Annotated in this window: 34 protein-coding genes and 2 pseudogenes (1 of these 36 only partly in view); 14 read left to right on the top strand and 22 right to left on the bottom strand. The window is 70.5% G+C overall.

The genetic code is table 11. From position 1 onward, the window contains the following. Positions 1-3,294: the 3' portion of a DUF1116 domain-containing protein gene (locus tag ACILSK_RS18975; protein ID WP_395728741.1), read on the top strand. Its footprint begins 216 nt before the window's first position; only the last 3,294 of its 3,510 coding nucleotides appear in the window; its start codon lies beyond the left edge, outside the window; the stop codon is at positions 3,292-3,294. Positions 3,295-3,306: 12 nt separating this feature from the next. Here ACILSK_RS18975 and ACILSK_RS18980 read toward each other — a convergent pair whose 3' ends face one another. After that, on the bottom strand, positions 3,307-3,948 hold the full coding sequence (locus tag ACILSK_RS18980) for an SIMPL domain-containing protein (RefSeq protein WP_395728742.1): 642 nt from the start codon (positions 3,946-3,948) through the stop codon (positions 3,307-3,309). Between the two features lie 110 nt (positions 3,949-4,058). On the opposite strand from ACILSK_RS18980, the pseudogene ACILSK_RS18985 reads away from it, so the two are divergent. Further along, positions 4,059-4,534 (top strand): annotated as a pseudogene (locus ACILSK_RS18985) (dihydrofolate reductase family protein). A 122-nt stretch (positions 4,535-4,656) separates the two neighbouring features. Continuing rightward, positions 4,657-5,094 (top strand): hypothetical protein, encoded by a 438-nt coding sequence (locus ACILSK_RS18990; RefSeq protein ID WP_395728743.1) that lies wholly within the window; start codon positions 4,657-4,659, stop codon positions 5,092-5,094. Between the two features lie 28 nt (positions 5,095-5,122). On the opposite strand, the gene ACILSK_RS18995 is transcribed toward ACILSK_RS18990, so the two are convergent. Together ACILSK_RS18995 and dnaB are read right to left on the bottom strand one after the other, a co-directional pair. Next, positions 5,123-5,545 (bottom strand): VOC family protein, encoded by a 423-nt coding sequence (locus ACILSK_RS18995; RefSeq protein ID WP_395728744.1) that lies wholly within the window; start codon positions 5,543-5,545, stop codon positions 5,123-5,125. A 4-nt stretch (positions 5,546-5,549) separates the two neighbouring features. Further along, positions 5,550-7,994, bottom strand: a complete 2,445-nt coding sequence (gene dnaB, locus ACILSK_RS19000; protein WP_395728745.1) for a replicative DNA helicase — start codon at positions 7,992-7,994, stop codon at positions 5,550-5,552. 886 nt (positions 7,995-8,880) lie between these two features. Between dnaB and ACILSK_RS19005 the strand changes: the two genes are divergently transcribed. The 4 genes from ACILSK_RS19005 (at position 8,881) to ACILSK_RS19020 (ending at position 14,769) form a co-directional block, all read left to right on the top strand. Continuing rightward, positions 8,881-10,287: an amino acid permease gene (locus ACILSK_RS19005; RefSeq protein WP_395728777.1), complete on the top strand. Its 1,407-nt coding sequence runs from the start codon at positions 8,881-8,883 to the stop codon at positions 10,285-10,287. Then, on the top strand, positions 10,284-11,234 hold the full coding sequence (locus ACILSK_RS19010) for a universal stress protein (protein ID WP_395728746.1): 951 nt from the start codon (positions 10,284-10,286) through the stop codon (positions 11,232-11,234). Before ACILSK_RS19005 ends, ACILSK_RS19010 begins: the two co-directional genes overlap by 4 nt. 157 nt (positions 11,235-11,391) lie before the next feature. Next, complete coding sequence (locus ACILSK_RS19015; RefSeq protein WP_395728747.1) at positions 11,392-11,790, top strand: hypothetical protein; 399 nt, start codon at positions 11,392-11,394, stop codon at positions 11,788-11,790. 27 nt (positions 11,791-11,817) lie between these two features. Then, positions 11,818-14,769: a tetratricopeptide repeat protein gene (locus ACILSK_RS19020; protein WP_395728748.1), complete on the top strand. Its 2,952-nt coding sequence runs from the start codon at positions 11,818-11,820 to the stop codon at positions 14,767-14,769. Here the strand turns inward: ACILSK_RS19020 and rplI are convergent. From rplI to ACILSK_RS19050, 6 genes are all read right to left on the bottom strand, one after another. Then, positions 14,756-15,211: a 50S ribosomal protein L9 gene (rplI, locus tag ACILSK_RS19025; protein ID WP_395728749.1), complete on the bottom strand. Its 456-nt coding sequence runs from the start codon at positions 15,209-15,211 to the stop codon at positions 14,756-14,758. The genes ACILSK_RS19020 and rplI overlap by 14 nt on opposite strands. A 19-nt stretch (positions 15,212-15,230) precedes the next feature. Next, positions 15,231-15,467: a 30S ribosomal protein S18 gene (gene rpsR, locus ACILSK_RS19030; protein ID WP_395728750.1), complete on the bottom strand. Its 237-nt coding sequence runs from the start codon at positions 15,465-15,467 to the stop codon at positions 15,231-15,233. Between the two features lie 57 nt (positions 15,468-15,524). Continuing rightward, the gene (locus ACILSK_RS19035; RefSeq protein ID WP_395728751.1) at positions 15,525-16,055 is read right to left on the bottom strand and encodes a single-stranded DNA-binding protein; all 531 of its coding nucleotides are present in this window, start codon (positions 16,053-16,055) and stop codon (positions 15,525-15,527) included. Between the two features lie 8 nt (positions 16,056-16,063). After that, complete coding sequence (rpsF, locus tag ACILSK_RS19040) at positions 16,064-16,372, bottom strand: 30S ribosomal protein S6 (RefSeq protein ID WP_395728752.1); 309 nt, start codon at positions 16,370-16,372, stop codon at positions 16,064-16,066. A 325-nt stretch (positions 16,373-16,697) separates the two neighbouring features. Further along, positions 16,698-17,639 (bottom strand): endonuclease domain-containing protein, encoded by a 942-nt coding sequence (locus ACILSK_RS19045; protein WP_395728753.1) that lies wholly within the window; start codon positions 17,637-17,639, stop codon positions 16,698-16,700. A gap of 529 nt (positions 17,640-18,168) precedes the next feature. After that, complete coding sequence (locus ACILSK_RS19050; protein WP_395728754.1) at positions 18,169-18,558, bottom strand: DUF3052 domain-containing protein; 390 nt, start codon at positions 18,556-18,558, stop codon at positions 18,169-18,171. Between the two features lie 119 nt (positions 18,559-18,677). Between ACILSK_RS19050 and ACILSK_RS19055 the strand changes: the two genes are divergently transcribed. Further along, the gene (locus tag ACILSK_RS19055) at positions 18,678-19,853 is read left to right on the top strand and encodes a thiolase family protein (RefSeq protein WP_395728755.1); all 1,176 of its coding nucleotides are present in this window, start codon (positions 18,678-18,680) and stop codon (positions 19,851-19,853) included. Positions 19,854-19,863: 10 nt separating this feature from the next. On the opposite strand, the gene ACILSK_RS19060 is transcribed toward ACILSK_RS19055, so the two are convergent. Together ACILSK_RS19060 and ACILSK_RS19065 are read right to left on the bottom strand one after the other, a co-directional pair. Continuing rightward, entirely contained in the window at positions 19,864-22,092 is a 2,229-nt protein-coding gene (locus tag ACILSK_RS19060) for a protein kinase domain-containing protein (protein WP_395728756.1), read from the bottom strand. A 259-nt stretch (positions 22,093-22,351) separates the two neighbouring features. Continuing rightward, a complete protein-coding gene (locus ACILSK_RS19065; protein WP_395728757.1) occupies positions 22,352-22,993 on the bottom strand; it encodes a hypothetical protein in 642 nt (213 codons plus the stop codon). A gap of 173 nt (positions 22,994-23,166) precedes the next feature. Here ACILSK_RS19065 and ACILSK_RS19070 point away from each other — a divergent pair, with 173 nt between their 5' ends. Beyond that, on the top strand, positions 23,167-24,936 hold the full coding sequence (locus tag ACILSK_RS19070; RefSeq protein ID WP_395728758.1) for an MFS transporter: 1,770 nt from the start codon (positions 23,167-23,169) through the stop codon (positions 24,934-24,936). A 34-nt stretch (positions 24,937-24,970) separates the two neighbouring features. Here ACILSK_RS19070 and ACILSK_RS19075 read toward each other — a convergent pair whose 3' ends face one another. From ACILSK_RS19075 to ACILSK_RS19095, 5 genes are read right to left on the bottom strand one after another with little or no spacing between them, the layout of a single operon-like run. Further along, entirely contained in the window at positions 24,971-25,480 is a 510-nt protein-coding gene (locus ACILSK_RS19075; RefSeq protein WP_395728759.1) for a GNAT family N-acetyltransferase, read from the bottom strand. Continuing rightward, complete coding sequence (locus ACILSK_RS19080) at positions 25,480-26,166, bottom strand: TIGR00266 family protein (protein WP_395728760.1); 687 nt, start codon at positions 26,164-26,166, stop codon at positions 25,480-25,482. The genes ACILSK_RS19075 and ACILSK_RS19080 overlap by 1 nt, the downstream gene beginning before the upstream one ends. Before the next feature lie 56 nt (positions 26,167-26,222). Next, positions 26,223-27,644: a TetR/AcrR family transcriptional regulator gene (locus ACILSK_RS19085; RefSeq protein WP_395728761.1), complete on the bottom strand. Its 1,422-nt coding sequence runs from the start codon at positions 27,642-27,644 to the stop codon at positions 26,223-26,225. Beyond that, a complete protein-coding gene (locus ACILSK_RS19090; protein ID WP_395728762.1) occupies positions 27,629-28,744 on the bottom strand; it encodes a 2-oxoacid:ferredoxin oxidoreductase subunit beta in 1,116 nt (371 codons plus the stop codon). Before ACILSK_RS19090 ends, ACILSK_RS19085 begins: the two co-directional genes overlap by 16 nt. Then, the gene (locus tag ACILSK_RS19095; RefSeq protein WP_395728763.1) at positions 28,741-30,801 is read right to left on the bottom strand and encodes a 2-oxoacid:acceptor oxidoreductase subunit alpha; all 2,061 of its coding nucleotides are present in this window, start codon (positions 30,799-30,801) and stop codon (positions 28,741-28,743) included. Before ACILSK_RS19095 ends, ACILSK_RS19090 begins: the two co-directional genes overlap by 4 nt. A 397-nt stretch (positions 30,802-31,198) precedes the next feature. On the opposite strand from ACILSK_RS19095, the gene ACILSK_RS19100 reads away from it, so the two are divergent. Then, positions 31,199-32,494 (top strand): hypothetical protein, encoded by a 1,296-nt coding sequence (locus ACILSK_RS19100; RefSeq protein WP_395728764.1) that lies wholly within the window; start codon positions 31,199-31,201, stop codon positions 32,492-32,494. Positions 32,495-33,021: 527 nt separating this feature from the next. Here ACILSK_RS19100 and ACILSK_RS19105 read toward each other — a convergent pair. The 5 genes from ACILSK_RS19105 to ACILSK_RS19125 form a co-directional block, all read right to left on the bottom strand. Further along, a complete protein-coding gene (locus tag ACILSK_RS19105) occupies positions 33,022-34,212 on the bottom strand; it encodes a CapA family protein (RefSeq protein WP_395728765.1) in 1,191 nt (396 codons plus the stop codon). 210 nt (positions 34,213-34,422) lie between these two features. After that, on the bottom strand, positions 34,423-36,096 hold the full coding sequence (locus ACILSK_RS19110; protein ID WP_395728766.1) for a glycosyltransferase family 87 protein: 1,674 nt from the start codon (positions 36,094-36,096) through the stop codon (positions 34,423-34,425). Positions 36,097-36,147: 51 nt separating this feature from the next. After that, complete coding sequence (locus ACILSK_RS19115) at positions 36,148-36,546, bottom strand: DUF5318 domain-containing protein (protein ID WP_395728767.1); 399 nt, start codon at positions 36,544-36,546, stop codon at positions 36,148-36,150. 68 nt (positions 36,547-36,614) lie between these two features. After that, on the bottom strand, positions 36,615-36,818 hold the full coding sequence (locus ACILSK_RS19120) for a hypothetical protein (protein WP_395728768.1): 204 nt from the start codon (positions 36,816-36,818) through the stop codon (positions 36,615-36,617). Next, the gene (locus ACILSK_RS19125) at positions 36,815-37,294 is read right to left on the bottom strand and encodes a MarR family winged helix-turn-helix transcriptional regulator (RefSeq protein WP_395728769.1); all 480 of its coding nucleotides are present in this window, start codon (positions 37,292-37,294) and stop codon (positions 36,815-36,817) included. The genes ACILSK_RS19120 and ACILSK_RS19125 overlap by 4 nt, the downstream gene beginning before the upstream one ends. Positions 37,295-37,530: 236 nt before the next feature. Here ACILSK_RS19125 and ACILSK_RS19130 point away from each other — a divergent pair, with 236 nt between their 5' ends. The 4 genes from ACILSK_RS19130 to ACILSK_RS19145 all read left to right on the top strand — a co-directional run bounded on the left by ACILSK_RS19130 (position 37,531) and on the right by ACILSK_RS19145 (position 40,921). Then, positions 37,531-38,214 (top strand): PadR family transcriptional regulator, encoded by a 684-nt coding sequence (locus ACILSK_RS19130; RefSeq protein ID WP_395728778.1) that lies wholly within the window; start codon positions 37,531-37,533, stop codon positions 38,212-38,214. Beyond that, positions 38,211-39,290 carry an inositol-3-phosphate synthase gene (locus ACILSK_RS19135; protein WP_395728770.1) on the top strand — a complete coding sequence of 360 codons (1,080 nt, stop codon included), beginning with the start codon at positions 38,211-38,213 and terminating at the stop codon, positions 39,288-39,290. The genes ACILSK_RS19130 and ACILSK_RS19135 overlap by 4 nt, the downstream gene beginning before the upstream one ends. Positions 39,291-39,821: 531 nt before the next feature. Continuing rightward, positions 39,822-40,319 (top strand): hypothetical protein, encoded by a 498-nt coding sequence (locus ACILSK_RS19140; protein ID WP_395728771.1) that lies wholly within the window; start codon positions 39,822-39,824, stop codon positions 40,317-40,319. Continuing rightward, a complete protein-coding gene (locus ACILSK_RS19145) occupies positions 40,316-40,921 on the top strand; it encodes a hypothetical protein (protein ID WP_395728772.1) in 606 nt (201 codons plus the stop codon). The genes ACILSK_RS19140 and ACILSK_RS19145 overlap by 4 nt, the downstream gene beginning before the upstream one ends. 91 nt (positions 40,922-41,012) lie before the next feature. On the opposite strand, the pseudogene ACILSK_RS19150 reads toward ACILSK_RS19145, so the two are convergent. Then, positions 41,013-41,453, bottom strand: a pseudogene (locus tag ACILSK_RS19150) (amino acid permease); the annotation flags it as partial.

The raw sequence follows: 41,453 nt of genomic DNA on the forward strand, positions 1-41,453 counted from the left end.
ACCCTCCGGGGCGCCGACGATGACGCCGTGCAGGCCGGGCTGGCCGCGATCGAGCAGGCCGTCACGGCCCGGATCACACCCTCCGGCCGGGCGGCCGGGGTCGCGCCGGCGCGCACCGTCCGGACCGCGGCCCGTGATCAGCCGGAAGCCGGGGTCGTCCTGCTGTCCGTGCCGGGGCCGGCGGCCCTGGGCGAGGCGCTCGACGCGATCGAGGCCGGCCGGCACGTGATGATCTTCTCCGACAACGTGCCGGTGGCCGACGAGCTCACCATCAAGCGCGCCGCCGCGGACGCCGGCGTCCTGGCGATGGGCCCGGACTGCGGGACGGCGATCGTCGGCGGCATCGGGTTGGGCTTCGCCAACGTGCTGCGGGCGTCCGGCGGACCCCGGGTCGGGATCGTCGCGGCGTCCGGCACCGGTGCGCAGCAGCTGACCTGCCTGCTGGACGAGGCCGGGATCGCGGTCTCCCATGTCCTGGGCGTCGGCGGACGAGACCTGTCCGCCGCGGTGGCCGCCCGCGGCACCCGGGCCGCGCTGGCCGCGCTGGACGCGGACCCCGGCACCGACCACATCGCGGTCATCTCCAAACCGGCCGATCCGCAGGTGGCCGCCGAGCTGCGCGCCCTCGCCGCCACCCTGGCAACCCAGGTGACGCTGCTGGTCATCGGGCCGGGCGAGCCCGACATCACCCGCGGGGCCGAGCAGCTCATCGACGCGGTGGGTGGCCGGGTCCCGGCCTGGCCGACGTGGGGGCCGGCCGGCACCGCCGCTGCCGCGGGCGCGGGGGCGGGCGGGGGCGGGGCCGTGGGCGCTGACGCGGGGGCGGGCGCGGGCGGGGCCGTGGGCGCTGCCGCGGGGGCGGGCGCTGCCGCGGGCGCGGCGGGCCCCGGCGCGGACGGGTCCCCTCGGGCGCTGCGCGGGCTGTACTCCGGCGGCACCCTCGCCGACGAGGCGATGCTCGTCCTGGCGGATTCCATCGGCGACATCCGCTCCAACATCCCGCTCCGCCCCGGCCTCGCCCTGCCCGCGCGGATCAACGACGCCAGCGCGGATCAACTCACCGCGGATGGGACGCCCGGGACAGGAGTCGACGATTTCAACCGCGCGGGGTCGTCGACGCCCGGCGGGCCCGACCTGACCGGGCTCGGGCATGTGATCGTCGACCTCGGCGACGACGCGTTCACCGTCGGCCGCCCACACCCGATGATCGACCCGACGCTGCGGCTGGCGCTGCTCGCCGAGCAGGCGTCGGACCCGGACGTGTCGGTGCTGCTGATGGACGTCGTCCTCGGGCACGGCGCCGATCCCGACCCGGCGGCGGCGCTGGCCCCGGCGATTCGCGACGCGATCCGCACCGCCGCCCGGGACGGCCGGGATGTGGCGGTGCTGGTGGCGCTCTGTGGCACCGCCGGTGACCCGCAGGACCGCGAGCGGCAGGCCGCCCTGCTCACCGAGGCCGGCGCGCGGGTATTCCTGTCGAACGCGGCGGCGGCGCGGGCGGCGGGTGCCCTGGCCGGCGGGGACGGCCGCCGGCGCGACCCGGCGGAGTCCGGCCGAACCGAGCCGGGCCGCGGAACATCCGCCGGCCCCACGCCGGCCGAACATCCGCGGACCGAACCCGCGACGACCGGAAGGACCGGGCCCGACGTTCGCCGCGGAACATCCACCGGCTCCACGCCGGCCGAGCATCCGCAGCCCGGGCGCCCTGCACCCACCCCGCCCGCCCCCGACGCAGGCCGCGGAACATCCACCGGCCCCACGCCGGCCGAACATCCGCAGCCCGGCGGACCCGCCGCGCCCGACTCGCCCGCAGAGCCCGCCGCGCACGCGGAGCCCGCACCGCCCGGCTCGCACGCGGAGCCCGACTCGCCCGCCGGGCCGGGCAACCGGGACCTGTTGGACACTCCGGGGTCGATGATCTGCGCCGGAATCGGCCTGCTCGCCGACGCGCTGCGCGACCAGTCGGTCCGGGTGACGGAGGTGGACTACCGGCCGCCGGCCGCCGGCCCGACGGTCGAGCGCGCGCTGCACACCGTGCTGGCCGATCCCCGCAGGATCTCGGCGAACGCGGAGGCCGTCCGGCGGATGCTCGGCGTCCGCGCCCGGCTGGTCGACGTCCGGCCAGCGTCCGCCGCGCTCGGGCTGCGGCCCGGACAGTTCTGCCACGCCGGCCCGCCGATCACCTTCGACCGGGCGTCCGGCCCGCTGCGCGGCGCCCTCATCGGCGCGCTGATCTATGAAGGCCTGGCCGCCGACCCGGCGCAGGCCGAGGCGATGCTGCAGGTCGGCGACGGCATCGAATTCACTCCCTGTCACGATCGGCAGGCGGTCGGCCCGATGGCCGGCGTCATCTCCCCGTCGATGTGGCTTGTCGAGCTCGCCGACGAGCACACCGGGGCCCGCGCGTTCTGTTCGCTGAACGAGGGACTGGGCAAGGTGCTGCGGTACGGCGCCTACGGACCCGAGGTGATCGACCGGCTGCGCTGGATGAGCGACGTGCTCGGCCCCGCCCTGGCGACGGCGGTCCGCGCCACGGGGCCGGTGGACATCACCGCGATCGTCGGTCAGATGGTGCAGATGGGCGACGAGGGGCACAACCGCAACCGGGCCGGGACGCTCATGCTGCTGCGCGAGTTGCTGCCCGCGCTCATCGCGTCCGGCCGGCCGGCCGGCGACGTCGCCGAGGTCGCCCGGTTTATCTCGACCAACGACCACTTCTTCCTCAACCTGGTGATGCCGACCGGCAAGTTGATGGGCGATGCGGCGGCCGACGTACCGGGCAGCACGATCGTGACGGCGATGTGCCGCAACGGCACCGACTTCGGGATCCGGGTGTCGGGCACGGGCAACGAGTGGTTCACCGGACCCGCCCTCTACCCGGACGGACTGTTCCTGCCTGGGTTCGGGGCCGACGACGCGAACCCGGACATCGGCGACTCGGCGATCACCGAGACGATGGGCATCGGGGGCATGGCGATGGCGACCGCGCCGGCCATCGTCCGGTTCGTGGGCGGCACGGTGCCGGACGCACTCGCCGTGACCCGCCGGATGTACGAGATCACCCAGACCGAGAATTCGGCCTTCGCCATCCCGATCCTGGAGTTCCGCGGCTCGCCGACCGGCATCGACGTCACCCGGGTGCTGCGAACCGGCATCCTGCCGCAGATCAACACCGGGATGGCCGGGCGGGTCGCCGGGACCGGTCAGGTCGGCGCGGGCCTGGTCACCCCACCGATGGACTGCTTCACCGCGGCCATCGCGGGTCTGGCGGCACGGGCCCCGTCCGGCGGCTGATCGGCGGGCCGGTCAGTCCGCGAACTCCCGGCAGACGGTGATCTCGACGCTCACCTCGGCGTCACCGGTCGCCACCGGCATGCTCTCGGCGGCGGCGGCGCGCATCGCCATCATCATCGGTCGCGGCCCGCCACCGGACGGCCGCTCGTCGATCCAGCGCACCCGGCCCAGTGTCCGCCCGGCGAGCGCGGCCAGCTGCCGCGCCTTCGCGTCGGCGTCGGCGAACGCGGCGTCCCGCGCCTGGGTCAGAGCGTCCAACGGGTGCCCGGGCGTCAGCGACACCCCGTCGATGCGCACCCCCTCGCCGCCGAGCGCGGCGACGTCGGTGAGCAGCCGCTCGATCCCGTGCAGGCCGTCCCGCATCACGGTCAGCCGCTGACCCGCTTGATAGCCGATGAGTTGCTGCCGGTTGCCCTGAAACTCGACCCGAGGGCCGAGCGTGAGATCGGACGTGCGGACCGAACGGGCGTCCACCCCGTCGTCGGCGAGCGCGGCCAGCAACCGGGTCGCCGTGCCCGAAGCGACCGCCCAGGCGTCGCCCGGTTCGGCCCGCACCACCTCCACGGCCAGCGAGACGGTCACCCGGTCGACGGCCGCGGCGGCAGTCCCCCGGCCCACCACGGTGATGCCCGCCGGCTCTTCGTGTGCGCTCATCGGCCCAGTCTGCCCGGGTCCGGCGTTTCCGGGCGGTGAGCTGGGTACCGATGGTCCGACCGGCCGCCCCGGGGAGGGTGAGGGCCGGACGAGACACCAACGGAGGACCGATGCGCACCCTGGCCGTGACCCAGAACATCACCCTCGACGGAGCGGTGGAGATGCTGGACGACTGGTTCGACCCGCAGGGCGGCGCGGACGCGAGCGATCAGCAGGAGGCGAGCCGGGAGCTGTCCGCCGAATGTGACGCGATCCTGCTCGGCCGGCGGACGTTCGAGGACTTCCGCGGCTACTGGCCCCGGCAGACCGACGACCGGACCGGGGTGACCGACGAGCTCAACCGGATCCACAAGTACGTGGTCAGCTCGACCATGACGGACCCGCAGTGGCAGAACACCACCGTCATCGACGGCACCCCCTGTTCCGCGCCGGCCTGGTCGACGAGGTCAACCTCTGGACCTACCCGGTGGTGCAGGCACGCGGACGACGGCTGTTCCCCGACGGGTACCGGCCGGGTCGGCTGCGGTTGACCGGCTGCCGGTCGTTCCGCTCCGGGGTGGTGCTGACCAGGTACGCCGTCCGCTGACCGCGGTGGCCCGGTCGCGGCCGGACGCCTCACGGGTGGGCCGGTCGATTCACGCGGCGAGGAAGCGGGTACGAAGGAACCACCACGGTCCGCGTTGTCCCGATCATCTGGAGGTTCGACCCATGGCCCTGGCCGCCAAACTTCGCCGCGCTCCGGTCCGACTGGCGACCGGCGCCTACATCCTGAACTCGGGCGTCAACAAGCTGTCCGCCGACGAGGGCACCGCCGCCTGGCTGCACTCGACGGCGGCCAATGCGCTGCCCGTCCTGAAGCGGATGCCCCCCACTGTGTTCGCCAAGGTGCTCGCCGCCGGCGAGATCGCCGTCGGCGCTGCGCTGCTGGCGCCGGTGGTGCCGGCCGGCCTGGCGGGGATCGCCCTGATCGGCTTCGGCGGTGCGTTGACCGCGATGTACGTCCGCACCCCGGCCTGGCACGACCGGTACCTGCGCCCCACCGCCGAGGGCGTCGCCCCGGCCAAGGACGTGTGGTTGCTCGGTGCCGGAGTGGGCCTGCTCGTGGACGCGGCCCTGACCGAGTCCCCGATCACTGCGACCGAATAGATCGCCGCGGCGCAATGGTCGGCGGCGATCAGGGCAGCTGCAGCGACCCGTCGTCGGCCAGCGGGAAGTACGGGTTCCAGGCCACCTCCCACAGGTGACCGTCGGGGTCGGCGAAGTAGCCGTTGTGGCCGCCCCAGAACACGTCGTGGGCCGGTGTGACGATGCGTCCGCCGGCCGCCTCGGCCGCGGCCAGGACGGTCGCGACTTCGGCCTTGTCCCGTACGTTGTGGGCGATTGTGACCGCCCTGAACCCGTCACCGGCCGCCGGCACCCCGGCGTCCTGCGCCAACGCGTCCCAGCCGAACAGGCCCAGCACCGCCCCGCCGGCCGCGAAGAAGGTCACGCTCTCATTGCTCGACGGCGACGCGACGAAGCCGAGCGTCTCGTAGAAGGCGCGGGCCCGGGCGACGTCGCGCACGCCGAGGGTGATCAGGCTGATCCGCGGTTCCACCCGGTCAGCCGGCCAGATCCGCGAACCGCGAGTAGTGCAACTGGTGCGCCACCGCGATCGTGGTGGTCGGCCCGTTGCGGTGCTTGGCGATGATCAGGTCCGCCTCCCCGGCGCGGGGGTCGTCGGCCTCCCACGCGTCGGGCCGGTGAACCATGATCACCATGTCTGCGTCCTGCTCCAGCGATCCGGATTCGCGCAGGTCGGAGAGCATCGGCCGCTTGTCGGTGCGTTGCTCGGGACCACGGTTGAGCTGGCTGATCGCGATGACGGGCACCTCCAGCTCCTTGGCCAGCAGCTTCATCTGCCGGGAGAACTCGCTGACCTCCTGTTGCCGGGACTCGACCCGCTTGCCCGACGTCATCAGCTGGAGGTAGTCCAGCACGACCAGCTTGAGATCGTGCCGCTGCTTGAGCCGCCGCGCCTTGGCCCGGATCTCCATCATCGTCATGTTCGGCGAATCGTCGATGTACAGGGGCGCATCGGAGATCTCCGACATCCGGCGGACGATCTTCTGCCAGTCCTGCTCGCTCATCGTGCCCGCCCGCATGTGCGACAGGCGGATGCCGGCCTCGGCCGACAGCAGCCGCATGGTGATCTCGTTCTTGCTCATCTCCAGCGAGAAGATGGCTGAGGTCAGGTGATGCTTGACCGAGGCGTGCCGGGCAATGTCCAGCGCCAGCGTCGAGTTGTGGGTGGGCACCATGGCCCGGCCGGCTAGGTAGAGGTGGTCGGCGTTGTCCACCTGCACGCAGCGGACCGGCACGCTCGGCACGGGCCGCACGTCGACGACGAAATGGCTCTCGTGGTCACGGTGCCACTCGGTGTCGACCGAGCAGACCTTGCGGGGCAGCCGGGTGAGCCCGGACCGTGACCGGACGACGATCTCCCACACGGGCGGGCGTGGACGACCTTCATGGCTCAGGTACCTCCGATGCATCGTCGTGGCGCACCCTTGCGCCGACAACAACTCGCGTACCCCGCAGGCGAGTTCGATGTTCGTGGTGCTCCAGCGGTAGCGGCCGTGCAGATCGACATCGCCCGCGCGGTCCATCAACCCCTGGACCAACGCGGCCCGCTGCTCGGCGGCGGCCCGCAGGTAGGCCGTTGGCACCTGGGCCCGCCGGTGCAGGTCGAGCTCCAGCCAGGTGTCCTCCAGCCCGACCACCTCGAAGCGGTCGGCCCGACGGCCCGGCCGCACGTGGTGACCCAGCCGGTCGAACTCCTTCATCACCCACTCGCGATCGACCGGCTCACAGCCGACCGTGCCGGGTGCGTCGGCACCGTCGGCACCGTCGGCACCGAGCAGGTACCCGAGCACCCAGGGGTCGAGCGGCAGTGTCCGCTCGGGCGTCGCCAGCGGGCCGCAGGTCGGCACGCAATGGTTGAGCCGGGGGCCGTCGTAGATCCCGCACGCCAGGTCCGCGGTGGTCCGCGTCCGCGATCCGTCCGGGCCCACCGCGCGGGCGCCGAGCGGCCAGCCGAATCGAGCGCCCCGCTGCCGGTCGAGCCGGCGGCGGTCGGCGGCGTCCCAGGTCGGCCACTGATGTTCGGCGTCGGCGACGATCACCTCCCCGTCCGAGAACTCGACCTCGAAACATGGGCGGCCGACCATCACCTCGGTGGCCGCGACGACGGTGGTCGGGCACCCGTCGGCGCCCATCAGCCGGTCACCCACGGAAACCCGGCCCATGGTGGTCCACCCGTCCGGGGTGACCAGCGGGGTGTCCAGGGCAAGTGCCTTGCCGATGCCGGGACGCGCCGCCACGATGATCATCTGGCCCGGGTGGAACCCGTTGGTCAGGTTGTCCAGATCGGCGAAGCCGGTCGGGACCCCGGCGGACCGGCCGCCCTGCGCGGCGATCGCGTCGATCTCGTCCATGGTCGGCTGCAACAACTCTTCCAGGACGACGTAGTCCTCGGAGGTGCGCCGTTCGGTGACGTCGTAGATCTCGGCCTGCGCCCGGTCGACGATCTCGTCGACCTCGCCGCCGCCCATGTCGCCGTCGTTGCCGCCGTAACCCAGCTGGACGATCCGGGTGCCGGCCTCGACCAGCCGGCGCAGGATGGCCTTCTCGGCGACGATCCGGGCGTAGAAGCCGGCGTTGGCCGCGGTCGGTACGGAGGCCATCAGCGTGTGCAGGTAGACCGCGCCGCCGACCCGGCCCAGCGTCCCGGCCCGTTCCAGCTCGGCCGACACCGTGACGGTGTCGGCCGGTTCCCCGCGCGAGTACAGGTCCAGGATGGCGTCAAAGATCAGCGCATGCGCAGGCTTGTAGAAGTCGGCCGAGGTCAGCGCCTCGAGGACATCGGCCACCGCGTCCTTGGACATGAGCATGCCACCGAGGACGGACTGTTCGGCCGCCTGGTCCTGGGGCGGCTGCCGGTCGAAGGCGGCGGGTGGCGCGGTCCGCGCCGGACCGTCCGACCACCGCTGATCCACGACCGCCATTCGCGCATCTCCTCCAGCCCGGGCCGCCTGCCGCCCGGCTCGTTCCGCAGCCGACCGTTGCGCGGCCGAACCAACCCGATCCGTGGACATGTGTTCTGTCTAGTCTCGAGGTACGACAGTGGACCTCCGTGCACCGACGACCGCGGCGCCCGGGTCGACGGTGACCACGTAGCGTGAGGTCTAGCGCTTCACCGGCCCGGCGATCACGTCCTGGCCCCGTCCGGCAGACAGCACGCTAGGGCCCGGCTCGCCCGTCCACCAAACCGGGTTGTGCACAACCTGGGGACACCCTGGGGACAACTGGGCGCGGCGCGCCCATGGGTGCATCCACTCCGTGTGGACATCCTGGGGAAAGTTCCCGCGCCGACAGCCATCGATGCAGCTCAAGGGTCTAAGGCAGGATGTTGACGCTGTGGATAGCCGATCAATCGGCCGTACCGGCGTGGCGCCCCCGGCGTGTTGCGTCGGCGGACGCGTCGATCGGCCGTGCCCCGATGGACACGCTCCCGTCACCGGACTGTGACCTACGATGCGCCGGCCCGCGGTCGAACATCGGGCCGCCCGCCGGTGGAACGCGCGGGTGAGGCCGCCTCTGACACTCCGGCCGGTCCTGGCCAAATCGATCACTTTCGGTAACCGTTCCTCTGTTCCATCGTGCGAACTCGGCGGGTGTCCGTCACGATCATGGTTCACGTCTGTTTCGAAACGGACGGGACGCTTGACCGATTCAGCAAGCTCGTGCTTGGTTTCCCGGTAACCCCGTGTCACCGCGCCGCCGGCGCGGAATAGGCGGGCCATCGGTGAGGGGGTCACCCACGTGAGCGCATCCGCATCCGGTTCGACCGGGTTGGGCACCCAACTGTTCCGTCGGAAACCGGTCAACCACATGCGCGCCGGTGTCGAGCACGGCGCCGAGCTCAAGCGGACGATCGGCACCTTCCAGCTGACCATGTTCGGGGTCGGCGCGACCGTCGGCACCGGCATCTTCTTCGTGCTGTCCGAGGCGGTCCCGAAGTCGGGCCCTTCGGTCGTCGTCTCGTTCCTGATCGCGGGGGTCGCCGCCGGGCTCGCCGCCATCTGCTACGCCGAACTGGCGTCGGCGATCCCCGTCTCCGGGTCCACCTACTCCTATGCCTACGCCGCGCTGGGCGAGGTGGTGGCGATGGGTGTCGCCGCCTGCCTGCTGCTCGAGTACGGCGTCTCCACCGCGGCCGTCGCGGTCGGCTGGAGCCAGTACCTGAACAAGCTGTTCGACAACCTGTTCGGCTTCCAGCTGCCGTCCGCGCTGTCCCACGCTCCGTGGGACGACGACCCGGGCGTGCTCAACCTGCCCGCCGTCATCCTGATCGTGCTCTGCGCGCTGCTGCTCATCCGGGGCGCCAGCGAGTCGGCCGCGGTGAACACCGTCATGGTCGTCATCAAGTTGTCCGTCCTGGGCATGTTCATCGTCATCGGCTTCACCGCCTTCGACTCGGGCAACCTGAGCGACTTCGCCCCGTTCGGCGTGTCCGGCATCGGCGCGGCGGCCGGGACCATCTTCTTCTCGTTCATCGGCCTGGACGCGGTATCGACCGCCGGGGAGGAGGTCAAGGACCCGCAACGGACGATGCCCCGAGCGATCATCTTCGCGCTGCTGACCGTCGTCATCATCTACGTCCTGGTCGCGTTGACGGCGGTGGCTGCGCAACCCTGGCAGGAATTCGAGGGGCAGGAAGCGGGTCTCGCGCAGATCCTGGAGAACATCGTGGGGAGCAGTTGGCCGGGCACCGTCGTCGCGGCCGGCGCGGTGATTTCGATCTTCTCCGTCACCTTGGTCACGATGTACGGGCAGACCCGCATCCTGTTCGCGATGGGTCGCGACGGCATGCTGCCCCGGCGATTCGCCCAGGTCAATCCGCGTAGCCAGACCCCGGTGTTCAACACCATCGTGGTCGCGATCGTCGTGTCGATCCTGGCCGCGTTCATCCCCCTGGACAAGCTGGCCGACCTGGTCTCGATCGGCACTCTGGTGGCGTTCATCGTGGTGTCGATCGGCGTGATCATCCTGCGCCGGACCATGCCCGACATCCCGCGCGGGTTCAAGGTGCCGGGCTACCCGGTGACCCCGATCCTGTCGGTCATCGCGTGCCTCTACGTGCTGTCGGGCCTGTCCTGGATCACTTACGCCTGGTTCCTGGTATGGCTGCTGGTCGTCCTGACCTTCTACTTCCTCTGGGGCCGCCGGCACTCGGAGCTGAATTCCGGCGCCCGGGTGGTCGACCCGGACAACCCGGCGCCGGGCGGCGACCAGTGACCATCGTCGTCGGATTCAGCCCGGAGAAGGGTGGGCGAGCGACCCTGGAGTTGGCTGTCCTGCTGGCCCGCTCCGGGCGCGCGGAGCCCCTGGTCGTCACCGCCGTCACCCCCCAGCACTGGACGACCCCGTCGATGGCCAAGGTGGACGCCGAGTTCCAGGCCTGGGCGACCGGGCAGGGCGACGCGGCGCTGCAGCAGGCCCGCGAATTCCTCGCCGGTAAGGCTCCCGATCTCGAGGTGTCCTTTCGTCAGGTGGCCGGCCGGTCCGTGCCCGCTGCCCTTGCCCGGGCCTGCGCGGAGGCCGACGGCAGCATGCTGGTTCTCGGCTCGTCCCGGGATGGCCGGCCCGGCCAGGTGGTCCTCGGATCCACTTCCGAGCCGTTGCTGCATTCCTCGGAGGTGCCGGTGGCGATCGCGCCTCGCGGCTACCGTGCGCACTGCACCGCAATCAGCAGGCTGACCTGCTCCTACTCGGGTGCGGAGGAGTCGGGAGACCTGCTGGTGGCGGTCGCCGAGATGAGCCGGCGGGTCGGCGGGACGTTGCGGGTGGTCACCTTCGGCGTGCGGGGCCGCACGATGTACCCGCCGGAGGTGGGCCTGCACGCGGAGGACATGGTGCTCAACGAGTGGAAGACCCAGGTCGGCGAACGTCAGCAGACGGCGCTCAAGCGGCTGTCCGAACTCGGCCTGCTGCCCGACTCGGCCACCGCCACCATCGTCACGGGGTCCGACTGGGCTGACTCGATGGACGAACTGGAATGGCAACACGGCGAGATCCTGGTCGTCGGATCGTCCCCGCTGGGCAGCCTGGCCCGGGTGTTCGTCGGATCCCGGGCCACCAAGATCATCCGGTACTCGCCGGTCCCGGTGGTCGTGGTGCCGGCCGCGGTCGCCAGCAAGGTCGCCGAGGGCCTGGAAGCGGAGACGACCGGGGAACCACCCTGAACCCGGACCGACGCCGCCGGTAACAGCCGTCCTCGCCCCCGGTTTCGGGAACCGGGCGGAAACCATTCGTGCGAATCGCGCACCGGTCGTAGCATGTTTGGAGTCTTCGTCCCATTCCGCAGCTTGCAACTGTGGTCGTCGATTGCAGGGAGTGGTCATGGACCCGATTTCTTTGGCGATCGTTGCGGCCGTGGCTGCCGGCTTGGCCAAAGGAGCAGGAGATGTGGGGCAATCCGTCATCGTGGACGGCTACCGGCAACTGAAGAGCTTGTTGGCCAGGCGCTTCGGAGGCCACAGCCAGGTCGTCCAAGCCGTCGACGCAGTTGAATCCCGACCGGAATCCGCCGCTCGACGTGGTGTCCTGACCGAGGAGATCGCGAACAGCGGAGCCGACAGGGACCCCGAGATCGTCGACTTGGCCAAAGATTTGCTCGATCGGATCCAACGCGACGCGGCCCCCGGTTCGTCGGTGCAGATGGCTTTCGGTTCGTACATAGCGCAGGCTGATCGACACGGTCACGCGGAGGTGAACGTCAACACGCCAAAGGCCACGTGATCGCCACCAAGGCGGGGGATCAGACAGGTGAGCGGTCAGATTGCCATCGGCAACTACATCGCTCAGGCAGACAACGGCGCAACCGCGAACCTCTCCGTCTTTCAGGTCGCCATGCCGGCCCCACCGGACGCAGACACGGTGGACCAGGCCATCCGGCTGCTGGAACACTTGCCGGTGGACCCTCCGGCAGAGCCTGGCGCCCTGCCGAATCATTCCCGGATGCCGCTGGCCCCGAACCCCTTGTTCACCGGCCGGTATGATGAACTTCATTGGCTGTCGGCGCATCTCGGCACATCGGCCGTACAGGCCCCGACTGTGGTGCTCAACGGGCTGGCTGGTGTCGGGAAGAGCCAGATCGCCAGTGAGTACGCCCACCTCTATGGCCGCTTTTACGCCGGCGGCGTGTATTGGGTGAGTCTCGCCAATTCGGCCAAGGTCGACAGCGAGATCGCCGCGTGCGGCGGGCCGGCCGGAATGTCACTCCGACCGGACTTCTCCACGTTGGCAATGGAGGATCAAGTCAGCCTGGTCAGGGCAGCCTGGCAGAGCCCTTTGCCCCGCCTGGTGATCTTCGACAACTGCGAGGACGAATCTCTTCTGGCGCGGTGGCGCCCGCCGTCCGGCGGGTGCCGGATCATTGTGACGAGCCGGCGATCGGCATGGAGCCCCGCCCTGAGGGTTACCGTTCGGCCCGTCGACGTGCTGGACCGCGCCGACGGCTGTCGACTGCTGGCCGCCTACCGGGAACCTGTCTCCGCCGAGGACGAAGAAGCTCTGTCCGCCATCGCCGATGAACTCGGCAATCTCCCACTAGCCCTGCACCTCGCCGGCAGCTACCTCAGCCGTTACCACAGGGTGCTGACTCCTGCGGTCTATCTCCGACAGCTGTCCGACTCGCCCTTGATCGACCACCGGTCGCTGACTGCAGCCGGGATCTCTCCTACGGATCACATCCAGAGCATCGCGACTACCTTCGCGATCAGCGTTGACGGGCTTGCCAGTGAGCCGGCTGACGACCTGGCAACCACGTGCCTGGTCCTCGGGTCCTACCTCGCCCCGGGCGAACCCATCCCTCGGAGCCTATTGAAGGCATTGCTGGACATCTCATCCGACGCCGATGACGACCTGGATCTCGAGGACGCGCTCAGCCGATTGGCCGATCTCGGCCTGGCACAGCTGATCGTTGACGGCACACCCCGCCTACACCGACTCGTTGCCGCGTTCGTCGAATTCCGGTTGGGTAGCGATGAGGCACGGGACCATGTCGAGTCGACGCTGTGGGACTTCCTGTCCACCAGGACATTCACGCTGAGCTCGCTGAGCCGCGCGGAGTACGAACCGCACCTACGGGTCGTCGCTGAGCGGGCCATTCCCCGTGGTGATCTCCCCGCGGCCGGCTTGGCGAACACGTTGGGTCTCTACGCCAGCCGGCGTGGCGACCGCGAGACCGCTATCCGCTACGTCGAGCAGGCTCTGAGCATGAGGGAGAACGTCTTCGGAGTCGATTCGCCTGAAACGGCCAAGGATCTCAACGATCTCGGCTTCGCGTACCTCGGCGGTCCGACCCGAACGCTGGGTGAGCCGTATCTGGAACGCGCACGCCGCCTCTGGGATCCGCTGAAGGACGGGCCAAACTTGGCCGCGACCCTTGACAACCTGGGTCAGCTGTACCTGGCCAGCGGGAGGATTGAACCGGCCGAGGATTGTTTCGAACAAGCGTTGGCGATCCGGGAACAAGAACTCGGCGAGGACAGCTATCCCACCAGCGTCACGGTCCAGAACCTGGGTGCAGTGGCGCGTGCTCGCGGAGACAATCGTAAGGCGGCGGAACTGTTCGAACGATCGGCTCGGATCCGCGATGCCCTCGGCGATCGCGGCGACCCCAACTCCACCGCACGGGCTCACCAGCTGTCGGCGATGGTCCGCGATGAACTGGGCGACGTCCCGGCGGCCGCTGCGCACTGGCGTCGCGCGGCCGAGCTGAGCCGCCAGGCCCTGGGGCCGATGCACCCCAATGCCCTCTTCGCATCGGTCCAGGCCGCCCTGTATGCGACCGAGAACGGCGATCCTTCGGGGGCGTCCGAACTCTTGAAGGCGTCCCAGGCGCTCCGTGACGGCCTGGACCAGGCTCAGGCGCTGGCGCATATGTCCGGTATCGACCTGAACAATCTCGGCTTCGCCTGCTGGCTGTCGGGGGACTATACCCAGGCCCGCACGCTGTACGAGCTTGCGCTCGGCAAGGACGGCTCCGAACCGACCACCCTCAACAACCTCGGGATGATCGAGGAACGCCTTGGGCGGTACGAGAGAGCGATCTCCTACTATCGCCGGGCCATGGAGGGACTGGCGAATACCGTTGTGGCCAATTCTCGATCCACTGCGTTGGGCGCCCGGATACTGAACAACCTCGGCGTCAGCCAGACCTTGAACGGCGACTCTCGGTCAGGACGGGAATCGCTGAACCTCGCGTTGGAGATCAGGGGACGCCTTCAGGGCACTAATGGAGCCGACTACGCGGTCACTCTGCGAAACCTGGCACTTGCCGCCCAGGCCGAGAGTCGGCTGGAGGACGCGATGCGACTCGCCGAGCAGAGCCGCAATATCCTCGCCACCTACAGCACCGTCGGATCCGAGTACTCGCGGACCCTGCTCCTGCTCGGTGATCTGCTCGCCGAGCAGGGCAGGGCGACCGAGGCGTTGGCAACTTTGGAGCTGGCGGCCGCAGCCCGTAGCACGACCTCTCAGCCTGACCATCCCGATCTGGCCGTGATCCGGTGGCGGATGGCCTCCGTGCTGCAGTCCTTGGGACACGACGAGGAAGCCTGCCGGACCCGGCGAGAGGCCCTTCGGGTGATCGGCAAATGCATGGGCCCCGATCACCCGTGGACCACCAGGCTTCGCGACGAGGTAGCGGCCTGTGCATCTGCCGCCGCTGGCGGCGACCCCGAGGTCGCCGCCAGCTCGGTCAGCCCGCGGTGATCGTGACGGTGAGCTGGGCGGTGACGCCCGGGTGCAGCTTGACCGCCACCTTGTGCGCGCCGACCGTCTTGATGTGACCGCCGGTGTCGATGCTGCGGCGGTCCAGCGCCGGCCCACCCACGGCGCGCACCTTCTCGGCGATCTCGACGCTGGTGATCGAACCGAACAGCTTGGCGCCGTCACCGGTGGTGCGGGCCACGATGGTCAACTTGTCGCCGAGCGCCTCGAGGGCCTGCTTGACCTCGTTGGCGTGCTCGACGCCGCGGATCTCCCGGGCCACCTGGGCCCGTTTGATGGTGGCGACCTGCTTCTGCGCGCCCTTGGTGGCCACGATGGCCTTGCCCTGGGGCAGCAGGTAGTTGCGGCCGTAACCGTCACGGACCTCGACGGAGTCGCCGGGCGCGCCCAGACCGGGCACGTCGGCGGTCAGGATGAGCTTCATGATGTCGCGTCCTTCCTGATCAGCGAGCGGTCGAGGTGTACGGCAGCAGCGCGACCTCGCGGGCATTCTTGACCGCGGTCGCGATGTCGCGCTGGTGCTGGGTGCAGTTGCCGGTGACCCGGCGGGCCCGGATCTTGCCGCGGTCGGAGATGAACCGACGCAGCAGGGTGGTGTCCTTGTAGTCGATCGGCTGCGCGTTCTCCTTGCAGAACGCGCACACCTTCTTCTTGGGCTTGCGAACAGGGGGCTTGGCCATGATCTATGTCTCCGAATGAGTACGTGAGCGTCAGGAAAGTCTGGTGACGAGCCGGGTCTAGAAGGGGGGCTCGTCGGAGTAGCCGCCGGACGAACCGGCCGGCGGGGCGCTGCCCCAGGGATCGTCGCTGGGCGGGGCGGCCGGCCGGGAACCGCCGGAATTGCCATAGCCACCGCCGCCACCGCCACCGCTGCCGTAGCCGCCGCCACCGCCGCCGTCGGACCGCTGGGCCCGGTTGATCTTGGCGGTCGCGTACCGCAGCGACGGGCCGATCTCGTCGACCTCCAGCTCGATGACGGTGCGCTTCTCGCCTTCCTTCGTCTCGAAGGACCGCTGCTTGAGCCGTCCGGAGACGATCACGCGGGCGCCGCGGGTGAGGGATTCGGCAACGTTCTCGGCGGGCTGGCGCCAGATGTTGCAGCGCAGGAACAGTGCCTCGCCGTCCTTCCACTCACCGGTGGCCCGGTCGAAGGTCCGCGGCGTGGAGGCGACGGTGAAGTTCGCGACGGCCGCACCGGACGCGGTGAAGCGCAGCTCCGGATCGGCGGTCAGGTTGCCGATCACGGTCATGATGGTCTCGCCGGCCATGGCTGCTCCTACTTCGCGTCCGGGCGGGTGATCTTGGTCCGCAGCACCGACTCGTTCAGGTTCAGCTGCCGGTCCAGCTCGGAGACCACCGCGGACTGGCAGGTCACCTTGATGACCGCGTAGATGCCTTCCGGGTTCTTCTTGATCTCGAACGCCAGGCGGCGCTTGCCCCAGATGTCGACGTTCTCCACGGAGCCGCCACCCTGGCGGATCACGTTGAGGAACGTGTCGATGGACGGCGCGACCGTCCGCTCGTCGAGGTTGGGGTCGAGGATGAGCAGGAGCTCGTAGTGACGTTGAGCAGTCGAAACGCTCACGTGCACCTCCTATGGGCTAGGTCGGCCGCGGACGATCCGCGACAGGAGGGTGAAACATGGCTGAACCCGCCTGGCGACCTCGTGACAACGGATGCGCCCGGCGGGTTCGGATGTAACCACTGGATGTTACCAGCGGCGTCGGATGCTCAGGACCGGCCCGATGGGGGTCGACCGGGTGGTCCGCCGGGGCGGTCGCCGCCCTTCCGAGGATCGACTTGCCATTCTCGGCCCTGTTCACCCCGCCGCGATGGGCCGAGAGTGGCAACTCGATCCCCAGGCCCCACCCCGCGCCCCCGCACGCGCACCCAGCACGCGCACGCGACGGTCAGCCCGTCCAGCCCGCGCGAACCAAAGCGGCCCGGACGCGCCGGACGACGTCCTCCCGGTCGTGGAAGAACGAGTTCTTGGCGACCCGGATCACCCGCCACCCCGCCGCCGCCAGGTCGTCCAAGCGTTCCAGGTCCCGGCTGAACTGACCGGGGTCGGTGCGGTGATGGTCGCCGTCGTACTCGACGACAAGGCGCCATTCGTCGTAGACCAGATCGCCTCGGCCGAGGAACCGGCCGTCGTCGTCGTGAATGTCCACGTTCAGGCTCGGTTCGGGCAACCCGGCGGCGACGAGTGCGAGTCTGACCAACGACTCCGGTCGGGACTCCGCCCCGGGACGCACCAGCCCGAGCGCCTCCACGGCCCGGGCCTTCCCTCGACCGCGGTACCACTGGACCCGCTCGACGAGAGCGTCGAGGGTCGTATACGGGCGGTCGCCGGGAGCGAAGCGCGGCTTGAGGATCAAGCCGTCACCGACGGCCACCAGATCGGGAATCGAGAGCATCGTGCCCAGGTGGCAGAACAGGCTGGCCGGATCGGTGACCGCGATCCCGGACCGGTACTCGGTGCCGACCTCCTGGTCCCGGATCTGGTGCCCGACGACGCCCTCGCGGCGGGGTGCGTGATCCGGCGCGAATGCACTGATGTGCAACGGCTCGTCCGGCGCGGCCAGGGGCATGGGAAGCGGCCAGATCCGGGCCGCGGTGACCGAAGAGACCACGGCGCCCTGGCAGACGGTCAGCAGGGCCGCCCGACACCGGATCCGCAGCGCTTCCTCCGGAACCGCCGCCGGATCGGCGGGCCCGCGCGCGACCGCGCGCACCCCGCGGAATGGCACGACGAGGTCGGCCCCCCGCATTCGTTTCGAGGAGTAGCCCAGCCAATGGGGGGTGAAGATCCCGTCGCGGAGTTCGGCCGGGATGGGATAGCGAGACGTCACGCCCCTCACGATGACCGAATCGACGCGACCGGCCCCCGACTTATCCACATTCCCAGCCACCCGCGACGGTCGAGTTGCCACTTTAGGCCGTCGTCGAGCGCCAGGTTGGGCCGAAGGTGGCAACTCGACTCCGTCGCCGCCCGAGACAGGCACCGTCCCGGCCGTGGTGGTCCACATGGCCCCGGCTCGTCCGGCCGTCGAGCGGGTGACGGCCGACTTGCCACCTTGGGCCCTGGATCCGGGCGCGGCGTGGGCGAAAGTGGCAACTCGGCGCCCCCGGCCGGCCGGAGCGCCGTCTCGGCGCATCCGCGGGGCCGGACCGGGGTCACGCGGGCCGGCGACGCGGGCCCGCGCGGGGTCACGCGGGCCGGAGCGGGGTCACGCGGGCCGGAGCGGAGTCACGCGGCCCGCACGGGTCACGCGGGCCGGAGCGGAGTCACGCGGGCCGGAGCGGAGTCACGCGGGCCGGACCGGGGTCACGCGGGCCGGCGACGTGGGCAGCAGCACCCGGCGTTTCCAGCCGGGCGAGTCACCGATCGGCGAGCCGGATGACGAACTTCAGCCCGGACCAGGTCTGGTCGATCGCGCACACCTTGACGTCGACCCGGCCGTGGGTCAGGCCGAACTCCCGGACGACGGCGTCACCAAGGTCGGTCACGATCCCCGACGACCGCTTGGGCCAGCACACCCAGATCGCCCCGGCCGTGGTGTGCCGAGCGGCGGCGGCGGCGAACCGGCGGGCCAACGTCGCCCGATCGGGACAGAACAGCAGCACGACGTCGTACGGCTCACGACCGGGCCGCCGGTGGAACGGCGCACCGGGATCGAATCCGTCGGGCGCGCCCAGAACCAGGACACGCGAGTCCGGCCGGATCCCCAGTTTGCGCGGCAGTGGGGTGCCCGAATAGCCGGCCGTCACACCGGAATCCTGGCAGGTCGTGCGGCCGGGCGCGCACGTCCCCGCCCGGCGGCCCCGACCGCGTTCACCGCCGTTCACCCTCTCGTAGAGTGGGGAGAAACGGCAGGTGAGGAGCTCCCATGCGTGACGCGGTGATCGTCGAGGCAGTCCGCACCCCGGTCGGCAAGCGCAACGGTGGCCTGTCCGGCGTGCATCCCGTCGACCTCTCTGCGCACCTTCTGCGCTCGATCGTCGACCGCACGGGCGTCGACCCGGTGCTGGTCGACGACGTCATCTGGGGGTGCGTGAGTCAGGTCGGCGAGCAGACCGCGGACGTCGCCCGGACGGCGGTGCTGGCCGCGGGCTGGCCCGACACGGTGCCCGGGGTGAGCATCGATCGGCAGTGCGGCAGCTCCCAGCAGTCGGTGCACTTCGCTGCGGCCGGGCTGATCGCCGGCCAGTACGACGTGGTGGTCGCGGGCGGGGTCGAGTCGATGTCCCGGGTCCCGATGGGCGCGACGGTGCAGGTGGCCGGCTCGCCGTTCTCCGCCAGCGGGTGGACCGGCCGGTACGGCGAGATCTCCCCGCACCAGGGGGTCGGCGCGGAGATGGTCGCCGAGCGGTGGGGCCTGTCCCGCAGCCGGCTCGACGAGTACAGCCTCGCCTCGCACGAGAAGGCGGCCGCGGCCCAGGATGCCGGATGGTTCGACGACCAGATCGTGCAGGTGCCGGCGGAGCTGACCGGAGGCGAACCGGTGGGGGTCGACGAAGGCGTCCGGCGGGGCGGCAGCCTGGCCGCCATGGGTTCGCTGCGCCCCGCGTTCGCCGCGGACGGGGTGGTCACCGCCGGCAACTCCAGCCAGATCTCCGATGGGGCCGCGGCGCTGCTGATGACCACCTCCGAGAAGGCCCGCGAACTCGGCCTGACGCCGATCGCCCGGGTGCACACCGCCGTGCTTGCCGCGGCCGACCCGGTCATCATGCTCACCGCGCCGATCCCGGCGACCCGAAAGGTACTGCAGCGCAGCGGTGTCCGGCTCGACGAGATCGGGGTGTTCGAGGTCAACGAGGCGTTCGCCGTCGTGCCGCTGGCCTGGCTGGCCGAGCTGGCAGACGGCGACGACGCGGTCGGCAAGGTCGTGAACCCCGGTGGCGGCGCCATCGCCATCGGCCACCCGTTGGGGGCGTCGGGGGCCCGCCTGATGACGGCGATGGTCCATCACCAGCGCGCCTTCGGCATCCGCTACGGCTTGCAGACGATGTGCGAGGGCGGCGGCCAGGCCAACGCCACCATTGTGGAGCTGCTGACCCCGTAACCCCCCGTCGTCATCGGTGACCCCAGGCCGGCGCCCCGTCCGCGTGGCCCGGGCTGCCCACCCCGAGTTCGCGCAGTCCGCCGCCGTCGGCGCCGACCACCCAGATCTCGTTGTCCGTGGTCCCGGCCGCATTCTGGCGATTGCTCTTGAACGCGATCTGCTTTCCGTCCGGGGACCAGATCGGGTCCTGATCCGTGGAGGGCCCGTCGGTGACCATCGTCGGATTGGACCCGTCGGTGCCGACCACCATGATGTGGGCGACCGGTTGGCCACCTGACGTCAGCGCGCGGCGGAAGGCGACCCGCTCACCGTCGGGGGAGAAGACCGGATCGGCATCCGAGGACCCGTCGGCCGGCGGGACCAGGGGAATCGGGTCGGCTCCGGAGCCAACCCCTTGGATGTAGATGGCCCCGGGGTCCTGCGCGGAGGCCGCACCCCAATAGACCACCTGCCGGCCGTCCGCCGAGAACGCCAGGTCGTCGACGACGGGAAAGGCGGTGTCGATCGACCCCGCAACGGTTCCGGTGTCCACCGAGACGAGGTGCACCTGCACAGTTCCATCGCCCGAGAGGCACGGCAAAGCGATCTGGGTGGGCTCGGCCGGGTTCCACGCCGGTCGGAAGAAGGTCGTGCAGTCGTTCGGCAGCGCCGTCAACAGCTCGCGCTGCCCGCTCCCGTCGACCGCCGCGGTCAGCAGTTTCGGACCATCCGCGCCGCCCGCCTGGACGAAGATCATCGACCCCCGGTCCGGAGACAGGATCGGATAGGCCGGACCCACCCCGCTGTTGGTGAGCTGAGCGCCGACGGCGCCGCTCCCGGCGTCGACCAGATAGAGGTTGGTCGCCCCGTCGACCACCCGGGACGAGACCAACACCTGTTCGGGCAGCGGGGTCGAGTGCGGCAGTCCCGGCACCGGGCCCGGTGTGCTTTCCGCCGCCGACGGCGACCCGTTCGTGGACGAGACCGCCGGACTTGTCACCGCCGCCGGCCCCGCCGTTCCGGGTACTCCACGCCCGGACAGGGCGGCCCAGAGGACCACGGAGATCAGCCCGAGCAGTGCGACGCCCAGCGCGGCGATGATGAGGCGGTTGGCTCGCCGCCGCCCCACCGGCCGGCCCGAATCCGGATCTTTGGTCGCCGCCGGTTGCGGCGATGCCGTCCCCGCCGTCGGCGGTGGGCCGCCGGACCCGACCGGCGTGGGGCCGTGCGCGTCCTCACCCGGTGTCGACAGCGGGCGAACCGTCGACGACCAGGCCGGTGGCGCAAGCTCACCCGGTCGCGTTGATCCGGTTGGGGATGCCGGAACCGGACGCTCGGTGACCGTGGTCGCCAGGTCCGGCCCGGCGAGCGGCCCCGCGGGCGTGGCCGGGGCGGCCGGATCGGTCAGCGCGGCCTGCGCGGCCCGCGCCAGCGCCCGGCAGGTCGGGTACCGGTCGTCCGCCTCCTTCGCCATCGCGGTGGCGACGACCGTGTCGAATGCGGCAGGCAGGCCCGGGACCATGCTCGACGGGGCTCGGGCGGGGCTGTTGAGGTGGCCGTACACCCGGGTGGCGATCGAGTCGCCCGGAAAGGGCACGGTGCCGGTCAGCAGCTTGAACAGGACGCAGCCCAACGCGTAGATGTCGGTGCGGTGGTCGAGCGTCTGCCCCTTGATCTGTTCGGGGGATGCATAGTCGAGGGTGGCCACCACGCTGCCCGTGCTGGTGAGTGAGGCGATCCGGTCGGCCGCGGCGCCGATAGCCTTGGCCACCCCGAAGTCGGACAGGAAGACCTGCTCGGACTCGTCGTCATCGTCGGCGCCGGGAGCCAGCAGGATGTTCGCCGGCTTGACGTCCCGATGCAGCAGCTCGTGCCGGTGGGCGAAGTCGAGCGCCGACGCGACCCGGCCGACGATGCGCACCGCGCGCTCGGCCGGCATGCCGGCCGGGTACTCGCCGAGAGCCTTCTCGGCGTTGGTGCCGTCGATGAACCGCATGCTGATCCACAGCTGCCCGTCGGCCGATCCGCGGTCGTACACGGCGACGATGTTCGGATGGTCGAGCTGGGCCACCATGTCCGCCTCGCGCTCGAATCGGCCGACGAACGCCGGGTCGTCGCACAATTCGGACCGCAACAGCTTCAGCGCGTCGAACCGCGGCAGCCGTGGGTGCCGGGCAAGGTACACCGAACCCATGCCGCCGGCGCCCAGCTCGCGCTCGATGGTGTAGCCGGCGAAGAGCTCACCCGGCCGCAGCGACATGCTCGGCATTCTGCCAGGAGTCGATCATCAAACCGGTCAACCGGCGACAACTCCGCCATGACCGGCCCGGCCGACAGCAGATGACGACGCACCTCGCCGACGAATCCGTGTGCCTGGTCGCGGCGATCCGCTCGGGCGTGTCGCGAGGCCGCCCGTCGATTCCATCACGCCGCCGGCCACCCGGGGTCGGGCCGCGGGACCCGTACCGGGACCCGCAGCCCGCCAGGATCGCCCCGCCCGCGGCCACCGGCGGAGCCGATCAGGAACCGCCGAAGACCTTCTGGCAGGCCGGAATCTGCTGCACCGCCGCCGTCAGCGCCGGCGTGAGCTGCATCTGGGCGATCGGTGTGTCCTGCGCCGCAGCCTGGAGATCCTTGGCGATCTGCTGCTGCCCGGCGGTGTCGCCGTCCTTGATCTCGAGCACCTTGTTGCCCAGGTCGGTGAACGCGGTCGCGGCGACCTGGAACCCGCTCTGAGTGTTCTCGGCCAACACGTCCCCGCCGTCGAAGGTGGGGGGCGGCAGCGTGCCCAGCGTCTCGCCGGTGCTCCGGAACGCCTCCCCGGCGGCGATCATCGCGTCGCTGACCTCCTGTTGGGTCGACGCATTCGTCAGGTCGCCCAACGGGGCCATGCCGGTGCACAGCGCCGAGAACCAGGCCGTCGACTGCTCGTCGAGGCTGGTGGCGTCACCGCCGACCGTCGTCGTCGCGACCGGTCGGCTGGCCTCGAACGAGGACTCGGCGGTCGCCGAGCTCGTGGTGGACGACGCGGTGGACGAGCTCGCGGTGGACGAGCTCGCGGTGGACGTCGTCCCCGACGAGCTCGATCCGGAACTACAGCCGGCCAGCACGACCATCGATGCCAGGACCGCACCGACGGCCCACCCCCTGCGAATCGTCACGACGATCTTCCCCCTCTTGCCGACGTCATACGCGCAAAGCCACCCACGGTGGCCGCGGGATCACCCTACGTCGGTGACCCCCCGGGGTTCGACGGATGCCCGCGGCCCGGCAACCCGGGTAGGCTTCGTTAGCGAGAATAACTAGTTCGGCCTTTCCCTACCCGGAGTGCCCCATGGCCCGTACCCAGTTCCTCCCGCAGGACCATCCCCACTACAAGTGGGTGGCCCTGTCGAACACGACCCTCGGCATGTTGATGGCGACCGTGAACGCCTCGATCGTGATCATCTCGCTCCCCGCGATCTTCACCGGAATCCGGCTGGACCCGCTCCAGGCCGGCAACGTCAGCTACCTGCTCTGGATGCTGATGGGCTACCTGCTGGTCACCGCGGTCCTGGTGGTGACGTTCGGCCGGCTGGGCGACATGTACGGCCGGGTGAAGATCTACAACCTCGGGTTCGTGGTGTTCACCGTCGGCGCGATCGCGCTGTCCCTCGATCCGACGACCGGCGGGCCAGCGGCACTGTGGCTGATCGGCTGGCGCATCGTCCAGGGGGTGGGCGGCGCGATGCTGTTCGCGAACTCCACGGCGATCATCACCGATGCGTTTCCGGCGCACCGGCGGGGCATGGCGCTGGGCATCAACCAGGTCGCGGCCATCGCCGGCAGCTTCCTCGGCCTGCTGGCCGGTGGCTTCCTGGCCGTCATCGACTGGCGGGCGGTCTTCTGGGTCAGCGTGCCGCTCGGCGTGCTGGGCACGGTCTGGGGCTACCGATCGCTGCACGAGACCGGCACCCGCAACCCCGGCTCACTCGACTGGCCGGGCAATATCACCTTCGCGGTCGGCCTGACCGCCCTGCTCACCGCCATCACCTACGGGATCCAGCCGTACGGCGGGCACCCCACCGGGTGGACGAATCCGTGGGTGATCGGGGGCATCGTCGGGGGGCTGGCCTTGCTCGGCCTGTTCGTACTCATCGAGCTCCGCTCCCGGGCACCCATGCTGGACATGCGGCTCTTCCGCATCCGCGCCTTCGCGATGGGAAACCTGGCCGGGCTGCTCGCCGCGATCGGCCGCGGCGGCCTGCAATTCATGCTGATCATCTGGCTGCAGGGGATCTGGTTGCCGCTGCACGGCTTCGCCTACGAGGACACCCCGCTCTGGGCCGGCATCTACATGCTGCCCATCACGGTCGGGTTCCTCATCGCCGGACCGATCTGCGGCACCCTGTCCGACCGGTACGGCGCGCGCGGCTTCGCCTCCGCCGGCCTGCTGCTGGTCGCGGCCACGTTCGTGGGCTTGATGATCCTGCCGGTCGACTTTCCCTACTGGGCGTTCGCGGTGATCACCCTGCTGTCCGGGATCGGCTCCGGCATGTTCAGCGCCCCGAACCGGTCGGCGATCATGAGCAGCGTCCCGGCCAACGAACGCGGCGCCGCCTCCGGCGTCGCCGGAACCGTGCTCAACGCCGGGTCGTCGCTGTCCATCGGAATCTTCTTCTCGCTGATGGTGGCCGGTCTCGCGGCGAGCCTGCCGCAGACCCTGCACGACGGGCTCACCGCCCACGGCGTGCCAGCCGCCGTGGCCGACCAGGTCGCCGCTCTGCCCCCGGTGGGCAGCCTGTTCGCCGCGTTCCTCGGCTACAACCCGATCCAGAGCCTGCTGGCCCCGACCGGCGTGCTGAGCACACTGCCGCCGGCGGACGCGGCCACGCTGACCGGCCAGGAGTTCTTCCCGCAGTTGATCTCCGGGCCGTTCCACCAGGGTCTGGTCATCGTGTTCGGGGTCGCCGCCGCGCTGTCGGTGGTCGGCGCGTTGGCATCGCTCGTTCGCGGGGGGCGTTACGTGCACGACGACGACGCTCCGGCCCGGGATCGCGAGCCGAGCGGGGCGACTCCGGACGGTTCGGCGCTGGGTTCGGCCGCCGTCGGGCACCGTTCGTAGGACCGGGCCAGGCGGCACCGGCGATCCGGGAGGGTCAGCTCGGCCCGAGCCGTTTGAGGTACCGAGCGTGGTGGCCCGAGGTCTCCTCGTAGCCACGGGCCGGATAGAACAGGTGCGCCTCCTCGCGGAACCGGCCGGAGGTCAACTCGATCTGGTCACAGCCCCACCCCCGGGCGTGCCGCTCGGCCGCGCCCACCAGGGCGCTCGCCATGCCACGACGTCGATGGTTCCGGCCGACGACCAGGCCGACCAGCCGGGCACCGCAACCCGGACGGGACAGGTGCGGCACCGCCGACACCGCGGCCATTCCCGCCAGCACATCGCCGACCTCGGCGACCAGGATCACCCGATCGTCGTGCCGCGCCCAGGCGTCGAGCACCGCTTCGACGACGGCGGCGGTGGCCGGGTGATCCCATTCGGCGTACAGGGGGACCAGCGCCAGCGCATCGGCCCGGCGCGCACCGCGGATCACGACGTCCGCACCGGGCAGGTCTCTCCGGCCGGGCGCGCCCGGAGCCGGTTCGGGGCCGTCGGGCGCGGTCATCAGGACCGGGTGAACGGCAGCACCTGGGTCAGCCAGTCGACCAGGGCTCCGGGGTTGCGGCTCTGCGTCCAGACCCGACCAGGCCCGTTGATGTCCATGACGAAACCCTCACCGGTCTTGCCGGTCTGGATCCAACCCTTGGCCACCTTGCGCAGCTGGACCTGCATGCCGGCGTCGTACGCGACCAGGTGACCGGTGTCGATGGTGAAGCCCTGCCCGGGCCCGAGTTCGATCAGGTCAAGCGCACCGAAGGTGCCGGCCACCACCTTGCCCTGCCCCGTGCAGTGCACGACGAAGCCGCCCTCACCGCCGAACAGCAGCTTGGCCCCGCCCCACTTGGTGTCCAGGGTGACACCCATCTCGCTGGCCAGCCAGGAGCCCTTGGTCAGCACCAGCGGCCGGTCCGGACGGCAGTCGATGACGGTCGCGTCGCCGGGCAGCCGCGCGGCGATGTCCACCCAGGTCGGCGACTGGGGATGCCCGCTGAAGGTGCTGACGAAGAACGATTCGCCACCCAGCGCCGATCGCTTGAGCGAGGCCATGAAACCGCCCTGCATCTGCGACGACACGGTGACGCCGAACGACTGCATGACCATGACCCCGGCCTCGCCGAGGAACTGCTCCCCGGGGGCCAGGTGCAGCCGGACGACGGCGAACGACGGGCTGTGACGCAGCTCGACCTGCATGGCTGAACCTCCGCGCACGATTCCGCGGCCGCGGTGCCGGCCGCCTCCAGGTCACCTTAGGGAATGGGCTTCATCGACGGTGGCGCGTCACCCCGGCTCGCACCCAGGCCGGCCCGCAACAGTTGCGCCACGAAATCGGCGGCGTCCGACCGCGGCAGGATGGCCAGCTGGGCGGACAGCACGAAGGGCACATCCGTGATCACCGCGCGCAGGGCGACCCCCAACGCCACCGGGTCCGCCGGCGGCTCCGGACACAGTCCCATCAGATCCGCGACGACCGCGTCGAGCGCCTGATCCCGCTGAGCGCTCAGCTGTTCCAGACCGGGACCGCCGACCTCGTGCTGCCACACGTAGAGCACGCTGCCGTGCCGGTCGATCACCGTCATCCAACCGTCGACCCACCGGTCGATCACCTCGCCGGGGGGCTCGCCGACCGGCGGGCGACAGCGCTGCGCCGTGACGGCGGCCGTCGCGTCGCGGGCCAGGGTGCCGAACAACGCCTCCCGATCGGCCCAGTAGGTGTACACGCTGCCGTGGCTCACCCCGGCCCGGGCGGCGACGTCGTTCAGGCTGGTGCCCCGGTAGCCATTCACCCGGAACCGCTCGGCGGCGGCCAGCAGGATGCGTTGGACGGTACCGACGCCGCGGGGAGTGACCGGCCGGCGGAGCCCGAGCTCGTCCCCGAGCGGGATCGTCGGCAGGTGGTAGTCGGCGAGCGGCTTGTCGGGTTCGGGCCCGACCGCCTCGGCGGCCGGCGCGAACAGGAACGCGTGCAGCATTGTGGCCAGCGCGGCGGCGAGAGCCTGCCGGCCCACCGGTCGACCGCTTCGGTCGTTGAGCAGGGCACTCCACTGGATGACGGAAATGATGCCGACCGGAACGACGGACAGCGCCGGCGGATGGACTCGCGCCCGGACCAGCCGGTCCAGGATGGTCGTCTGGTAGCGCTGGAAGTTCTCCTGGCCCAGGACCGCCAGCTCGGGATCGGAGAACTGGATCTGCGACCAGCCCAGGAACGTGCCGGCGTGGTGCTCGATCATCTCCATGAACTGGACGATCCAGTCACGCAGGGCGCGCCGGCCGGTGTCATCGTCGGTGAGCAACGGGAATTGCTCGGTCACCCGACCCAGCTCGTCTCCGACCTCCCGCAGGAAGATTTCGAAGATCTCGAACTTTCCCGAGAAGTACTGGTAGACGGCCGCCCCCGACCGGTTGGTCGCCTCACCGATCGATTCCACCGTGGTGGCCTGGTAGCCGTACCTGGCAAACAGTTCGCGGGCCGCCTCGACGATCTCGGCCCGGGCCCGCACCCCGTGCGCGGCCAGCAGCGGATTGCGGCCGTAGGGCGGGCGGCGCTGCGGGCCGACCGACGGTTCGCGAGCCTGTTCCGGCACCGTCGGACGCGGCCGGTCGACCTCGTCCGTCGTCAACGGTTCGAGGTCGTCCGGCCCGGGCTGACCGCTCAGCGCACGGTCCACGTGTCCCTGCCGGCCAGCAGGGTGGCCAGGTCGCCGACCCCGTGCGCGGCGATCGCGGTGTCGATCTGAGCCCGCATCGCCGAATCGTAGGTGCCCCGGGCGACATCCCGGAACACTCCGATCGGGGTGTTGTCCAGGTTGTCGGCCCGGGACAACCGGGACAGCGCGAACGCCATCGACGGGTCCTCGTCGTGGGCGTCGTGCACCAGCAGCGCGTCCTCGCCGACCTGGTCGACGTCGACCACTTCCAGTCGACCGCGCCGATTGCGGATCACGCCGCGGTGGCCACCGATGCCGAAGCGGATCGGTTTGCCGTGCTCGAGCCGGATCGTCACCTCGTCCTTGCTGGTCGAGTCCTTGAGCGTCTCGAACGCGCCGTCGTTGAAGATGTTGCAGTTCTGGTAGATCTCCACCAGCGCCGTGCCGCAGTGCACTGCGGCGGCCTGCAGCACGGAGGTCAGATGCTGCCGGTCCGAATCGATGGTCCGGGCCACGAAGCTCGCCTCCGCGCCCAACGCCACCGACACCGGGTTGAACGGGGTGTCCAGGGAGCCCAGCGGGGTCGACTTGGTCCGCTTGCCGACCTCGGAGGTCGGTGAGTACTGGCCCTTGGTCAGCCCGTAGATCCGGTTGTTGAACAGCAGGATCTTGACGTTCACGTTGCGCCGCAGCGCATGGATCAGGTGGTTGCCCCCGATGGACAGGGCGTCCCCGTCACCGGTGACGATCCAGACCGACAGGTCGGGGCGGGACGCCGCCAACCCGGTGGCGATGGCCGGGGCCCGGCCGTGGATCGAATGCATGCCGTAGGTGTTCATGTAGTACGGGAACCGGGCGGCGCAGCCGATGCCGGACACGAAGACCACGTTTTCCCGGCGGATGCCCAGCTGGGGCATGAAGCCCTGCACGGCGGCCAGGATGGCGTAGTCCCCGCAGCCGGGGCACCAGCGCACCTCCTGGTCGGACTTGAAGTCCTTGGCCGACAGTGCGCTGTCGGCCTTCGGGATGAGCTTGAGCGCGGGTGCGCCGGCCAGCGACACCGCCGGCGCGCGACCGCGGGCCGGACGGACCGGCCGTTCGGTCGGGGTGGTCTCGGTCATCGCGATCCTCCGTTCGTGCTGGCGGCCATGGACCGGTCGGCCGGTTCCCCGGCCGGTGGTTCGCCGGCCGGTTGTTCGCCGACCGATTGTTCGCCGACCGGCGGCGCGGCCGATCCGGCCGGATCCTCGTCACCGACCCGGATCGAGGGCACCGTCAGGGGCCCGCCGTACCGACCGGCGCTGCCGACCGCGGTCCGGACGGCGGTCCCGTCGATGACCGAGCGGATCGCCCCGACCAGGTCGTCGACCCGGAACGGCAATCCCCGCACCTGATTGACCCCGATCGCGTCGACCAGAAACAGCCCGCGGACCAGCAGCGCGAGCTGGCCCAGGTTCATCTCCGGAATCACCACCCGGCGGTAGCGGCGCAACACCTCCTCGGTGTTGGCCGGCATGGGGTTGACGTAGCGCAAGTGGGCATGCGCCACCGCGACCCCCTGCCCGCGCAGGGCGCGCACGGCCCCGGTGACCGGACCGAACGTCGAACCCCACCCGAACACCAGCACCTCGGCGTCTCCGGTGGGATCGTCCACCGTCAGTGGCGGCACCTCGATCCCGGCGACCTTCGCCGCCCGGGTGCGCACCATGTGGTCATGGTTGGCCGGGTCGTAGGAGATGTCACCGGTGCCGTCCTTCTTCTCGATGCCCCCGATGCGGTGCTCCAGGCCCGGCGTACCGGGGATCGCCCACGGCCGGGCCAGCGTCTGCGGATCCCGCAGGTAGGGCCGGAAGTGCTCGCCGTCGTTAGGCGCGGTGGCGAACTCGACCTGCAGGTCGGGCAGCGACGCCACGTCCGGGATCAGCCACGGCTCGGACCCGTTGGCCAGGTAGCCGTCGGACAGCAGGAAGACCGGAGTCCGGTAGGTCAGCGCGATCCGGGCGGCCTCCAGCGCGGCGTCGAAACAGTCCGACGGGGACTGCGCGGCCACCACCGGCACCGGCGCCTCGCCGTTGCGGCCGAACATGACCTGCAGCAGGTCGGCCTGCTCGGTCTTCGTGGGCAGACCGGTGGACGGGCCGCCCCGCTGCACGTCGACGACGATCAGCGGCAGCTCCAGCGCGACGGCCAGCCCGATCGTCTCGGCCTTGAGCGCGACGCCCGGCCCCGATGTCGTCGTCACGCCGAGGCTGCCGCCGTAGGAGGCCCCGAGCGCGGCCGCCACCCCGGCGATCTCGTCCTCGGCCTGGAACGTCCGCACGCCGAAGTGCTTGAGGGCGGACAGCTCGTGCAGGATGTCCGACGCCGGGGTGATCGGGTACGACCCGAGGAACAGGGGCAGATGCGACCGCTCGGCCGCCGCGACCAACCCGAGGGCAAGCGCCTGGTTGCCGCGAATGGTCCGGTACCGGCCGGGCGGCAGGCTCGCCGGTTTGACCTCGAAGTGCACCGCGAAGCCCTCGGTGGTCTCGCCGTAGGACCAACCGGCCTCCAACGCGACCAGATTCGCCCGGAGGACCTCCCGACGGCCGGCGAACTTGGTTTCCAGGAACCGGCGGGTGCCCTCGAGGGGGCGGTGGTAGAGCCAGGACAGGAGCCCGAGGGCGAACATGTTCTTGGCCCGCTCGGCGTCCTTGCGGCTGACACCGACCTTGGCCACCGCGTCCACCGTCAGGGAGGTGAGCTTCACCGGGTGCACCAGATAGTCGGCCAGGCTGCCGTCCTCGACCGGGCTCGCCGCGTACCCGACCTTGGCCAGATTCCGCTTGGTGAACTCGTCGGTGTCGACGATGATCGTGCCGCCCTTGGGCAGGTCGGCCAGGTTGGCCTTCAACGCCGCCGGGTTCATCGCGACCAGCACGGTCGGCGCGTCGCCGGGGGTCACCACGCTGTGATCGGCGAAGTGCAGCTGGAACGCGGACACGCCGGGCAGCGTGCCGGCCGGCGCCCGGATCTCCGCCGGGAAGTCCGGCAGGGTGGACAGGCTGTTGCCGAAGGCCGCGGTCTCGGTGGTGAACCGGTCGCCGGTGAGCTGCATGCCGTCGCCCGAATCGCCGGCGAAGCGAATGATCACCTCGGACAGGTTCTTGACCGGCTTGGTCGCCGTCTTGTTCGTCATAGGCACATCTCCTGGGTCAGCTCCTCAGCTGCGTACTCGACCACAGCCCACTGACCGGCATCAACCACGCAGACCCGACGTCGGCGGCGACGGCGGGCGGCAATCCACTCCAGCGATTGCCACTGCACAGGATGTCACCATTCCTGCGCAGGCGTGTGCGCGCCTCATCCTGTCCTGCGACGGCACGGCCGCGTCGGGCCGGCCGCCGGCCCCCTCCAGGCGCTCGACCTGCCACTTTCGGCCCTGGACCGGGTGGCGAGTGGGCCGAGGGTGGAAAGCCGACGGGTGCCACGGCGGTGTGCGCCACCCGGATGCTCGGCACCCGGACGCTCGACGTGGGTTCGGCCGGGCGGCGGGGCGGCGGCCGCTGTCGGTGCCCGCACCTACGCTCAGCCCCGTGCCGACCCGACCACCGGATGCTGCCGCCGCCGAGCCGACCCTGTCGGACGGCCAGAAGCTGATCGAGCTCATCCTCGGGTCGGAGGACTGGATCCACCGGCAGGTCGAGCGGGTGGATCTGCGGCCGACCGGGGACACCATCCACAACATCTCGATGGATCTGACCGTCCCGGTCGAGCTCGCGCTGGCCGGTTCCCGGAACGCCGTGCTGGTGCCGGTCACCTTGCTGCAGAAGGGCCCGCTGAGCTGCTTCTCGGTGGTCGGTCCGGACGAACTGCCGGTCCCGCTCCTGGAGTCCGGGGCCAACAGCCGGCTGTCGGCCATGTTCCTGCGCGCGTTGGCGGCCGCCACGTACGGCTACCGGCCGGCCGACGAGCCGTTCGAGGTCGGCCTGTTCATCGAGGACATCGTGTCGGCCGACCTGCGCCGCGGCCGGCAGGCGACGGAGCGGCTGCGCCGGTTCCTGCACGACCGGGACGACGCCGACGCCGACGTGGACCCGGTGGAGTCGGCCACCTTCTTCTCGATGGTCGAGGTGTTCAGCCGGTGCTTCCTGATGGCGGTGGAGCTCGACGCCGCGCTGCTCGGCCGCAGGTGCGTGGTCAAGTACTCCTACCTCGACACCCGCAACGATCCGCACGACCGGCCGCGCTATGAGATGAGTTGGGATCTCGAGCATTTCGGGGTGGCCGGCAGTTACCATTTCGAGTTCCTGAGCCCGCAGCTGCTCGAGATCGCGTCGGTGACGCTGACCGACGTCACCGGGTCGGAGGTGCACCTGGTGGCGGCCGAGCTGCCCCCGGACGGAGTCAGCACGGCGCACCTCGCGGTGCGTCCGCGCGCCCGGCTGTCCACCGCCGCCGTGGTGGTGGGCCTGGTGCCGCGACGCTACGGGGTGGTCAGCCAGAGTTTCGCGGCAACCTGGCTGGTCGCCGGCATGTTCGCGGTGGTGGTCGTCGGGCGGCACCTGCGCGACGCCTTCCTGCCGGGCGCGATGGTTGCCCCGACCGCGGCCGCGATCCTGTCCGCCGCCGGCGCGATCGCGTTGACCTGGATCGCGCGAACACCGGAGGACCGGATCGTCGCCGCCGTCCTCCGCCGACCACGGCGGCACCTGCTGGGCGCCGGTGCGCTGCTGATCCTTGCGGGCCTGTACATGGCGGTGCCGATCCCTGATCCGATCCGTTCCGTGGGGTGGTGGGCCATGCTGATCGCCGCGTTCGGCGTCGCGACGGCCTCGGCCGTGCACCGTCGGCGGAGCCGATCCGGCCGGTCGGCGAGGCGACTCCGGTAGACCGACCCCGATCTCCGCCGACCGGTCGAGCCGGCAAGGGACCGCCGGCGACCACCGGACGAGGGCGCCGCCGGCGATTCGGCGATGGACGGCCCGGTTTGCTCGGCGCCGACCGAGCCTGCCTCACCGGCCGGGCCGACACCGGGTGATCCGCACCGGTCCGATCCGCCGATCCGGTCGTATGCTGAACACGAACGGCTACCGCGGCGGTCCGGACGAACGGAAGGACGGTGATCCGAATGGGCACCGACGACTCCGACCCGCCGATCGCGGACTCCCTGCAACCGCCGGGTCCGAATGTCGCGCGGTTCGTCTACCGCGGTCGGACCGGGGCGCTTGTCGGTCGAACCTCTGGCATCAAAGACGTCGCCGAGGCCCGGCGAGTGATCGCATCGCTACGCGCCAAGGCCGCTGCGTTGTCCTGATTCTACCGATCCACCCCTTCATTCGTACAAGTGTACAACGCTTCCCGCCGACCGCCCCATCGCCGAGCCCGGCTCGGAGATCGACCGGGCAGTCGAGCGCGTTCAGCGGGGCGGTTCCGCCGCGAGGTCCGCGCACGTCCGGACCCGCTCCCACTGCTGGTCGATGCGATCAGCCACGGCCCCGGTGGCCGGCACCGGGACCCCCGTGTCGTCCAGATGGGCCGGCGCGAATTCGGCGTGGACGACCCGGCGGTCGGCGATCGTCAGGGTGAGCACACCATTGTCGTCCTGCTCGTTGCCGAACGATCGCCACCACAAGTAGTTCGACAGGCCATAGGCGACATACGTGCCGTCGGCCCGCCAGCCGGCGCCCTGCAGCACGTGCGCGTGCGCACCGATCACGGCGGTCGCACCGGCGGTCGCCAGTTGGTCGGCCAGCCGCTGCTGGTCGCCGTCGGGGCAGCTCAGGTACTCGGTGCCCCAGTGCAGGAACACGATCACCGTCTCCCCGGCCTGCGCCGCTGACCGCACGTTCTCGACCAGCTGCGGGTCGTTGGCGGACGCGATGCCCGGAGTCCCGCCGGTTGCCGTCCACACGTTCAGGGTGCGATCGGGCACCTGGCTGGCCGCGAAGATCGTCACCGGGACGCCGCCGACCAGCGCTCGGTAGGGTGCGGCGGCAGCCGCATGATCGGCGCCGAACCCGATCACCGGGAATCCGGATGACCTGATCGCGGCCAGGCTTTCGGCGATGCCGTCGGCCCCGTAGTCGGCGGCGTGATTGTTGGCCATCGACGCCACGTCCACCCCGGCGTCACGCAGGGCTCCGAGGGCGGCCGGCGGGGCGCGGAAGGTGAACGACTTCGGCTCCGGTTGGCCGCCGGTGGCGATGGCCGTCTCGAGGTTGATCATCGTCAGGTCGGCGGCGGCCAGGCCGGGCGCCGCAGCGCCGAACACTGTCGTCGGGTCGGCGGCCAACCGATCGGCCGTCCGCTCGGCGAAGTTGACGTCACCGGCGAACGCGAGGGTGATCGTGCCGGCCGGCCGCTGGGTGGTCGGTGCGGTGCTCATCGTCGAGTTCACGAGGGCCGAGTCGGCAACCGGCGAAGGCGCAACCGGCGAAGCCGTGGCCATCGAGTCCCCCGCCTGGGGATCCACCGAGGTCGGAGCCGCGGGGGCCGCACCGGCCTCCGGGGCGGCTGGGCCCGGCAGCAGCTGAGCGGCGCCGAACCCGATGGTCAGCACGCTGAGCACGGTGATGCTCAGCCGACGCAGCTGACCTCCGTTGGCCATGCCCGGAAGGGTCCCACCGGCGCGACCGGGTCCGGCGGCGGCGCGCGGAGGCCGTCCGGTCGGATTCGCGGGGATCTGGTCCCTCTGCAGCCTTGCCTACCAATAGTGCTCGGCCTCGGCGGACACCGTGGCGTACGGGAACAGCAAATCCGGCTGACCCATGGCTGGCGCCGCGAGGCGCCAACGAGCAGGTCCCCCGACCGGGCCGGTTCAGCGACGGTCGGCGATCGCCTCGTCGGCTCCCACCGCGTCCGCCGTGGTCCCGGCGTCCGCCGCGGTCCCGGCGTCCGCCCGGCGCCGGCGGGCCCACAGCGCCGGCACCGACGGCACGGTGAACCGGTCCGGCGCATCCTCCAGCACGCCACCGGACGGATCGTCGTCGCCGGCGATCCGGACGAGGTCCTTGTCCGGCTGCATGATGTCGCGGATCACGAGGTAGACCAGCACCAGCACCAGCGCGTCCCGGACGAGCGCGGCGTTGATGAACGGGTAGATGGACAGCCCCTTGTTCGCCTCGCCGGCGAAGGACAGCATCAACAGCACCCAGACGATCGCCTCGGATGCCTGCCAGAGCAGCAGCGGCCGCCAGCGGGGCAGCGCCAGCACGGCCAGCGGCAGCAGCCACAGGGAGTACTGCGGCGACCACACCTTGTTGGTGAGCAGGAAGGCGGCGACCACCAGGAAGGCGAGCTGCGCAAATCGGGGACGGCGGTGCACCGACAGCCCGAACCAGCCGATGGCCACGCAGGCCAGGCCGAACAGCACCAGGGACAGCAGGTTGACCAGGCTCGGGCTGGCCGCGCCGGGCGCCTTGTCCCAGATCGACGAGCCGGACAGGGTCGCGTAGATGAAATACCAGGAGTCGTACTCGGGCGGGCGTTCGGAGTTGAGCCGGATGAACTCGTACCAGCCGGCGGGCCAGGCGAGCATCACCGGGACGTTGATGACCAGCCACACCACCGCTGCGGCGACGGCGGTGCGCGTCCACTCCCGCATCTTCCCGGTCCGCAGGCACAGGATCAGCAGCGGGCCCAGCAGCAGCACCGGGTACAGCTTGGCCGCGGTGCCGAGCCCGAACCACACCCCGGCCAGGGCCGGCTTCTTGCGCACCCAGGCCAGCATCGCCGCAGCGGTCAGCGCGATCGGGAGCAGGTCCCAATTGGTGAACGCGTGCACGATCAGCAGCGGCGCCAGGCACATGATCGCGGTGTCCCAGATCCGCCGGCGGGCGATCCTGGCGGTGCTGGAGACGGCCCACAGGTACAGCAGGCCGAGCGCGATGGCGCCGATGGTGAAGTAGGCGCCGACGTCCAGGGGGACCGGCAGCACGCCCGACGCCTGCGCGATCGCGGAGTAACCGTGCGACACCCCGGAGATCAGATACATCCAGAACCCGGTCAGCACCGGGTACTCCATGTACCGGACCTCGCCGTTGTCCAGCCAGCTGGTCTTGTACGGCAGCGCGCCGACGTCCAACTCGTGGCTGCCGTACAGCGGGACGACGTCGGTGTAGCAGGCGGTGATCCAGGGCCGCTGACCACCCTGGTCGAGGTTGCCGTCGGCTCCGGTCTGGATGCACGCGGCCTTGAACAGCCACCCGCAGATCAGGATCGCGATCGCCATCAGGATGCAGACCCGCAGCGGGGTGATGATCCGGTTCCGGCCGACTTGAGCGTGCCGACCCATCGGCCCGCCGATCAGATCGGCGGCTCGCCGCGCGGACGGGTCGGTCCAGGTCGGGATGACCCGTTCGGTGGGCGTCAGGGACGCGGACCGCAGCAGCGCGCCGTCGACGTCCGGCTCGGAGTTCTTGCCGTCGTTCTTGCCATCGTTCTTGCCGTCGACGATCGACCGAGCCGGGTCGTCCGGAGGGGTCGCGGTCACGGCGCGATGCTACTGGTCGAGGCTGTCAACACCGTTCGTCCGCGTCGGTCGCTACTTGACGGCGCGTCGCCGCCGCGGGGCCGGTTCGCCCTTCTTGCCCATCACGAACGAGGCGACGAGGTGGTTCCAGGAACAGGTCCGGCACACCTCGACCTGGTAGACGGAGAACTCCCCAAAGGTCCCGGCCATCGACTCCAGCTCGGACGGCCCGCGAGCGGACCCGGCCAGGTGCTTGATCTCGTCGCCGTAGACCCAGAACACGTGGGTGAGCGGTTCTTTCCGGCACATCGGGCAGCCGACGTCCGTGGCCACACCGTGAAACTTGGCCGCCCGCAACAGGTACGGCGAGGCGTCACAAACGTCGTCGATGCCGGCCCGGCCCGAGCGGACCTCGGCGAGGAGCGCACGACGCTGCAACGCGTAGTCCACCAATCCCCGCTGCGTCCGCACCCGGCCAAGGGTACGCGGGGGTCATCGAGCCCTGCCGGGCGAACCGGGCGTGTGCGCAAGGCCCCCGATCAGCCCTCGGCACCCGCGCCCGGACCGGTCTCGTCGGACCCGGTCCGCCGTGCTGCTTTCCGCTCGGCCGTCCGGTCGTTCATCCGGGCGATGAACCCGAGCCCGGACACGACTGCGACGGACAGCACCATGCCGACGATCAGCAGCACCGTGCCGAGAGTGCCGCCGCCGAAGAGTCCGGATTGCTCCGCTGCTTGGTTCATTGCCCGGCCTCCTGGTGTGCGGGGGTCCGGGTGGCGGCGATCACCCGGGTCAACGAGGCGTGCAGCGCCTGCAGTTCGCTCAGGGGCATGCCGAGTCGTTCCACGACCGCCGGCGGCACCTGAAGCGCCTGCGCGCGCAGGGCCCGGCCCCGGTCGGTGAGTTCGACGGCCAACTGGCGCTCGTCGGTGACGTCCCGTCGACGAACCACCAACTCGGCCGCTTCCAGCCGCTTGAGCAGCGGGGACAATGTTCCCGGGTCGAGTTGAAGCAGTTCGGACAGTCGCTTCACCGACAGCGGGGCGCGCTGCCACAGGGCCAGCATCACCAGGTATTGCGGGTGGGTCAGGCCCATCGGTTCGAGGATCGGCCGGTACAGCGCTACAACGTTGCGCGCAGCCACGACCACCGCGAAGCACACCTGCTGGTCAAGGGCCAGCGGATCCGCGGGCAGGGCAGCGTCCCGGGTCGGGGTCATGGCTGAATGCTACCCCAAGGATTGGTGCACCAATCATTGGTGTGGCATGAATCGCCGGAGATCGGGCAGGAGTCGCGACCGGCGCGCCTCGGGCCGATTCAACGAAGACGCGATGTATCGTGTCGATATAACCGCGCGTTGTAGCGCGGGACGGACTTCGTCAGCCTGACATACCCCGCGCCCGACGCCGCGGAGGCCCGGCCGGCGCGGACGCACGACACGGCAGGGGGTGCACCATCGCCAAGGAGAGCTCTACCGTCTTCGAACTGGCCGTCCTCGGCCTGCTGGCCGAGAACCCCATGCACGGCTACGAGCTGCGCAAGCGGCTCACTGCGACCCTCGGCACCATCCGCGCCTTCAGCTTCGGCTCGCTCTATCCCACGCTGCGCCGGCTGGAGACGGCCGGGCACGTGTCCACCGAGGATCCGGTGGTGGACGCGGACGCCGTACCGCTGTCCTCCCGGCGCTCCCGGGTGACCTACCGGATCACGGCCGATGGCAAGGAACGGCTGGCCGACCTGCTCGGCGACAGCGGTCCGCAGTCCTGGACCGACGACGGTTTCGGCGTGCACCTGGCGTTCTTCTCTCGGACCTCGGCCGAGGCCCGGATGCGGATCCTGGAGGGTCGCCGACGACGGGTCGAGGAGCGGCGCGAGGGTCAACGGTCGGCCGCGGGGCGCGCGCTGGACCGTCTCGACACCTACACCGCCGAGCTGCAACAGCTCGGCCTGGAGTCCTCCGACCGTGAGGTGCGCTGGCTCAACGAGCTCATCGATGCCGAACGGGGCCGGCTGCCGGCGGACGACTCGGCCCGCCCACCCCCGGCGTCCAGCCGGCCCGCAGGTCCCCACCACCCGAACCCAACAGCCTCAACCACCGGAGCACCCGCTCCGGGCGATCATCTGGAGGACAACCAATGAGCACGATCAAAGTGGCCATCGTCGGCGTCGGGAACTGCGCGTCGTCGTTGGTCCAAGGCGTCGATTACTACAAGGACGCGGACCCCCGGTCCACGGTCCCCGGTCTGATGCACGTCCAGTTCGGCGACTACCACGTCCGCGACCTGGAGTTCGTCGCCGCGTTCGACGTCGACGCCAAGAAGGTCGGCTTCGACCTGTCCGAGGCGATCAACTCCAGCGAGAACAACACCATCAAGATCGCCGACGTGCCCCCGACCGGGGTCACCGTGCAGCGGGGCGTCACCCACGACGGCCTGGGTCGCTACTACCGGGAGACCATCACCGAGTCGCCGGCCGAGCCGGTCGACGTCGTTGCCACGCTGCGCGAGGCGCAGGTCGACGTGCTGGTCTGCTACCTGCCCGTCGGTTCCGAGGACGCGGTCCGCTTCTACGCCCAGTGCGCCATCGACGCCGGCTGCGCCTTCGTCAACGCGCTGCCGGTGTTCATCGCCAGCACGCCGGAGTGGGCCGAGAAGTTCCGCGCCGCCGGGCTGCCGATCGTCGGCGACGACATCAAGTCGCAGGTCGGCGCGACCATCACGCACCGCGTGCTGGCCAAGCTGTTCGAGGACCGCGGCGTCATCCTGGACCGCACCATGCAGCTGAACGTCGGCGGCAACATGGACTTCAAGAACATGCTGGAGCGGGACCGGCTGGAGTCCAAGAAGATCTCCAAGACCCAGGCCGTCACCTCGCAGGTCGACCGGGACATGGGCGCGCGCAACGTGCACATCGGGCCGAGCGACTACGTGCCGTGGCTGGACGATCGCAAGTGGGCCTACGTGCGCCTCGAGGGCCGCGCCTTCGGCGACGCCCCGCTGAACCTGGAGTACAAGCTGGAGGTCTGGGACTCGCCGAACTCGGCCGGCGTCATCATCGACGCGGTGCGTGCGGCGAAGATCGCCAAGGACCGCGGCATCGGCGGCCCGATCCTGTCCGCGTCGTCCTACTTCATGAAGTCTCCGCCGGTCCAGTACCCGGACGACCAGGCCCGCGACAACGTGGAGAAGTTCATCACCGGCGAGATCGATTTCTGATCCGCAGCTGAACCGACCGGCCGGCCCCGCCCCGCGATTCGTTCGCCGGGCGGGGCCGGCGCGTTTCCCGTCCCGACGTTCCCGCGGGAACGTCGATGCCATCGGACGCGGCCGCCAGCCGTGTTGCCAGCCGTGCGTCAGTCGTCGCCGTCAGGTCGTTGCCGTCAGGTCGTTGCCGACCGGCGCCGGCCGACTGGAGTGCGACGCTGATCAACTCGGTGGCCACTCGGGCGAGGCTGATCAACACGGCAAGAAGGCCGACATTTCGGTCGCGCCTTGCCGAGTTGAACGCGGTCGGCCCCGCAGGAGCCGTCCGCTCCGGTTGAAACCGGATGCGAGTCGGCGAATCCGCGTCAGGCTGATCAACTCGGCAGCAAGTCCGACATTTCGGACGCCTTCTTGCCGAGATGATCAGCCCTGGCACGGCCGCAAGCCTGCAGCAACGGTGCATTTCGGGCATTTGGGTCGCCGGTGGTTTCGACTGATCAGCCCGACGCGCCGGGAGTTGCTGTGCTGCATCAGAATCGGCCCATGCCGTCGGTGCTGGGGATCGCGGAGAGCGCCTACGTGCCGCGCGGGTGGTTCGGCCGCCTGCGCCCCGCTCGGCGACCCTCCCACACCAGCAACTTTCTCGACTGGGTCATCGACGGGACACCGCTGCTGGCCCGGCTGCAGGCCGCGTCCGACGCGAGCTACCTCAAGCGCGGGTGGACGACCGACCTAAGTCCGGGCCACCCCGACGCACTCGACCAGATCGACCTGCTGCTCGGTGACGGCGTCTCCAGCCTCGGTGACGGGCGGGTCCCCCTGCTCGTGTGCGGGGAATGCTCCGACCTCTGGTGCGGCACCATCAGCACCCGCGTGGAACACACCGACAACGAGGTCAGGTGGCTCGGTCTCGGCTATCAGACCCCACGTCGCGCACCTGACCTGTTCGAGCCGGCGATCGACGTCACCTTCGGCCGTCCGCCCTACGAGAGGGTGCTGGTCGAGCTGCGGATGCGGTTCGCCGCCCCGGCCGACCGGTGACGTCCACGATGGTCGTCCTGGGAGTGGTGGAGGCACCGACCGCTCAGCACGCCCTGGTCAAGGTCGGTCGGCGACGATGGGGCCTCGAACCCGTCACGGACACCTTTCTGGACTGGACGGTCGACCGGGTGCCCGTCCGCCGGCACATGACCGAAGAGGACGACGAGGGTCAGGGTTTCGAACGCGTCACCATGCTGCTCGACTCGGTCCCGCTCGCGCAGGAACAGATCGACCGTCTGCTCGGCCGCGCCTGGCCGGACGCCAAGGATGGTCGAATCGCGCTGCTCGTCTGCGCGGAATGCTTCTCGCTCGGATGCGGCGCGATCACCGCACTGGTGGTGTTCTCCCGGGACACCGTCGAGTGGCGCGACCTGGGCTACGAGTTCCCGTGGGACGACACTCCGACCGTGTTCGAGGACCCCCCGGTGAGCTTCACCTTCGACCGACGGCAGTACGAAGACCTGCTGGCCGAGCTTCGCGCTCGATTCGACCCGTCGGAGGGCGATGGTTCGCCGCCGCCCGGTGGTCCGCCGCCCGGTGGTCCGGCGCCCGGTGGTCCGGCGCCCTCCGAGGGCTCGAACCGACCCGCCCCGCGCGGATGAAGTCGTCAACCCGCGTCACACCCGTGACATTCGGCGCAAGTTCAGCCGCGCCGGCGCAGTTGATCCGCGCGGCACGGGGGCGGAGAGGGCCTCAGTTGCGGGGGCCGGGTTCCTCGACCATCTCGGACCGGTCCCGCCAGCGGCTGGGTGAGATGCCCAGTTTCTTGTTGATCAGCACGGTGACGAAGAACAGCACCACCCCCAGCACCAGCAATGCGCCGGCCACGACGTACTGGGTCGACGACCGTCCGGTCAGCGGGGTCACCAGATACAGGCAGGTGATCATGCCGATGATCGGCAGCACGGTCGGCGCCCGGAAGTATTTGCCGGCCGGCACGTCCCGCCGCAGCACCAGCACGGCCAGGTTGACCACGGTGAACACCCCGAGGAGTAACAGCGCCGTCGTCCCGCCGAGCACCGCGACGACGTCGGCGCTGCCCATCGACACGAACACGATCAACCCGAACGCGAGCAGCGTGGTGAAGACGATCGCCGTCCACGGGGTGCAGCGCTTCGGGTGCACCTTGCCCAG

This window comes from Nakamurella sp., assembly GCF_044224575.1.
Classification (GTDB): domain Bacteria; phylum Actinomycetota; class Actinomycetes; order Mycobacteriales; family Nakamurellaceae; genus Nakamurella.

Coding starts and splice junctions, on each gene's coding strand:
- ACILSK_RS18980 (WP_395728742.1), bottom strand. CDS start 3,948: ATGAGCGCACACGAAGAGCCGGCGGGCATCACCGTGGTGGGCCGGGGG.
- ACILSK_RS18990 (WP_395728743.1), top strand. CDS start 4,657: ATGGCCCTGGCCGCCAAACTTCGCCGCGCTCCGGTCCGACTGGCGACC.
- dnaB (WP_395728745.1), bottom strand. CDS start 7,994: ATGGCGGTCGTGGATCAGCGGTGGTCGGACGGTCCGGCGCGGACCGCG.
- ACILSK_RS19005 (WP_395728777.1), top strand. CDS start 8,881: ATGCGCGCCGGTGTCGAGCACGGCGCCGAGCTCAAGCGGACGATCGGC.
- ACILSK_RS19015 (WP_395728747.1), top strand. CDS start 11,392: ATGGACCCGATTTCTTTGGCGATCGTTGCGGCCGTGGCTGCCGGCTTG.
- rplI (WP_395728749.1), bottom strand. CDS start 15,211: ATGAAGCTCATCCTGACCGCCGACGTGCCCGGTCTGGGCGCGCCCGGC.
- rpsR (WP_395728750.1), bottom strand. CDS start 15,467: ATGGCCAAGCCCCCTGTTCGCAAGCCCAAGAAGAAGGTGTGCGCGTTC.
- ACILSK_RS19035 (WP_395728751.1), bottom strand. CDS start 16,055: ATGGCCGGCGAGACCATCATGACCGTGATCGGCAACCTGACCGCCGAT.
- ACILSK_RS19055 (WP_395728755.1), top strand. CDS start 18,678: ATGCGTGACGCGGTGATCGTCGAGGCAGTCCGCACCCCGGTCGGCAAG.
- ACILSK_RS19060 (WP_395728756.1), bottom strand. CDS start 22,092: ATGTCGCTGCGGCCGGGTGAGCTCTTCGCCGGCTACACCATCGAGCGC.
- ACILSK_RS19070 (WP_395728758.1), top strand. CDS start 23,167: ATGGCCCGTACCCAGTTCCTCCCGCAGGACCATCCCCACTACAAGTGG.
- ACILSK_RS19075 (WP_395728759.1), bottom strand. CDS start 25,480: ATGACCGCGCCCGACGGCCCCGAACCGGCTCCGGGCGCGCCCGGCCGG.
- ACILSK_RS19080 (WP_395728760.1), bottom strand. CDS start 26,166: ATGCAGGTCGAGCTGCGTCACAGCCCGTCGTTCGCCGTCGTCCGGCTG.
- ACILSK_RS19090 (WP_395728762.1), bottom strand. CDS start 28,744: ATGACCGAGACCACCCCGACCGAACGGCCGGTCCGTCCGGCCCGCGGT.
- ACILSK_RS19095 (WP_395728763.1), bottom strand. CDS start 30,801: ATGACGAACAAGACGGCGACCAAGCCGGTCAAGAACCTGTCCGAGGTG.
- ACILSK_RS19105 (WP_395728765.1), bottom strand. CDS start 34,212: ATGGCCAACGGAGGTCAGCTGCGTCGGCTGAGCATCACCGTGCTCAGC.
- ACILSK_RS19120 (WP_395728768.1), bottom strand. CDS start 36,818: ATGAACCAAGCAGCGGAGCAATCCGGACTCTTCGGCGGCGGCACTCTC.
- ACILSK_RS19125 (WP_395728769.1), bottom strand. CDS start 37,294: ATGACCCCGACCCGGGACGCTGCCCTGCCCGCGGATCCGCTGGCCCTT.
- ACILSK_RS19135 (WP_395728770.1), top strand. CDS start 38,211: ATGAGCACGATCAAAGTGGCCATCGTCGGCGTCGGGAACTGCGCGTCG.
- ACILSK_RS19140 (WP_395728771.1), top strand. CDS start 39,822: ATGCCGTCGGTGCTGGGGATCGCGGAGAGCGCCTACGTGCCGCGCGGG.